The following is a 57,490-nucleotide window of genomic DNA, read 5'->3' as shown; positions in this document are numbered from 1 at the left end:
CGCGTCGGCGGCCGGGGCCCTGCGTCAGGACTCTGTCGTCTTACACACCCGAACCTGCGGGCACGGAGTCGGTCGCCTCCGTCCACAGGTCCTGCTCGGCGCGATCCGCCTGGATCTGGCGGTACACGAGGAGCCCGCCGATGGCGGCCAGTGCGACCAGGAGGAGCTTCTTCACCGCGCGACCTCGTCTTTCCTTGACGTAAGGGGACCTCTGGTGGCCGATGATACACACCGGCCGATACCGATCGGTGACCTGTGCCGGGTCCACTTCTCACACCCGGCGCGGGCCCAACTCCCCCACCACGGAAAACAGATCGGGCCGGACGGAGAATTCTCCGTCCGACCCGATCGTGCGGTGGGGCTAACAGGACTTGAACCTGTGGCCTCTTCCTTATCAGGGAAGCGCTCTAACCGTCTGAGCTATAGCCCCGCGCGACACCGAAAGATTAGCGCACTTGGGGCCCAGTCCCAAAATCGTCCGGGCCCCCGGTGCAGGTCGCGGCTATTCGTCCTCGGCGAGGGTCAGCTCCACACCGCCGACGAAGCCCGCCGAGAGGTTGTAGACAAAGGCCCCCAGCGTCGCCAGCGCGGTCGCCAGCACCACGTCGATCACGGCGATGACCGTCGTGAAGAGGAGGACGTTCGGCAGCGACAGGAAGGACTCGAGGTCGAAACCGCCGCCCTCGCTGGAGGTGGCGTCACTGATCGTGCCGCCGACGGTGGAGAAGACGCCCATGGCGTCCATGACCGTCCACAGCACCGCGGCCGCCACGATCGTGCACACGCCCAGCGCGATGGACAGCAGGAAGCTGACCTTCATCACCGACCACGGGTCGGCCTTGGCCACCCGCAGCCGCGCCGAGCGCGTACGCGGCGCCGGACGGGCCGCTGCCGCCGCCGGAGCCGCCGGGCGGGGTGCCCGCGGCTGCTGCTCCTCAGCGGCCCGCTGAGCGGGCGGACGGCCCTTGGCGGGGCCCTTGGCGGCCGGGGCGCCCTGAGCCGCCGCGGGTGCCTTGGCGGCGGCCGCGGGAGCCTTCCCGGCCGGCTCCGCCGCGGCGGGGCCGCCGGACTTCCCGGCGTCCTCGGCGGCCGCCTGCGTCTTCGGCTCCCTGGCGGGCTTCGCCGCCTTGCCGTCCTTCGAGCCCTTGGAGCTCGTGGAACCGGAACCCGAAGCGGAACCCTCCGCCGGCGGCTCGTACGCCTTCGGCGGGTGGTAGGGCTTCGGGTCGCGGGTGTCCGTCACAGTCCCCCCCTTGGAGTTCGCACCGGACGTGCCGGAGCCACGAGCGCCGGTCTTCTCTGCGGCAGGGGCGGCGGTGGTGGGTTTGGCACCCGCACCGCTTGCCGCGGCGCCCGTGGCTCGACTCACGACTTACTCCTCGGTGTCCTCGGCCGGGGGCTCCGCGCCCTCGGCCGTCTGGGGCCCGTCGCCCGCGGCTGCGTCGGCCAACTCCTCGACCTCTTCAGCCTCGCGACCGGCCTCGGCATTGCGCGCGATACCCACAACGGCGTCGCGCTTGCCCAAGTTGATCAGCTGAACGCCCATGGTGTCACGGCCTGTCTCCCGCACCTCGTTGACCCGTGTCCGGATCACACCACCGCTGAGGGTGATGGCGAGGATCTCGTCGGTCTCCTCGACCACCAGAGCGCCGACCAGCGAGCCACGATCCTCCACGATCTTGGCCGCCTTGATACCGAGGCCACCACGGCCCTGGACGCGGTACTCGTCGACGTTCGTCCGCTTCGCGTACCCGCCGTCGGTGGCGGTGAACACGAAAGTGCCCGCACGGACCACGTTCATCGAGAGCAGCTCGTCGCCCTCGCGGAAGCTCATGCCCTTGACGCCCGAGGTCGCGCGCCCCATGGGGCGCAGAGCTTCATCCGTTGCGGTGAACCGGATCGACTGTGCCTTCTTGCTGACCAGCAGCAGGTCGTCCTCGGCGGACACCAGCTCGGCACCGATCAGCTCGTCCTCCGCGCCGCTGTCCGTCTCACGGAGGTTGATGGCGATGACGCCGCCCGAGCGGGGCGAGTCGTAGTCCTTCAGCGGAGTCTTCTTCACCAGGCCGGACTTGGTGGCGAGCACCAGATAGGGCGCCGCCTCGTAGTCGCGGATGGCGAGGATCTGGGCGATCTTCTCATCCGGCTGGAAGGCCAGCAGGTTCGCCACGTGCTGGCCGCGGGCGTCCCGGCCGGCGTCCGGCAGCTCGTACGCCTTGGCGCGGTAGACCCGGCCCTTGTTGGTGAAGAACAGCAGCCAGTGGTGCGTGGTCGAGACGAAGAAGTGGTCGACGATGTCGTCCTGCTTCAGCTTGGTGCCCCGGACGCCCTTGCCGCCGCGCTTCTGCGAGCGGTAGTCCTCGGTCTTGGTGCGCTTGACGTAACCACCGTTGGTGATGGTGACGACGATGTCCTCCTCGGCGATCAGGTCCTCGATGGACATGTCACCGTCGAAGGGGACCAGCTTGGAGCGCCGGTCGTCGCCGAACTTCTCGACGATCGCGGACAGTTCCTCGCTGATGATCATCCGCTGCCGCTCGGGCGAGGCGAGGATCGCGTTGTACTCGTTGATCTTCGCCTGGAGCTCGTCGTGCTCGGCGGTGATCTTCCGGTGCTCCAGGGCCGCCAGGCGGCGCAGCTGCATCTCCAGGATCGCGTTGGCCTGGACCTCGTCGATCGTCAGCAGGCCCATCAGGCCCTCGCGCGCGATCTCGACGGTGTCGCTGCGCCGGATCAGCGCGATGACCTCGTCGATGGCGTCCAGGGCCTTCAGCAGACCGCGCAGGATGTGCGCGCGCTCCTCGGCCTTGCGCAGCCGGAAGCGGGTGCGCCGGACGATGACCTCGATCTGGTGGGTGACCCAGTTGCGGATGAAGGCGTCGATCGAGAGGGTGCGCGGCACACCGTCGACGAGCGCCAGCATGTTCGCGCCGAAGTTCGTCTGGAGGTCGGTGTGCTTGTAGAGGTTGTTGAGGACGACCTTGGCGACCGCGTCCCGCTTGAGCACGACGACCAGGCGCTGGCCCGTACGGGAGGAGGTCTCGTCGCGGACGTCGGCGATGCCGCCGACCTTGCCGTCCTTCACCAGGTCGGCGATCTTCTGCGCGAGGTTGTCCGGGTTGACCTGGTAGGGCAGCTCGGTGACCACCAGGCACTGGCGGTTCTGGATCTCCTCGACCGCGACGACCGCGCGCATGGTGATCGACCCGCGGCCGGTGCGGTACGCCTCCTCGATGCCCTTGCGGCCCACCACGAGGGCACCGGTCGGGAAGTCAGGGCCCTTGATCCGCTCGATGAGCGCCTCGAGGAGCTCCTCGGAGCTCGCCTCGGGGTTGGCCAGATACCACTGGGCGCCCTCGGCGACCTCGCGGAGGTTGTGCGGCGGGATGTTGGTGGCCATGCCGACCGCGATGCCCGCGGAACCGTTGATCAGCAGGTTCGGGAAGCGCGCCGGCAGGACCGTCGGCTCCTGGTTGCGGCCGTCGTAGTTGTCCTGGAAGTCGACGGTCTCCTCGTCGATGTCCCGGAGCATCTCCATGGACAGCGGCATCATCTTGCACTCGGTGTACCGCATGGCGGCGGCCGGGTCGTTGCCCGGGGAACCGAAGTTGCCGTTGGAGTCCACCAGCGGCATCCGCATCGACCAGGGCTGGGCGAGGCGGACGAGCGCGTCGTAGATCGAGGCGTCACCGTGCGGGTGGTACGTACCCATGACGTCACCGACGACACGGGCGCACTTGTAGAAGCCCTTCTCGGGGCGGTAGCCGCCGTCGTACATCGCGTAGAGCACGCGGCGGTGCACCGGCTTGAGGCCGTCCCGCACGTCCGGGAGCGCGCGCGAGACGATGACGCTCATCGCGTAGTCGAGGTACGAGCGCTGCATCTCGGTCTCGAGCCCGACGGGCTCGACGCGCATCCCGACGCCCTCCAGGGGGGCGGGGGCGCCCTCGGGCGTCACCTCGGGCACGGGGGCGGTGGGAGTCTCAGGGGTCTCGTCGGCCATTGCTGTTCAAAGTCCTTTCGCGCTGCGGCTGTTTCTCGTGGGCCGACAGGCTCAGATGTCGAGGAAGCGGACGTCCTTGGCGTTGCGCTGGATGAAGGAGCGCCGTGCCTCGACGTCCTCGCCCATGAGCACCGAGAACAGGTCGTCCGCCTGCGCGGCGTCGTCCAGGGTGACCTGGCCGAGCACGCGGTGGTCGACGTCCATGGTGGTGATGCGCAGCTCCTCGGCGTTCATCTCACCGAGACCCTTGAAGCGCTGGACCGAGTCGTCCTTGATCCGCTTGCCGTTCTCCCGGCCGAGCTGGATCAGCGCGTCGCGCTCGCGGTCGGAGTAGGCGTACTCGAAGTCGTCCCGGCCCCACTTGATCTTGTACAGCGGGGGGCGGGAGAGATAGACGTGCCCGGCCTCGACCAGCGGCCGCATGAAGCGGAAGAGGAAGGTGAGCAGCAGGGTGTTGATGTGCTGACCGTCGACGTCGGCGTCCGCCATCAGGATGATCTTGTGATAGCGGAGCTTGGCGATGTCGAAGTCCTCGTGCACACCGGTGCCGAAGGCCGAGATGAGGGCCTGGACCTCGGTGTTCTGGAGGATCTTGTCGATCCGCGCCTTCTCGACGTTGAGGATCTTGCCGCGGATCGGGAGGATCGCCTGGTACTGCGGGTTGCGGCCGGACTTGGCCGAGCCGCCGGCGGAGTCACCCTCGACGATGAAGATCTCGCACTTGGTCGGGTCGTTGGACTGGCAGTCGCTGAGCTTGCCCGGCAGCGACGCCGACTCCAGCAGGCCCTTGCGGCGGGTGAGGTCGCGGGCCTTGCGGGCCGCGACGCGCGCCGTCGCCGCCTGGATGGACTTGCGGATGATGTCCGCGGCCTCGTTGGGGTTGCGGTCCAGCCAGTCCGTCAGGTGCTCGTGGGCGACCTTCTGCACGAAGGTCTTCGCCTCGGTGTTGCCGAGCTTCGTCTTCGTCTGGCCCTCGAACTGCGGCTCGCCGAGCTTGACGGAGATGATCGCGGTGAGACCCTCGCGGATGTCCTCACCCGTGAGGTTGTCGTCCTTCTCGCGGAGCAGCTTCCTCTCGCGGGCGTACCGGTTGATCAGACCGGTGAGCGCGGCGCGGAAGCCCTCTTCGTGGGTGCCGCCCTCGTGGGTGTGGATGGTGTTGGCGAAGCTGTAGACACCTTCGCTGTACTGGCTGTTCCACTGCATCGCGATCTCGACCGAGAGCATGCGCTCCTTGTCCTCGGCCTCGATGTCGATGACGGTCGGGTGGATCAGCTCGCCCTTGCGGGCGTTGAGGTACTTCACGAAGTCGACGATGCCGCCTTCGTAGTGGTAGTCCACCGAGAGGGGCTTGCCCTCCTCGTCGACGTGGTCCGCGCGCAGGTCCGTCAGCGAGATGCGCAGGCCCTTGTTGAGGAACGCCATCTCCTGGAAGCGCCGCGAGAGCGTCTCGAAGGAGTACTCGGTGGTCTCGAAGATGTCGCCGTCGGCCCAGAAGGTGACGGAGGTGCCCGTCTCGTCGGTCGCCTCGTTCTTCTGCAGGGGGGCCGTGGGGACGCCCAGCTTGTAGTCCTGCGTCCAGCGGTAGCCGTCGGTCTTGACCTCGACCGCGACGCGCGTCGACAGGGCGTTGACGACCGAGACGCCGACGCCGTGCAGGCCACCGGAGACCGCGTAGCCGCCGCCGCCGAACTTGCCGCCCGCGTGCAGCACGGTCAGCACGACCTCGACGGCCGGCTTCCCCTCGGAGGGGACGATGCCCACCGGGATGCCACGGCCGTTGTCCACGACGCGCACACCGCCGTCGGGGAGGATCGTCACCTCGATGGTGTCCGCGTGGCCCGCCATGGCCTCGTCGACGGAGTTGTCCACGACCTCCTGCACCAGGTGGTGCAGGCCACGCTCACCGGTCGAGCCGATGTACATGCCGGGTCGCTTGCGGACCGCGTCCAGTCCCTCCAGCACGGTGATCGCACTGGCGTCGTACGACGTCTCGCCGGCGACGGTGCCGGTGACGACGTCCTCCGCCGTGGAGGGGGAGGTGTTCTCGTTGGGGTTGCCGGAATCGGCCACGAAGCGCCCTTTCTGGCACAGCACAGGCCATCCCTGCCTACGGCGGGGAGACCCCACCCGGGGCAGGCAGGAGCGGCTGCGTCGTTCTGCGTTGGTCGACGTGTCCCGCGAACCGGCGGGATTGTCACCAGTCTACCGGTAGCACTGACATGAATGGGGGTTTGGCGGTGCCTGAGTCCTCACGTGCCGCCCTGAACCGGCATCAGCCGACTCCCTATATGTGGGACCGGCCCCGAGGAGGCTCACAGCGGCACTCAGCGCTTCGGGCTGTCAACCGCCCGCTACCGTGAGCGGAGTCCCGGCCCGCGGTCGGCGCGCGACGCCCGCGCGCCGTGCGCGCGCGGGGTGCCGCCGGGGCCCGCCCGACGTCAGCGGGACACACCGGATCACCCGTAGGTGTCGCCCGGCCCGGTGCTCCCGGGGGCCCGCAGCGGCCCGTACCTGCGGCTGGGGCCGCCCGGGCCCAGCACCTTGATCGTCTTCACCGTGCCCTGCCCGAGATCGGCGTTCAGGCGGGCCACCAGCTGCGGCGCCAGCAGCCGCAGCTGCGTCGCCCACGCCGTCGAGTCGCACTGCACGGTCAGCACCCGGGCGTCCTCGTCGTACTTCTGCGGCTCGCAGTGCAGCGCGACGTCCGGCCCCACCATCTGCGGCCAGCGGCCCATGACCCCGCCCACCGCGGCGGGCGCCTCCCAGCCCCGCTCGGTGATCAGGCGGTTGATCGCGGCGCCCAGCGGCAGCGGATCCCGGCCGTCCGCCCGCGCGCCCGAGCGCAGACCGCCGCGGCGCGCCTGCTTCTTCTGCTGCACGGCGTTGCCCCGCGCCCGCGCCTGCTCCTTCGCGGCCCGCAGCGCCACCCGCGCGAGATCCACGCCGGACGGCTCGGCCGCCTTGGGCCGCTCGGGGTTCTCCGGGCCGGGGGTCATACGCGCTCGACCGTGCCTTCCGTGACCGCGTACCGCGCGCCCACCAGCACGCCCGGCACGTCGTCGTCCACCGCGGCCGTCACCAGCACCTGCTCACCCGGAGCCACCAGCTCCGCCAGCCGCTCGCGGCGGCGGGCGTCCAGCTCGGCGAAGACGTCGTCGAGCACGAGCACCGGTTCGTTGCCCTCGGAACGCAGCAGGTCGTACGAGGCCAGCCGCAGCGCGAGCGCGTACGACCAGGACTCCCCGTGGCTGGCGTATCCCTTGGCGGGCAGCCGGCCGAGGTTGAGGAGGAGGTCGTCGCGGTGCGGGCCGACCAGGGTCACGCCGCGCTCGATCTCCTGCTTGCGGACCTCCGCGAGCGCGGTGATCAGCGCCTCGTACAGCTCGTCGCGGGTGTGGGCGCCCTCGAGGGCCGCGGGGCCGCGGTACTCGAAACCGACCGGGCCGCCGCCGGGCGCCAGTTGTTCGTACGCCTTGTCCGTCAGCGGCCGGAGCGTGGCGATCAGGTCGAGGCGCTGGGCCAGCAGCTCGGCGCCGGCGCGGGCCAGGTGCTGGTCCCAGATGTCGAGGGTGGAGAGGTCCAGGCCGCGGCCGCCGTGGCGGCGGGCCATGGCCGCGCTCTTCAGCAGGGTGTTGCGCTGCTTGAGGACCCGGTCGTAGTCGGAGCGCACCCCGGCCATGCGCGGGGAGCGCGCTGTGATCAGCTCGTCCAGGAAACGGCGGCGCTCGCCCGGGTCACCCTTGACCAGGGCCAGGTCCTCGGGGGCGAACAGCACCGTACGGACTATGCCGAGCACGTCGCGGGGGCGGACCTGCGAGGAGCGGTTGAGGCGGGCCCGGTTCGCCCGGCCGGGGTTGAGCTCCAGCTCGATCAGCTGCTGGCGCTCGCCCTGCGCGACGGCGGCCCGGATGATCGCGCGCTCCGCGCCCATCCGCACCAGGGGCGCGTCGGAGGAGACCCGGTGGCTGCCCAGCGTCGCCAGATAGCCGACCGCCTCGACGAGGTTGGTCTTGCCCTGGCCGTTGGGCCCCACGAAGGCCGTGACGCCCGGGTCGAGCGGGACCTCGACCCGGGCGTACGAGCGGAAGTCGGCCAGCGACAGATGCGATACGTGCATGGGGTGGCGCCGACCTCTCCCGGCTGCTGCTTCGCTGCTTCTTACTTGCTCTCGACCGCGTGGCCGCCGAACTGGTTGCGCAGCGCGGCGATCATCTTCATCTGCGGGGAGTCGTCCTGGCGGGACGCGAAGCGGGCGAACAGCGACGCGGTGATCGCGGGCAGCGGCACGGAGTTGTCGATCGCCGCCTCGACCGTCCAGCGGCCCTCGCCGGAGTCCGCGGCGTAGCCCCGCAGCTTGTCCAGGTGCTCGTCGTCGTCCAGGGCGTTGACGGCGAGGTCGAGCAGCCAGGAGCGGATGACCGTGCCCTCCTGCCAGCTGCGGAAGACCTCGCGCACGTCGGTGACGGAGTCGACCTTCTCCAGCAGCTCCCAGCCCTCGGCGTACGCCTGCATCATGGCGTACTCGATGCCGTTGTGGACCATCTTCGCGAAGTGGCCCGCGCCGACCTTGCCCGCGTGGACGGAGCCGAAGTCGCCCTCGGGCTTGAGCGCGTCGAAGACCGGCTGGACCCGCGCGACGTTGGCGGCGTCGCCGCCGTACATCAGGGCGTAGCCGTTCTCCAGGCCCCAGACACCGCCGGAGACACCGCAGTCCACGAAGCCGATGCCCTTGGCCGCGAGCTCCTCGGCGTGCTTCTCGTCGTCCGTCCAGCGGCTGTTGCCGCCGTCGACGACGACATCGCCGGGGGAGAGCAGCTCGCCCAGCTCGTCGATGGTGGACTGGGTCGCGGCGCCGGCCGGGACCATGACCCAGACGACGCGGGGACCCTGAAGGGAATCCACAAGCTCCTTGAGGCTGTGGACATCCCCGAGGTCCGGATTGCGGTCGTACCCGATGACGGTGTGGCCCGCGCGGCGGATGCGCTCGCGCATGTTGCCGCCCATCTTGCCGAGACCGATGAGACCGAGCTCCATGGGTGATCCTCTATGCCTTGATTTCCGTGACGTCCGGGTCCGAGCCTACGCCCGCCGGCCCGCGCACACCTGTGGGCTCGGGCGCTCAACAGTTGAGGGGGCCGACCGCGGCCTTCCGACCCGCTTCTACCGCGAGTATGCGCAGGTCAACGCGGTAGGCGCACCGGCATACGGCGGCCTTGCGAGGGACGGCCCTCGCGCTCCCGGCCGCGGGTGGCGAGCGGGAGCGCCGAAGGGGTCAGCCGGACAGGCGCACCGGCATGATCAGGTACTTGTACGCGTCGTCCGCCTCGGCGTCCACCGCGGGCTTGCCGCTGAGCAGCGCCGGCTTCGTGGAGGTCGTGAAGGACAGCTGGGCGACGGGGGAGTCGATCGCGGAGAGGCCCTCCAGCAGGAAGCCGGGGTTGAACGCGATCGAGATGTCGTCGCCGTCGAGCTGGGCGTCCACCCGCTCCACAGCCTGTGCGTCGTCGCTGGAACCGGCCTCCAGGATCAGCACGCCCTGCTCGAAGCTCAGCCGCACCGGGGTGTTCCGCTCGGCGACGAGCGCCACGCGCTTGACGGCCTCCACGAAGGGGGCGGTCTCGATCACGGCGACGGAGTTGAACTCCGTCGGGAACAGCGTGCGGTACTTCGGGAGGTCGCCCTCCAGCAGCCGCGTGGTCGTGCGGCGGCCGGCGCCCTCGAAGCCGATGAGGCCCTCGCCCGCGCCGGAACCGGCCAGGGCGATGGAGACCGTGTCGCCGCCGCTGAGCGACTTGGCGGTGTCCAGCAGGGTCTTGGCGGGCACCAGGGCGACGGCGGAGATGTCCGGGGTCTCGGGCTTCCACATGAACTCGCGGACCGCGAAGCGGTAGCGGTCGGTGGAGGCCAGGGTGACGGTGTCGCCCTCGATCTCGATCCGGACACCGGTGAGCACCGGCAGCGTGTCGTCACGGCCGGCGGCGATGGCGACCTGGGCGGCGGCCGCGGCGAAGACCTCACCGGGGACGGTGCCCGTGGCGGTCGGCATCTGCGGCAGCGCCGGGTACTCCTCCACAGGAAGGGTGTGGAGTGTGAATCGCGAGGAGCCGCAGACGACCGTGACGCGCACACCGTCGGTGGAGATCTCCACAGGCCTGTTGGGAAGCGCGCGGCAGATGTCGGCGAGCAGCCTGCCGGAGACGAGGACGGTGCCGTCCTCCTCCACATCCGCGTCGACCGAAACGCGGGCCGAGACCTCGTAGTCGAAGCCGGAGAGGCTCAGGGAGCCCTCCTCCGCCTTCAGCAGCAGGCCCGCGAGGACGGGCACCGGCGGACGGGCCGGGAGGCTGCGGGCCGCCCAGGCCACTGCCTCCGCGAGTACATCGCGCTCCACCCGGATCTTCACCGGAACCGCCTCCTGCTTGTTGCTGGCTCGCCCTGCTGGCTACGTCGTCGGCCGATTTGCCGGAGACCAGTCTGACGCACGTCGCTGACAGTCGGTGCGCCTCGGGGTCAAGTCAGGTCGGAGGGCGTGGCGCGGCCCGCGGCTGAGTTGTGCACAGGCCCCACTTCGAAACGAGTTCCCCGCTAGATCTCTGTGGTCGTAGTAGTAGGGCCTGTGGAAACGGTGGAAAACCGTCTTTGCCCAGGTCAGCGCGGATTTTTTGTCCACCGGCCCTGTGGGCGGCGGCGGTGGAAAAGCGGGGTGGTCTGTGGACCGCGGAAAGTTCTGCACACCCCGTGCACAGGCGGGGGGTACTTCTCCCCAGCGCCGTCCCCAGTTTTACCCACGTTCCCCACAGCCCAACCCGGCAACTTCGTGTGACGCCTTTCACTCGGTGCGGTGAGCGGGGGTGTTTTGTTCCCGAACAGTGGACAGGGGTGTGGAAAGACTGTGTACAACATCCACTTCCCTGTGGGCGGCCGGTGGACAACCGCGAGGGGGCCTTGTGGGTGAATTTTTTGTCCACAGGGTGTGGAACGCCGTCGACCACAAATCCACACCCCGCTGACCTCCCCTGATGGCCTATCAACAGGCTCCTCTGTGGACAGCGTCTGGACAACTTCGCGATCCCCAGGGTGTGGACAGCCGGTCGGCCGGAAATCTGTGGAGAACCGGCATCCGAGGCTCCGTATTCGAACAGGGGCGGGGCCGCGCGACCGTGCCGGAGCTCCTCCAGGACCGCTCCCGGGCCCTTCCGGAACGCTCCACAGGGGTCTTCGGGACGGTTTCCGCGTCGCCCGCACGGCGCTGAGGATCGCTCTCAGGGAACGGCTGAGGGCGCCCCGGGAGGCTCCCGAGGCGCCCTCAGTGGTGCGTGAGCGGCCCGCAGCGGCCGTCCGTCAGCCGTTCTTGATGCGGTTCGTCAGCTCGGTCACCTGGTTGTAGATCGACCGCCGCTCGGCCATCAGCGCGCGGATCTTGCGGTCCGCGTGCATGACCGTCGTGTGGTCACGGCCGCCGAACTGCGCGCCGATCTTCGGCAGCGACAGGTCCGTGAGCTCCCGGCAGAGGTACATCGCGATCTGCCGGGCCGTCACCAGCACCCGGCTGCGCGAGGCTCCGCACAGGTCCTCCACCGTGTGCCCGAAGTAGTCGGCGGTCGCCGCCATGATGGCGGGCGCGGTGATCTCCGGCGAGGCGTCCTCGCCGCCCGGGATCAGGTCCTTGAGGACGATCTCGGTGAGCCCGAGGTCGACCGGCTGCCGGTTCAGGCTCGCGAAGGCGGTGACCCGGATCAGCGCGCCCTCCAGCTCGCGGATGTTGCGCGAGATGCGGGAGGCGATGAACTCCAGGACCTCCGGCGGCGCGTTGAGCTGCTCCTGGACCGCCTTCTTGCGGAGGATCGCGATGCGCGTCTCCAGCTCCGGCGGCTGCACGTCCGTGATCAGACCCCACTCGAAGCGGTTCCGCAGCCGGTCCTCCAGGGTCACCAGCTGCTTGGGCGGCCGGTCCGAGGACAGCACGATCTGCTTGTTCGCGTTGTGGAGCGTGTTGAACGTGTGGAAGAACTCCTCCTGCGTCGACTCCTTGCTCGCGAGGAACTGGATGTCGTCGACCAGCAGGATGTCCATGTCGCGATAGCGCTTGCGGAACGCGTCCGCCTTGCCGTCGCGGATGGAGTTGATGAACTCGTTGGTGAACTCCTCGGAGCTCACGTAGCGCACGCGCGTGCCCGGATAGAGGCTCCGCGCGTAGTGCCCGATGGCGTGCAGCAGGTGGGTCTTGCCCAGCCCCGACTCGCCGTAGATGAAGAGGGGGTTGTACGCCTTGGCCGGAGCCTCGGCGACCGCCACCGCGGCCGCGTGCGCGAAGCGGTTGGACGCGCCGATGACGAAGGTGTCGAAGAGGTACTTCGGGTTCAGCCGGGCGGTCGGCTCGGCCGAGCCCGCGGAGGACGCCGGCTTCGACACCAGCGGACCGGACGTGCCGCCGGACGCGGGCGGACCGCCCTGGCCGCCCCGGCCGTGGCTCTCGGGCAGCTCACGCCGCTGCGGCGGCTCGTACGGAAGGCGCTCGGGCTGCTGGGGGCGGTAGTCCTGCTGCTGCTCGTACGACGGCTGCTGTTCGTACGGAGCGTGCTGCTGGCCGTTGTGCGAGGCGTACGGATCGCGCTCGGCCTCCTGGAAGCCGCCGAGGCGGGGCTGCTGCCAGCCGTAGTCGCCGCGGTCCCCGCGGTCCGGCGCGGACGGCCCCTGATGGCGCGGCCAGGCGCCCGGCTCGGCGCGGGGCTGCTGGTAGTCGGGGTACGCGGGGCGGACGGACGGCAGCTCGTCGGCGGGCGACTGGCGGCCGTAGCTCTCCCGGCCGTCGTAGCCGCCGTGGCTGTCGTAGTTCTCGTAGGTGTCGCGTGCGTCACGGCTCTCGTACGGCTCGCGGCCCTGGCCGCCGGAGTGCGGGCCCGTGGGCTCCTCGTAACGCGACTGCTGGGGGGCCTGCTGCCGCTCGGGGGGAGGCTCGCCGGCGGAGTCGTCGACGGTGATCGCGATCCGGATGGGGCGGCCGCACTCACGGCTCAGGGTCTCGCTGACGATCGGCGCGAGCCGGCCTTCGAGTACGCCCTTGGCGAATTCGTTGGGCACCGCCAGCAGTGCGGTGTCGGCGACCAGCGCGAGCGGCTGGCACCGCTTGATCCAGTGCTCGTCCTTGCCCTCGACGCCCTGGCCCCGGCCCTCGCCCAGGAGCTGTTCGAGCACGCGCGGCCACACTGCGGCAAGATCGGCAGGCAGGTCAGCCACAGGGCACGCTCTCTCAGTCAGCGGGGGGCGCCCCCCAGTCCCACGAAGGTGTGGTTCTCGGGACGGGCGGGAAGGATTCAGAGTTCAGCCACGGTAGTCAGGCCGAGGTGTGCGGTTCAAGTCGTTGTCCACAGGGTGTGTACAAATGTGCCATGGCGTGAGGCGTGGCACCTCCCCGGCCTGTGGGAGGCTACGGTGTATCCCTGGTGCACTGCCGGTTTGACCGAATGGCGTAGCCGCGCGTACCGTGACCAGGTCGAGTTGTCGATGGCTGCTGCCGCCTGCCTCCGATGGGCAACGGCTACGTTCCACCAGGATCGTGGTCATGAAGCGGTGCACTCGGGCGTATTGCGAGCTTCTCGTGGGCGCACGGTGACAGCCAGGCGATGTCCCGCCATCACACGATTCATTTCTGGAGCCCCCGAGTGAGCAAGCGCACCTTCCAGCCGAACAACCGCCGTCGCGCGAAGACCCACGGCTTCCGCCTGCGCATGCGCACCCGTGCCGGCCGCGCGATTCTCGCGTCCCGCCGTGGCAAGGGTCGCGCCCGCCTGTCGGCCTGACCAGCCCGACGTCAAGGTCCATGACGTGCTGCCTTCCGAGTCTCGGCTGAGGCGGCGCGAGGACTTTGCGACCGCGGTTCGCCGAGGGCGCCGGGCCGGCCGCCCGCTCCTCGTCGTCCACCTACGTACCGGTACCACGGACCCGCACACGCCTGGGGAGACTGCTCCCCCGGCGCGTGCGGGTTTCGTCGTGAGCAAGGCCGTCGGTGTCGCCGTCGTACGCAATCTGGTGAAGCGAAGGCTGCGCCACCTCATGCGTGAACGGCTGGATCTGCTGCCCGCCGGTAGCCTGGTGGTGGTACGGGCCCTGCCCGGAGCGGGTGAGGCGGACCACGATCAGCTGGCCCGCGACCTCGACACCGCACTGCAGCGGCTGCTGGGAGGGGCGCCGCGCTGTTCCGGTCCCCCGGGGGAGACTCCCCGGAACCCCGGCCGAGGCCCGGGAGGGAGCGCACAGTGAAGTATCCGCTGCTGTGGTTGATCAAGATCTACCAATGGACCATCAGCCCGCTCCTGGGCCCGGTCTGCAAGTACTACCCGTCGTGCTCGCATTACGGCTACACAGCCATTGACCGGCACGGCGCGGTCAAAGGAACGGCGCTGACGGCCTGGCGCATCCTGCGCTGCAACCCGTGGTCGCTCGGTGGCGTCGACCACGTTCCTCCCCGGAAGCGTCCGGTCTGGCACCAGCGGCTGAGGAGCCGACTGGGTGGGCATCCCGCCGTGGGTCCCGCCGCACAGCCCGAGACTCAGCCCAACGCCCAAGGAGCCTGATTCGTGGACACGATCCTCGGTCCTCTCTATACCGCTGTTTCCTGGATCATCGTCCAGTTCCACTCGTTCTACAGTCTGATCTTCGACAAGGACAGTGGCGCGGCGTGGGGTCTGTCCATCGTCTCGCTGGTGGTACTGATCCGTATCTGCCTGATCCCGCTCTTCGTGAAGCAGATCAAGGCGACGCGGAACATGCAGGCGCTCCAGCCGAAGATGAAGGCGATCCAGGAGCGCTACAAGAGCGACAAGCAGCGCCAGTCCGAAGAGATGATGAAGCTCTACAAGGAGACGGGCACCAACCCGCTCTCGAGCTGTCTCCCGATCCTGGCCCAGTCGCCCTTCTTCATCTCGCTGTACCAGGTCCTGAACCACATCGCTCAGGGCAAGGTCGTCGGTGTCATCAACACGGACCTGCTGAACAGCGCGCGTAAGGCGCACATCTTCGGTGCCCCGCTGTCCGTGAAGTTCATGGACTCCGCGTCCAAGGTCGAGGCGCTGGGCGCCACGCTGACCGACGTCCGGGTCGTCACGATCATCATGATCGTCCTGATGTCGCTGTCGCAGTTCTACACCCAGCGCCAGCTGATGACGAAGAACGTCGACCTCTCGGTGAAGACGCCGTTCATGCAGCAGCAGAAGATGCTGATGTACGTCTTCCCGATCATGTTCGCCGTCTTCGGCATCAACTTCCCGGTCGGTGTCCTCGTCTACTGGCTGACCACCAACGTGTGGACCCTGGGCCAGCAGATGTTTGTCATCCGCCGCAACCCGACCCCGGGCAGCATCGCCTTCAAGCAGCGCCAGGAGCGGCTGCGGGCCAAGGGCAAGCTCAAGGAGGACCCGGCGGAGGTCGAGGCGAAGAAGGCCGCCGAGGTCGCCCGCGCCAACCGGCAGCAGCCCAAGCGGCAGCCGAAGGCCAAGCGCCAGCTCGCGAGCACGCCGCAGGCCGAGCAGCAGTCCGGTGCCGAGGAGCAGAAGTCCTCGCCCTCGCTGGAGAAGCAGCAGCCCGGTGATGCCAAGCCCAAGCAGGGCGGCGGCTCCTCCCGCACCGCCAAGTCCGGGCAGCGCAAGGGCCCGCAGCGACCCAAGCACCCGTCCAAGAAGTAATGAAGGAGTCCACCGTGACGGACACGCAGCGTCAGACCAGTGAGGTCGCCGCCGAGGGCACCGACACCCTGTCCCGCCTGGAGCAGGAGGGCGAGATCGCGGCCGACTACCTCGAGGGTCTGCTGGACATCGCCGACCTCGACGGCGACATCGACATGGATGTCGAGGCCGACCGCGCTGCCGTGTCGATCATCAGCGACTCGAGCAGCCGCGACCTCCAGAAGCTGGTCGGCCGCGACGGCGAGGTGCTGGAGGCGCTCCAGGAGCTCACCCGGCTGGCGGTGAACCGGGAGACCGGTGACCGCAGCCGCCTCATGCTCGACATCGCCGGCTTCCGGGCGCGCAAGCGCGAGGAACTGGCGCAGGTGGGTGCCAAGGCCGCGGAAGAGGCCAAGAGCACCGGCGAGGCCGTCAGGCTCGACCCGATGACGCCCTTCGAGCGCAAGGTCGTCCACGACGCGGTGGCCGCCGCGGGGCTGCGCAGCGAGTCCGAGGGCGAGGAGCCGCAGCGCCGCGTGGTCGTTCTCCCGGCCTGATCTTTACCCTTCTTCATCCCACTTCCAGGTGGGTACGGCCCCGTCTGCTCGCAGGCGGGGCCGATCCTTGTCAGCCTGATATTCAGACTCTGACTCTCAGAGACGTCGTACGGAAGGACGGTTCCCCGTGGAAGAGGCAGCGGAGCTCCCCCCGGCGCCCCCGGAGGCGCAGGCGGTTTTCGGCGACCGCCTGCCAGAGGCCGTCCGGTACGCGGAACTCCTCGCGGACGCGGGCGTGCGGCGCGGACTGATCGGCCCCCGTGAGGTGCCGAGGCTCTGGGAGCGGCACCTGCTGAACTGCGCGGTGCTCTCCGAGGCCGTGCCCGACGGCGTCTCGGTGTGCGACGTGGGCTCCGGTGCCGGTCTCCCCGGCATCCCGCTGGCCCTGGTGCGCCCGGACCTCCAGATCACCCTGCTGGAGCCGCTGCTGCGTCGCACGACGTTCCTCCAGGAGGTCGTCGAGCTGCTGGGTCTCGACCATGTGACGGTCGTCCGCGGCCGCGCCGAGGAGATGCTCGGCAAGGTCCAGCCCGTCCATGTGGTGACGGCTCGCGCGGTGGCCCCGCTGGACCGCCTCGCCGGCTGGGGCGTGCCGCTCCTGCGTCCGTACGGCGAGATGCTGGCCCTCAAGGGCGACACGGCCGAGGAAGAGCTCAAGGGCGCTCGCGCCGCACTGAGCAAGCTCGGCGTCGTGCGCACGTCGGTGCTCCAGGTCGGCGAGGGCGTGGTGGACCCGATGTCCACCGTCGTCCGGGTCGAGGTCGGGGAGAGCCCTGGCGGTGTGCGCTTCGCGGCGAAGCGGGCCAAGGCGGCCCGGGTCGGCCGGACCACGCGTCGGCGGCGCTGACCCGCGGGTCCGCCGTCCGGCAGCCTGACCGTGCTCCATACAAGCTGCCAAAACTACCCATTACGGAGTGTCGTGACGCCGTAGCGGAGCGTCCGGTGCATCGTGTTTCACGTGAAACGTCGCTCCTTGCTGCTGGGAATCATCGGTCGTGGTCGCATGGAGGAGACTCCGCGCGACCATTCGGCTTCCGGAAGCCCAGGTTCATCCACAGGCTCGGTGGATTCATCCACAGGAGAACGGGCCTCGCTGGTTCACGACCCCGAAAGCATGGCAGGCTCTGTCTACTGCGAGCCTGATGTCGAGGAGAGTGAATCCTTGCGGTCCGACGCCAATATCGCGGGGCCGATGGCCGACCCGGTCCCCGGTCCCCGTCCTGCCGACACCGAGCCAGGGATCGACCCCGGTCCCCTGGCCACCGGTGAGGTTGTTTCACGTGAAACGCCACCGCCCCCGATGCCCCGGCCGGACCAGACCCGGGTGATGGTGGTCGCCAACCAGAAGGGCGGGGTGGGGAAGACCACCACGACCGTGAACCTGGCGGCATCGCTGGCGCTGCACGGCAACCGCGTGCTGGTCATCGACCTGGACCCCCAGGGCAACGCTTCGACGGCGCTGGGCATCGACCACCACGCCGATGTTCCGTCGATCTATGACGTCCTGATCGACAGCCGGAAGCTCTCCGACGTGGTGCAGCCGGTGCGCGATGTGGAAGGGCTCTTCTGCGCCCCGGCCACCATCGATCTCGCAGGCGCCGAGATCGAGCTGGTCTCCCTGGTGGCCCGTGAGAGCCGCCTGGACCGGGCGATCCAGGCGTACGAGCAGCCGCTGGACTACATCCTCATCGACTGCCCGCCCTCGCTCGGCCTGCTGACGGTCAACGCCCTCGTTGCCGGCGCGGAGGTGCTGATCCCGATCCAGTGCGAGTACTACGCGCTGGAGGGGCTGGGCCAGCTGCTGCGCAACGTCGAGCTGGTGAAGGGGCATCTCAACCCCAAGCTCCACGTGTCGACGATCCTGCTGACGATGTACGACGGCCGCACCCGGCTGGCCTCCCAGGTGGCCGACGAGGTCCGCACCCACTTCGGCCACGAGGTGCTGCGCACCAGCATCCCCCGGTCGGTGCGTATCTCCGAGGCGCCCAGCTACGGGCAGACTGTTCTCACCTATGACCCGGGTTCCAGTGGGGCGCTGTCCTATCTGGAGGCGGCCCGGGAGATCGCACTGCGGGGGGTCGGCGTGCGTTATGACGGCAGCAAGGCCCACGTGGTGGGCCGTCAACCACAGCAAGACCAGCACAGCATGTCGGAGGGGCTTCAGTGAGCGAGCGACGTAGAGGACTGGGCCGGGGGCTCGGTGCGCTGATTCCGGCGGCGCCGAAGACCCCGGACAGCGCGGGGGCGACCGTGGGGCCCGGCGCGACGTCGCCGACGGCGGTACCGGTGCTGACGGCAGAGCGCACCATGACGGCATCGAGGATGACGTCCCTCTCTGTGGAGGACGCCGCCGTTTCACGTGAAACCGAAGCGGCGCCGTCCACGGCGGCCGCGTCGGTGGAAGGGGGGACCGTGGCCGGTGCTCACTTCGCCGAGCTGCCGCTGGACTCCATCACGCCCAACCCCCGTCAGCCCCGCGAGGTGTTCGACGAGGACGCCCTGGATGAGCTGGTCACCTCCATCCGTGAGGTCGGACTGCTCCAGCCGGTGGTCGTACGTCAGCTGGGCCCCGAGCGCTACGAGCTCATCATGGGTGAGCGGCGCTGGCGGGCGTGCCGCCAGGCCGGCCTGGAGAAGATCCCGGCCATCATCCGGGCGACCGACGACGAGAAGCTGCTGCTCGACGCGCTGCTGGAGAATCTGCACCGGGCCCAGCTGAACCCCCTTGAGGAAGCGGCCGCTTACGACCAGCTGCTCAAAGACTTCAACTGCACCCACGATCAGCTGGCGGACCGGATCGGGCGGTCGCGCCCGCAGGTCTCCAACACGCTGCGCCTGCTGAAGCTGTCACCCGCGGTGCAGCGGCGGGTCGCGGCGGGTGTGCTGTCCGCCGGACATGCCCGTGCCCTGCTGTCCGTCGACGACTCCGCGGTACAGGACGACATCGCCACGCGTATCGTCGCCCAGGGGCTGTCGGTGCGTGCGGTCGAAGAGATCGTGACGCTGATGAGGTCGGAGGCCCGGAGCTCGGCGAAGCCCAAGGGGCCGCGTGCCGGCGCCCGGGTCTCCCCGGCGCTCAACAGCCTGGCCTCGCGGCTGTCGGACCGGTTCGAGACCCGGGTGAAGGTCGACCTCGGGCAGAAGAAGGGCAAGATCGTCGTCGAGTTCGCCTCGATGGAGGACCTCGAGCGGATCCTGGGTACGCTCGCCCCTGGCGAAGGCCGGGTGCTGGAGCAGAAGCTCGCCGACCAGGACGAGGCTGACACGGCGTAGCCCGTCTGAGCGTGGTGACTTCGGGCGGGTTGTGTTTCACGTGGAACACAACCCGCCCTTTGCCTTCCTCCGCTTTTCGCCCAATCGCCGCCCGGATACGATGCGTTGGGTATGGCGCATCCACGTTGGACACAGTTCACGGAGGGCGGGTCCATGCGAACGGTGAGCCGGACCGGACTGGTGGCAACGGGCCTCGGCCTGGGGGCGATCGGCGGTTTCGTCGGCAGCCTCTTCAGGGAGCGCAGCGCGCTGAGCGCCGCCCGGGGCGTGGCACACGACGGAAGTGAGGATTTGGCTCCATGGGGCGTCGGCTCGTACCGCTCACGCTGGACAACCTCCCAGACCTCCCCACACGCTGTCGCTCCTGCGTCTTCTGGGAGCTGGACCCCGTCAGCGGCGAAGCCGCGCTGAAGGCCGGCCGCCCGGAACTGGAGAAGGAAGCCTGGATCTCGGCCGTCCTGTTGGAGTGGGGGTCCTGCGGCCGGGTGGTCTACGTCGACGAGGTACCGGTGGGCTTTGTGCTCTACGCCCCGCCGGCTTACGTCCCGCGTTCGGCGGCGTTCTCCACCAGCCCCGTCGCCGCCGACGCCGTGCAGTTGATGACTGGCTGGCTGGCACCGGCCTATCAGGGCCAGGGGCTGGGACGGACCATGGTACAGACGGTCGCCAAGGATGTGCTCCGGCGTGGTTTCAAGGCGATCGAAGCGTTCGGCGACGCGCATTGGAAGGAACCGGCGTGTGTGCTGCCGGCGGACTATCTGCTGGCGGTGGGCTTCAAGACCGTAAGGCCGCACCCTCGGTATCCCCGGCTGCGGCTGGAACTGCGTACGGCGCTCTCCTGGAAGGAGGACGTCGAGCTGGCGCTGGACCGGTTGCTCGGCGCGGTGCAGAAGGAGCCCGCTCTCCGGCCGCTGTAACCACCAACCCGGCTGACATGCGAACGGGCCCGCTCCCCTTCAAGGGGGCGGGCCCGTTTCACGTGAAACAGAGCCGCTGCTTACTTGGCGGCGATGAACACGTCCAGGTCGCGCTCGAGGGCGGCCTTGGGCTTGGCGCCGACGATGGTCTTGACGACCTCACCACCCTGGTAGACGTTCAGCGTCGGGATCGACATGACGCCGTACTTGGCGGCGGTTCCCGGGTTCTCGTCGATGTTCAGCTTGACGATCTCGATCCGGTCGCCGTGCTCGGCGGCGATGGCCTCCAGGGACGGGGCGATCTGGCGGCACGGGCCGCACCACTCGGCCCAGAAGTCCACCAGGACGGGCTTGTCGCTCTTGAGAACGTCCTCGTCGAAGGACGCGTCGGTTACGGCCTTGAGAGCCACGGAGGTCTCCTCATCTTCTGCGGGGTGGGGGTGGGGGTGGGGGTCAGGCGGTCTTCTCGGGCTCCGCGACCTTCTCGCTGTCCGAGAGGGACGCGAGGTAACGCTCGGCGTCGAGGGCGGAGGAGCAGCCGGTACCGGCGGCGGTGATCGCCTGGCGGTAGGTGTGGTCCACGACATCACCCGCGGCGAAGACGCCGGTCAGGTTGGTGCGCGTGGAGGGGGCGTCGACCTTGAGGTAGCCCTCGTCGTCCAGGTCGAGCTGGCCCTTGAACAGCTCGGTGCGCGGGTCGTGGCCGATCGCGATGAACAGACCGGTCACCGGCAGCTCGGAGGTCTCACCGGTCTTGAGGTTGCGCAGGGTCAGACCGGAGAGCTTGTTCTCGCCGTGGATCTCGGCGACCTCGCTGTCCCACACGAAGGAGATCTTCGGGTCGGCGAAGGCACGCTCCTGCATGGCCTTGCTGGCGCGGAGGGTGTCACGGCGGTGGACGACGGTGACGGACTTGGCGAAGCGCGAGAGGAAGGTGGCCTCCTCCATCGCGGTGTCGCCGCCGCCGATCACGGCGATGTCCTGGTCCTTGAAGAAGAACCCGTCGCAGGTGGCGCACCAGGAGACGCCACGGCCGGAGAGCTCGTCCTCACGCGGCAGGCCCAGCTTGCGGTGCTGGGAGCCGGTGGTGACGATGACGGCCTTGGCGCGGTGGACGGTACCGGCGGAGTCCGTGACGGTCTTGATCTCGTCGCTCAGGTCGACCGCGATGACGTCGTCCGGGATCAGCTCGGCGCCGAAGCGCTCGGCCTGGGCCCGCATGTTGTCCATGAGGTCCGGGCCCATGATCCCTTCACGGAAGCCGGGGAAGTTCTCCACGTCGGTGGTGTTCATCAGTGCACCGCCGGCGGTCACGGCGCCCTCGAAGACCAGCGGCTTCAGGGAGGCACGGGCGGTGTAGAGCGCGGCGGTGTAACCCGCGGGCCCGGAACCGATGATGATCACGTTGCGGACGTCGCTCACGGGAGTCTTCCTTGTCTGCCGACTGCTGTCTCGGGTCCTTGCGGGGTCTCACCCCACCCAACGGATCCTACGGGGCGAGCATTCCCGAGAGGTGCCGGCAGCGCTCGGGAGCGACTCAGTAGCGCGGCAGCGTCTGCTTCAGCAGGACCTTGCCCGGCGCCGAGGGAGTGGTGCCGACACAGGCCGAGGCCACGACATAGGCATCGACGAGCGATACGTCGGTGGGATGTGGCATGACCACCAGATAAGCGCTCTCGCCCTTATAGCTGTCCGGCTGAGCGGCGAGGGAGGGTTCCGAGCGGCCGATGCCCTGCTGGATACAGGCGGGGGCGTCGGTGCCGTTCTCGCGCAACATCGTCTCGGGAGTGTTCTCCGAGCTCTTGCCCCGAGGCTCTGTGGCCTTGAAGGACACCTTCAGCAGATCGTGCACCCGGGTCTTGAGGTCGCCCGAGGCGAGGGCGACGGGGGACGGGCTCTCCTGCTGCGCCTGGGGGCCGTGGTGGCCTTCGCTGCCTCCGGAGGGGAGGAAGAGGCTGCCGACCCCGAGCACGGCGGCGGCACACGCGGTGCCAAGAAGAACCTTGGGCCACCGTCGGGAGCGACCCGGGCGGGACCTGCCGGGCGATGGGGTCTGCCGGCCCGGCCCGGTCGCGGCGCGAGGGCGTCCGGAGGGGCGGCGGTCGCTGGTTTCACGTGAAACAGGCTCGGGAGCGGGCGCCGCGGTTTCACGTGAAACGTGCTGCGAGGTCCGTGCCGCCGTTTCACGTGAAACGGGCTCAGGGGTGCTTGTTCCACGTGAAACCAGGGCGTCGTCGACATCAATGACGGTCGCGGTGTGGGCGGTGGAGTCGAGGAGGGCCTCCGCGGCGAGGGCCGCGTCGATCCGTCCGGCGATGTCATCGGGCATCCGAGGCGGACCGGGCAGGGTGCCCAGCAGAGTCCGGATCTCGTCCAGGGAGGTTCGGACGTCCTCACACAGAGGGCAGTCGGCCAGGTGCTCCCGTACGTCCGCCGATCGTGACGGCGACAGAGCGCCCTCGGCGAGCGCGGAGATCTCCGCGACCTCCGGGTGCTCATCCGTGCCGGTCGTCGAAGTCACGCTCGCCCACCTCCACCCTTCACTGGATCCGCGTCACTCTGTCCTGCCGGTGGTGGGACGGACGTCCCCTGCGACCGGTTCCTTCCCCCGTCGAGGGGCGGGCTACCCATGCCGTCGGCGCGCAGATGGGTGAGCATGGGCAGCAGTCTGGCCCGTCCTCGCGCGCATCTGCTCTTCACGGTGCCGACGGGGACGCCCAGCACCTCGGCCGCTTCGGCGATGGGATATCCCTGCATGTCGACCAGAACGAGGGCCGCGCGTTGGTCGGGTGGCAGGGTGGCCAGTGCCTGGAGCAGCTCGCGGTGCAGATCGCCGCGCTCCGCGGGCGCGGCAGCGGACTCATGGGGTTCGAGGAGCTGCTCGAGCCGCTCGGTCTCGGCGAGCGGTGAGGTGCGCCGGGAGGCGGCCTTGCGGGCCCGGTCCAGACAGGCGTTGACCGTGATGCGGTGCAGCCAGGTGGTGACGGCGGACTGGCCGCGGAAGGTGTGGGCGGCCCGGTAGGCGGAGACCAGCGCGTCCTGGACGGCGTCGGCGGCCTCTTCCCGGTCGCCGAGGGTGCGGAGCGCCACGGCCCAGAGGCGGTCCCGGTGGCGCCGCACTATTTCCGAGAAGGCATCAGGGTCGCCACCCACGTGGAGGGCGAGGAGTTCGGCGTCGCTCGTGCCGTCGCGCGTGACGTCGTCCAACGTCGAGACCCTCCCCCTGGACCCGGAGTGGTTAGCTGCCGAGAACCTTGATCTCCTTGATGCCGCCCCGGTAGGAGCCGCCCGCGGGTTCCAGCGGCAGGTCGGTGATGTGGATCAGCACGTAGCGCGTCTTCACCGGCTTGTCGGCGTTCGCCTTCAGCGCGTCGCCGACCTGACCGCTTCCGATGATCTTCGTCGGGAAGTCGTCGAGCTGCGTCGGCGCGGATGCCGAGGGGTCGGCGCCGAGCACTTCCACGGTCTGGCCCGCCGCGTACATGTTCACGTCGACGCCTGCCACGCTCTTGACGCTGCCGAGGTCGACGACGATGCCGCTGCCCTTCGAGCGATTGTCGAGATTCCCGAAGTTCGAGTGGCCGAAGAACGCCTTGGTGATCCAGGCGGTATTGGGGTCACCGTCGACGGCCAAGGCGGCCTTGGCCCCGGCCATGGGGCTGTCCTTGGGCGAGAACTCGGTCGCCTGCTGGATGGACAGCTTCTTTATGGCCGGCTTCTTGTCGCTCTCGCTGTCGTCGGACGGCGCGTGGTTCCCGCCGCCGGAGGAGTCCCCCTCCTTGAGCAGCGTGTCGGCCAGCTGCCAGCTGCCCAGCCCGAGCGCCGCGATGAGCAGGGCGGAGACGCACCACTTCAGTGCCCTCCCCGTGCGGCTCTGCAGCGGAGGCGGCGGGGGCACCGGGGCGGGCTGCACGGGCCGGCCCGCGCGCGTCGGCGGCCCTCCGTAGGTGCCCTGCTGGTACGTCGTGCGGGGATAGCCGCTCGACGGGGCGGTGAAGGAGGGCTCCGGCGGCCGGATGCGCGGCATCGCCGCGACCGCCTTGGCCAGCTCCTCCGGCGTGGCGCACGGCTTTTCCTGTCGTGACGCGGTGGCCCCGTCGTTGACGAGCGCGCGCATCGCCAGCTCCGAGAGGCCCCGGTGGACCCCCGCCCGCACCTGGTCGGGAGCGATGAGGCCGGTGCCCTTGGGCAGGCCCGGCAGGCCGTACGCGTTGCTCTCGTAGGGCCAGCGCTGGGTCAGCGCGGCGTACAGCAGGGCGCCGATGGCCTCGGTGTCGGTGCGCTGGGGGTGGTCGGAGGAGATGCCGCGGAGGGCGGCCATGACGGCGAGGCCGCGGATGCGGTACTGCCCGGACTCGGTGCGCAGCACGGAGCCGGGGTGGAGGCGGAGGTGGGCGAGGCCCTCGCGGTGGGCCGCCGCCATGGCCTGGGAGACCTGGCTGACGAGCTGATAGGCGTCGTGCGGCTCCATGGGGCCGGAGGACAGCACGGAGCTGAGCTCGGTGGCGTCCGGCAGCCATTCGTGGACGACGTAGACGAGCTCGTTCTCCTCGACGGCGTCGAGGACCTGGACGAAGCGGGGGTCGCCGAGCAGGGCGGCGGAACGGGCGGCGGCGAGCACCGGGCGGGCGCGCGGATGCTCGGCGGGAAGGATATGGACGCCGACGGCGCGGCGGAGTTTCTCGTCGACCGCGCGCCAGCTGCTGAATCCCTCCAGACGGGTGACGCACTCCTCCAAGCGGTACCGCTTGGCGAGCTTGTGGCCGCTGTGGAGTTCGGGACTCTCGGCGTCGCGCGCGGTGCTCGGATCCTCCGTGCGCGCGGTGTCCTTGTGCGTACCGGTCTTGATCGCGGCCTGCGCCCCGTCGGTCGTGGCCTTGTCCGCCTTGGCGGTCAGCGGCTTGCCGCCGCTGGTGTCTGCCACGTCGACGGCAGCTGTGCTCCGTTCCGCCACCGTCGTTCCTGCCTCCCCATCCGTTGCACGCTGTCCACAGCCAAGACAATTGTGCCCACAGTCCGGCGCTATGCACGACACGCGGCGGCGGGCGATGGTTGTGCTCCGGTCAGCGTCCGAGCCGTCCGCGGACCATACCGACCATGGCGGTCAGTTCCTCTACGCGCATCCGCTTGGCGGCGATATAGAAGACGCCGATCAGGATGAGACCGCCGCCGATCAGAGCCGCCAGCGAACCGACAAATCCGTGACCGAGAACTTCACCGATGCCGTAGGCGATGGCCCCGCCGATGAGAGCGGCGGGGACGCACGCGCCGGCGAGGCGGGCGTAGGTACGGATGACGTGTGAGCCGTCCAGATCGCCGCCGAGGCGGGTACGCAGCCGGCGCCAGGCGACGACGACACCCACGGCGTAGGCCAGACCGTACGAGGCGGCCATGCCCGCCACGGCCCAGCGGGCCGGCAGGACGACGAAGCTGAGGGCGGCGCCGATCGCGTTGACGCCGGCGACGATCAGGGTGTTGTAGAAGGGGGTGCGGGTGTCCTCGTAGGCGTAGAAACCGCGCAGGATCACGTACTGCGCGGAGTACGGGATGAGGCCGAGGCCGAAGGCCATCAGGATGAAGCCGATGTTCGTGGCGCCGCCGGTGCCGGAGCTGGAGAACATCAGCGTGGCCATCGGCACGCCGAGCGCGAGGAACGCGAAGGCGCAGGGCACGATCGCGACGGCCGAGGTGCGCAGACCGTGGGAGAGGTCGTCGCGCACGGCCGCGACATCGCCGTCGTGGGCCGCGCGGGAGATCCGGGGGAGGACCGCGGTCATCACCGAGACCGTGATGATGGCCTGCGGCATCTGCCAGAGCTGGAGCGCGAAGTTGTACGCCGTGATGCCGGTGCCCTGGTGGTGCGCCTTCTCCGCGAGGGCGCCCGCCCGGGTGGCGAGCTGGGTGACGACGACCATGCCGAGCTGGTTGGCGAGGACGAAGAAGAACGTCCACTTGGCGAGCCCCATGGCCTTGCCGAGGCCGTGGCCGCGCCAGTCGAACCGCAGCCGCAGCCGGAAGCCGGTCTCGCGGAGGTAGGGGAACATCGCCAGCGCCTGCACCACGAGGCCGAGCAGGGTGCCGATGCCGAGCAGCCGCACGCCCTCGGAGGGGATGTTGGCCGCGCTGACGCCGCTCTTGTCGAAGCCGCCGTAGACCCAGATGAAGGCGCCGAAGGAGGCGATGACGACGACGTTGTTGAGGACCGGGGTCCACATCATGGCGCCGAACTTGCCGCGGGCGTTGAGGATCTGGCCCATGACGATGTGCACGCCCATGAAGAACATGGTGGGCAGGCAGTAGCGGGCGAACGCCACGGCGACGTCGAACTGGCCGGGGCTGTCGCCGTTGTCCGGCATCATCATGCCGACCAGCAGCGGAGCCGCCAGGACACAGACGGTCGTGACCGCGCCCATGAGGACCACGACGAGGGTGAACAGCCGGTTGGCGTACGCTTCGCCGCCGTCCTCGTCGTTCTTCATCGACCGCACGAGCTGCGGGATGAACACGGCGTTCAGCGCGCCGCCGCCGACGAGGATGTAGATCATCGTCGGCAGGGTGTTGGCGACCTGGTAGCTGTCGTTGAGAGTGCTGACGCCGAGCGCCGCCGCCATCACGAGGTTGCGGGCGAAGCCCAGGATGCGGGAGACGAAGCTGCCCGCGGCCATCACCGCGCTCGACTTCAGCAGGCTCGCCGCCTTGCCGCCCCTCGCCGGGGCCGACGGGGCCTCCGTCTCGGAGACGGGCGTGGGCTCGGGCACCGGCGGCGGGACCTGCGGGGCCGGTGCGGTGTACTGGCCGGGCGCCGGGATCGGCTGACCGGACGGGCGCTGCGGCTCGTACGGCTGCTGCTGGTCCCGGTACAGGTGCGCGAAGGCGTCCCGCTCCGGGCGGTCGTCGGCGGAGGACTGCCCGGCGAGCCCGGGGAACTGAGTGGTGGGCTCGTCGCCGTACGGACGCGCGGGCGCTCCGGGCTGCTGCGGCTCGGGCGCCCACAGAAGGGGGTCCGGGCCCTGCTCCGGGGCGGACTGCTGCTGGTGGAGCGGGAAGGTGTTCTGGTACGTGCCGGGCGGCGGCGGGGGATGCGCGGCACGGTCGTACAGCGCGTCACTCACCGGGTCCTGGGCCGCCGGGTCGTGCTCGGGATAGGGGTGCGCGGCGTAGGCGTCCCGGAGATAGGGGTCCTGGGCGTACGGGCCCGGACGGGACGAGTCCGGGGCAGGCGGAGGCGGCGGGTACGGACCCCGCTGTTCACCGCCCGCGCCCTGCCCGCGGTCACCGTCGTACGGCGCGTTCATCGCTACCCCACCTCATCGTCCGCGGCCGGCCGGCCCCACTACACGTCAACGGTCCACTTTCTCACCTGCGCCGGATCGGTCAGTGCTTTCCGATCCGGTGTCCGGAGCCGGGTCGTCCGGCTGCTGGGGGCTGTCATCGCCCGGACCGTCGGCCCCGGAGTCTCCCCCGTCCGCCGTCCCACCCGCGGCGGACCGCTTGCGCTGGATGTAGATGCGCAGGCCCGCGAGGACCAGAAGGAGTACGCCACCGGCGATGACGACCAGCACCATAGGGGTGATGGACGTGACATGCACAGTGAAGTAGATGGGGTCGCCGTAGGGCTGGCCGTCGTCTGTGTACAGCCGCGCCGTCACCTGGACGGGGCCGTTGGCGTTGGCGTGCGTCTCGAACTTCACCGACTGGCTGTGTCCGCCGTCGATCTTGATCTGCTGGGCCTCGCCCACCTTGAGGCGGTTCGGTCGGCTGGATTCGAGGACGAGCCGGAGCCCGGAGATGCCCTGCAGGAGGCCGTTGCGCACCGTCACGGGGATCGTCGCGCTCCGCCCGGACAGGGTGGCATCGGACTTCGGGATGAGCTGCACCTGGCGCTTGAGCTGGTCCAGATACGACTGCACGGCGTTGCGGAACGCCGCCGCCCCCCGGCTGTCACCGCGCCAGGAGTTGGACATCTCCCGCATGATCGCGCTGCCGAACGGGGTGACCACCCGGTCCTGCGAGGTCAGGATCACCTTGAAGCTGTCCAGGGTCTCCTGGGTCTTCTGGATCTCCTCGAACGCGTCGGTGGACAGCTCCTGCTTGCGCAGCGACTCGGGGTACGCACCGGGGCCGGGCACCTGCTGATTGGCGGCCGGGTCGGGCTTGGCCTTGGCCGCGTCGCCGAGGTCGGCAGGCTGCGTCCAGCGCCCGTCCGTCAGGCCGCCCAGGGCCGCCGCCATCGCCTGCGCCTGGCTCGTGGTGGGCATGCGCTGCGGGGCGACGACGATGCTGCGCTCGTTGTCCGGGGCCTGCTTGTTCACCAGCAGGCTCTGGGCCAGGAAGCGCTGCACGGCGAGCGAGGAGTCGTCGGCCCGGATCAGATCGCCCTGGAAGGCGGTGGACAACCGGTCGTCCGCGACGACGGCCGTGTTGCCGCCGCCGATCTGGCGGGCCGCGCTGGGGGTGTACGAGGCGCGGTTCTCGCGGAGGCTGTCGCTGCGGGCGATGACGTTGTGGGCGCCCGCGGAGGTGGCCACGTCGATGATCGAGGAGTCGACCGCGCCCTCGTAGGGCCAGGTGAAGTCCGTGCGCGGCTTCACACCGAGGATGGTGTCCACAGTGGTCGCGGCGAGCTCCGTGGCGGACTGGAGGTGGCTGAGGCTGCCGGGGACCTCCTTGCCGTGGTGGGCGAGCGACGCGAGGTCCGGGTCACCGAACGGCAGCGCCACCACCTGATCGCCCGCGACGGCCGTCTGGAGCTGGCTGAGCCACTGCTTGGCGACCAACTGGCCCTTGCCCGGCGTGCTCTTCCCGTCCGGGCCGTCGACCTTGTAGCTCTTGGTCATGGCCTCGACCGTGGCGAGCAGATCGGGGTCGATCACCCAGGTGATCGGCAGGTTCTTGCCCAGCGCCACCAGTTGCTGGAGCCGGCCGCCCGGCGCGAGGTCGGCCGCGAGGTCGTCGTTGGGGAAGATCGGCGTCTGCTGCTGGTCGGACTCCGTGCGGGCGGTCAGATGCGTCGCGGAGACCAGCGGCCACAGGAAGGTGAGCCGTGTCTTCTTGCCCTCGGTCGCGGACGGCTGCCAGGGGAGCAGGGTCCGCTGGATGCCCAGGACCCGCTCGTACGGCTGGCCGGAGGTCTGCCCGGAGAGGGAGACGCCCAGCTGGTAGACGCCGTCCGCGCCGAGGTTCAGGTCTTTCGCGGGCAGGGAGACGCTGAATTCGCGGCTGACACCCGGAGCCAGCTTGTCGATCTTCTGCGTGTGGCCGCCGAGCTCGGCCCCGTCGGAGCCCTCCGAGAAGCCGGACCGGCCGCCGATGTCGTCGATGTCGCCGCGCCCGCTGACCTGCGGGCCCACCCGCAGGCCCACGTGGGCGTCGGTGACCGTGGAGCCGCCGTTGTTGGTGACCGTGCCCGAGACGGTGACCGTGTCGTTCTGCGTGGGCGCGACGGGCGTCAGGGATCCGATGGAGACGTCGACCGTGCGGGAGCCCGCCGACTCGGCGTGGGCCCGCGGCGCCCCCGGGAGCTGCGCCAGACCCACGAGCAGCAGCAGACCGACCAGCACCGTCGCGATGTGCCGGGCCCACCGGCAGGCAGGAGCGGAGGTCGTCCCCTGGAACTCTGCCGCCTCGGCCACGCGCTCGTCCGTCCCTCGTCGTCAGTGGTCGTCGGTGATGCGTCCACGAATGGTAACGAGACCCGCTGCGGCGAAGTGCCGCGGACCGCTCCGCAAGATCGTTGCCGCGCCCGATGTCCCGGCTGCGCCCGCTTTGTGCTGACCGGCGCCATGCGCCCGTAACGAGGAGGCCGTGGGGCGTGTGGCCACGTACCCTGTTCTGTTGTGCCGAACGCCAACAATGACAGCCACCCCCAGTCGTCGACGAACGAGCTCAGCCACGTGCAGCGCCGTGCCGTGAGCGAGCTCCTGCGGGTCTCCCCCGTGGCCGACGATCTAGCCCGCCGATTCCAGGAGGCCGGGTTCACGCTTGCCCTGGTCGGCGGGTCGGTGCGGGACGCGCTGCTCGGCCGGCTCGGCAACGACCTGGACTTCACCACCGACGCCCGCCCCGACGACGTACTGAAGATCGTCCGGCCGTGGGCCGACGCGGTCTGGGAGGTCGGCATCGCCTTCGGCACTGTGGGATGCCGCAAGTCCGACTTCGACATCGAGGTCACGACATACCGGTCGGAAGCGTACGACCGCACCTCGCGCAAGCCGGAGGTCTCCTACGGCGACTCCATCGAGGACGACCTGGTCCGTCGCGACTTCACGGTCAACGCGATGGCGGTGGCGCTGCCGCAGAAGGAGTTCATCGACCCGCACAACGGCCTGGAGGACCTGGCCGCTCGGGTCCTGCGCACCCCCGGCACCCCGGAGGAGTCCTTCTCCGACGACCCGCTGCGCATGATGCGGGCCGCGCGCTTCGCCGCGCAGCTGGACTTCGAGGTCGCGCCCGAGGTCGTCACGGCGATGACGGAGATGTCCGATCGCCTGAAGATCGTCTCCGCCGAGCGGGTCCGGGACGAGCTCAACAAGCTGATCCTCTCCGCCCACCCCCGCGAGGGCCTCAAGCTCCTCGTCGACACCGGCCTCGCCGACCTCGTCATGCCGGAGCTCCCGGCGCTGCGCCTGGAGCGCGACGAGCACCACCGGCACAAGGACGTGTACGAGCACACGCTCACCGTCCTGGAGCAGGCCATCGACCTGGAGGCCCCGCGCGACGTGCCGGGTGGCGGCCCGGACCTGGTCCTGCGCCTGGCGGCGCTGCTGCACGACATCGGCAAGCCGCGGACCCGTCGCTTCGAGAAGGACGGCCGGGTCTCCTTCCACCACCACGAGGTGGTGGGCGCGAAGATGACCAAGGCCCGGATGACCAAGCTCAAGTACTCGAACGAGCTGGTGAAGGACGTCTCGAAGCTCGTAGAGCTCCACCTGCGCTTCCACGGCTACGGCACGGGCGAGTGGACCGACTCCGCCGTGCGCCGGTACGTCCGGGATGCGGGCCCGCTGCTGGAGCGGCTCCACAAGCTGACGCGCTCCGACTGCACGACGCGCAACAAGCGCAAGGCCAACGCTCTGTCGCGCGCGTACGACGGCCTGGAGGAGCGCATCGCGCGGCTCCAGGAACAGGAGGAGCTGGACGCGATCCGCCCGGACCTGGACGGCAACGAGATCATGGAGATCCTCGGTGTCGGCCCGGGCCCGCAGATCGGCAAGGCGTACAAGCACCTTCTGGAGCTGCGTCTGGAGAACGGCCCGATGGAGCGGGACGCCGCCGTCGCGGCCCTCAAGGAGTGGTGGGCCACACAGGACTGAGGCCCGAGGCCGCTGTTTCACGTGAAACAGCGGCGAGTGGTGTCGCCGAGGGGCGGTGTTTCACGTGAAACACCGCCCCTCGCCTTGTCAGGAGCGGCGGAGTCCCGCCAGGGCGGCGGCGACCGCCGCGTAGATCAGGGCCACGGTCACCACCAGCGCGGGAGACCTGCCGTCGGGCGGCAGCATCAGGGCCGCCACGCCCGCGGCACCGACGAAAGCCGCGTTGAAAAGGACGTCGTACAGCGAGAAGACCCGCCCCCGGAAACCGTCGTCGACCGACGACTGGACCACGGTGTCCGTGGCGATCTTCGCGCCCTGTGTGGTGAGGCCCAGGACGAAGGCGGCGATCAGCATGGGGCCGCGTTCGAAGAGGAGGCCGAGCGCGGGTTCCAGGACGGCCGCGGCCAGCGCACAGACCAGCATCCAGCCGAGCCGCCCCAGTCGGCCCACGGCCCAGGGGGTGACGACCGCCGCCGCGAAGAACCCCGCCCCCGAGACCGCGACGGCGAGGCCGAGTAGGGCCAGCCCGTCGGACTCCGAGTCCGCCCACGCGTAGCGGCAGAGCATCAGGACGGTGACGGTCAGGGCGCCGTAGCAGAACCGCATCAGCGTCATCGCCGCGAGAGCGCGGGCGGCGGTGCGGCGCTCCGCGAGGTGCCGCAGCCCCGCGATCAGCCCGCCGACGGTGGCCAGCAGCGTGGTGCGCAGCTCCGGCTCGGGGGCGCGGACGCCCGGCCCCAGCAGACCGACGGGCATGCTCAGGGAGCACAGGGCGGCGGCCATGTAGAGCAGCGCGCCGAAGAGGACGACCACGGCGTCGGAGCTCGTGCCCCCGGGGGCCAGCAGGCGCACGATGAAGGCGAGCCCGCCGCCTGCCGTCGCCGCGAGTGTGCCGGCCGTCGGTGAGAGGGCATTGGCCATGACCAGGCGGTCCGGCGAGTCGACGACACGCGGCAGGGAGGCGGAGAGCCCGGCGAGGACGAAGCGGTTGACGGCGGTGACCGACAGGGCGGAAGCGTAGAAGAGCCAGTCGGGGACGCGGGCGACGATGAGGAGCGCGGTGCCGGTGGCCAGCGCCGCACGCAGCAGATTGCCGTGCAGGAGGACCTGGCGGCGGCGCCAGCGGTCCAGCAGCACGCCGGCGAACGGGCCGAGGAGCGAGTACGGCAGCAGCAGGACGGCCATGGCGGAGGCGATGGCGGCGGGGGATGCCTGCTTCTCCGGGGAGAAGACGACGTATGCGGCGAGCGCGACCTGGTAGACGCCGTCGGCCCCCTGTGACAGCAGCCGGACGGTCAGCAGGCGCCGGAAGTCGGGCAGTTGGAGCAGGACGCGCAGGTCGCGCACAACAGGCATGCGGCCCAGCCTCACACACCGCGTGGGCCCCCGGGAGTATTACCCGGGGGCCCACGATCAGCGCGGTGGATCAGGCGCGGCCGGAGCGGGGTGCGGCGTCCCGCACGGCGCTCCGCGGCCTTCGTGCGCTGCTTTAGCGCTCGACCTCGCCCTTGATGAACTTCTCGACGTTCTCACGGGCCTCGTCGTCGAAGTACTGCACCGGCGGCGACTTCATGAAGTACGAGGAGGCGGAGAGGATCGGGCCGCCGATGCCGCGGTCCTTGGCGATCTTGGCGGCGCGCACGGCGTCGATGATGACACCGGCGGAGTTCGGGGAGTCCCAGACCTCGAGCTTGTACTCCAGGTTCAGCGGGACGTCACCGAACGCGCGGCCCTCGAGGCGGACGTAGGCCCACTTGCGGTCGTCCAGCCAGGCCACGTAGTCGGACGGGCCGATGTGGACGTTGTCCTCGCCCAGCTCGCGGTCGCGGATCTGGGAGGTGACGGCCTGCGTCTTGGAGATCTTCTTGGACTCCAGGCGCTCGCGCTCGAGCATGTTCTTGAAGTCCATGTTGCCGCCGACGTTCAGCTGCATCGTGCGGTCCAGGATGACGCCCCGGTCCTCGAAGAGCTTCGCCATCACGCGGTGCGTGATCGTGGCGCCGACCTGCGACTTGATGTCGTCACCGACGATCGGGACGCCCGCCTCGGTGAACTTGTCCGCCCACTCCTTGGTGCCGGCGATGAAGACCGGCAGGGCGTTGACGAAGGCGACCTTGGCGTCGATGGCGCACTGCGCGTAGAACTTCGCGGCGTCCTCGGAGCCCACCGGGAGGTAGCAGACGAGGACGTCGACCTGCTTGTCCTTGAGGGTCTGGACGATGTCGACCGGGGCCTCGGCGGACTCCTCGATGGTCTGGCGGTAGTACTTGCCCAGGCCGTCGTGGGTGTGGCCACGCTGGACGGTGACGCCGGTGGCGGGCACGTCGCAGATCTTGATGGTGTTGTTCTCGCTGGCGCCGATGGCGTCGGCGAGGTCGAGGCCGACCTTCTTCGCGTCGACGTCGAACGCGGCCACGAACTCCACATCGCGCACGTGGTAGTCGCCGAACTGCACGTGCATCAGACCCGGCACGCGGCCGTTCGGGTCGGCGTCCTTGTAGTACTCGACGCCCTGCACCAGCGAGGCGGCGCAGTTGCCCACGCCGACGATGGCTACGCGAACCGAACCCATTCCGGTTGCTCCCTGTTTGTACTCGACAAAGCCCTGCGGAGTGCAGAGCTCACTTGGCAGTGGGATCGGACGGATCGGTCCGGGAACTCCCCCGGTCCCGGTGCGTGCCGCCCGTATCTCCTGATGTGTCCTGCGCAGCGGCGCCCCGGCGCATGTCGCGCCCGGACCGCTCGCTCTCGATCAGCTCGTTCAGCCAGCGGACCTCGCGCTCCACCGACTCCATGCCGTGTCGCTGGAGCTCGAGGGTGTAGTCGTCCAGCCGCTCGCGGGTGCGCGCCAGGGAGGCGCGCATCTTCTCCAGGCGCTCCTCCAGCCGGCTGCGGCGGCCTTCCAGCACCCGCATCCGTACGTCCCGCGAGGTCTGCCCGAAGAACGCGAAGCGGGCGGCGAAGTGCTCGTCCTCCCAGGCGTCCGGGCCGGTGTGGGCGAGCAGCTCCTCGAAGTGCTCCTTGCCCTCGGCCGTCAGCCGGTAGACGATCTTCGCCCGGCGCCCGGCGAGGGACGCCGCGCGGGCATCCTCCGGGGCACTGCCGGGTTCCTCGATCAACCAGCCGTTGGCGACGAGAGTCTTCAGGCAGGGGTAGAGGCTGCCGTAGCTGAACGCCCTGAACACCCCGAGTGAGGTGTTGAGGCGTTTCCGCAGTTCATAGCCGTGCATCGGGGACTCGCGGAGCAGGCCGAGGACGGCGAACTCGAGGATGCCGGAGCGTCTGCTCATATGTCGCCTCCTTGGTCCCTTAGGTCCCTTATGCCGAGCTGATGTATCGACTCGATACATCCAGACGATAGAACGAGCATCCTGATGCGACAAGAGGGGGCACGGTGAACGAGGTCACATCACCGATTCGTGGGACGCAACCTGCCTGAATTGGAGTGAACATCCGCAGTGGGAGCGATTTGACCGTGCGTAGTCTGTGCGCCATGCAGACCACCGGGAACCGAGTGACAACGTCAGGCGTCCTCGTCCTGGATGCAGTGCGCCCGGTTGCGCAGGGGGGCTACCGGACAGCGCATCGGGGGGAAAGCAAGCCACCTGCCGCTTCCAGGCGATCGTGCCTGCCCGAGGAGTAGTCGTTCGATGAGCGAGCACCGCCGCAAGCCGCCGCAGCCTCAGGGCGGCGGACGCGCCGCGGCCAGGCGCGCGGCCCAGCCGACGTCCGGCCGCCGTGCCGCACCACCAAGCAGTTCCGCCGCGCCGGGTACCGGCCGCGGTGAAGGCTCCCAGTACGGCAGCCGTGCCGAGGCCCGCCGCGCGAACCAGCGCGGTGGCGGAGGCGGCGCCGGTGGTGGGGGCGGCGGGCGCAGACGCCCGGGAGATCCGGGCCCCGCGGGCGGTGGCCGGGGCCGCAGGGACGGCGGCCGGCCGGGGAAGAAGCGCTTCATCGACTATCCCCGGGCCGGCAAGACGGGCGCGTGGCGCTGGATGCCGTCCTGGAAGCTGGTCCTGGGCGCGTGCTTCACCTTCATCGCGCTCATCCTCGGCACCGTGGGCATCGCGCTCGCGGTGGTGCAGGTGCCGAGCGAGCAGAAGGCCGCGGCCGTCCAGAAGAACGTCTATTACTGGGCGGACGGCAAGCAGATGGTCGTCGCGGGCGGTGGCGCGCTCAACCGCCAGATCGTGCCGATCTCCAAGATCCCCAAGTCCATGCAGGACGCGGTGATCTCCGCCGAGAACGCCAGTTTCCGCAAGGACTGGGGCGTCGACCCGATGGGCATCCTGCGCGCGGTCGTCAAAATGGCGCAGGGCGGTGAGGTCCAGAGTGGTTCCACGATCACCCAGCAGTTCGTGAAGAACACCTATCTCAGCCAGGAACAGACGCTCAAGCGCAAGGCCACCGAGCTGCTGATCTCCATAAAGGTCGGTGCCACCAAGGACAAGGACTCGATCCTCGCGGGCTATCTCAACACCGCCTATTACGGGCGTGGTGCCTATGGCATCCAGGCCGCGGCGCGGGCGTATTTCGACACCGACTGCACCCAGCTGACCCCCAGCCAGAGCGCCTATCTCGCGGCGACGCTGAACGGCCCGAATCTCTACGACCCTGCCGGCGGTCAGGGCCCGGCGGCGACGCCCGAGAAGAACCTCAAGCGGGCCTCGGACCGCTGGAAGTGGACCCTGGACCGTGAGGTCCAGGTCGGCCACATGCAGGCCGCCGAGCGCGACGACTGGGTGAAGAAGGGCTTCCCGAAGCCCCAGCCGCCCAAGCCCGCGACCAACCGCGCCGGCCAGATCGGCTATCTCACCGATCTCGCCGACAACTACATCGTCGCCCATTCCGGGATCAGCAAGAGTCAGCTGGACCGCGGTGGATATCAGATCCACACGACCTTCGACCGCGACAAGGTCGGCTATCTCTCCAAGGCCGTCGAGGACGTCCGCAAGGCCAATATCAAGCCCGATGTGCGGGACGTCGACAAATACGTCCAGTTCGGCGGGGCCTCCGTGGATCCGAAGACCGGCAAGATCGTCGCCATTTACGGCGGTGAGAACGCGCTGGAGCACTACACCAACAACGCCGACTACACCGGTGTGCAGGTCGGCTCGACCTTCAAGCCGTTCGTGCTCGCGGCCGCGATGACACACGGCAAGCGGGACCCTTCACTCGGCCCGACGCAGGACGACAGCCAGCGCACGCTCGTCTCGCCGGAGAGCATCTACAACGGCAACAACAAGCTGACGCTCAGGACCTACGACGGCAAGATCTGGCACGACGACACCGACGGCAGCGAGTGGCATCAGCCGAACGACGGTGACGAGGACAGGGGGCCCATCTCCCTCCGTACCGCGATGCAGTTCTCGGTGAATACGCCGTACATCCAGCTCGGCATGGACGTCGGCACCGACCTGGTCAAGGAAGCGGCGCTGAAGGCGGGCCTGGACAAGGACCAGCTCGCCTCGACGACCCCGACCTTCTCCCTGGGCACCTCGGCGCCGAGTGCCATCCGTCTCGCGGGTGCCTACGCGACCTTCGCGGCCAGTGGAAAGCAGATCGATCCGTATTCGGTCGAGAAGGTCGAGAAGGACGGAAAGCCGGTCTTCACGCACGAGGTGTCCAGCAAGCTGGCCTTCGATCCGAATGTCGCCAACAACGTCACCGATGTGCTGAAGACCGTCGTCGAGGCGGGTACCGGTACGTCGGCGCAGCTCGGCGACCGTCCGGTGGCGGGCAAGACGGGTACGACCGACGGCAACCGCTCGGCGTGGTTCGCGGGTTACACCCCGCAGCTGTCCACCTCGATCGGTATGTACCGCGTCGACCCCAATGCCAAGAAGCAGGAATTCCTTTCCATGCGCGGCGTGGGCGGCAAGGAGACCATTCACGGTGCGTCGTTCCCGGCGGACATCTGGGCCGATTACATGGGCAAGGCGCTGAAGGGCCAGCCTGTCGAGCAGTTCGAGCCGGCGAAGCCGATCGGTCAGAAGATCTTCGGGGACGGCGCGAGCCCCTCGCCCAGCGCCGTTCCCTCCACGGTCCCCTCGGCGCCCCCGTCGCAGAGCCCGTCGGCGACCCCGTCGAAGCCCGCGTCGCCCAGCCCGTCGGCCAGCAAGCCCTGCTCGCCGTTCGACCGCCACTGCACGCCCGGCCACAGCGGCGGGACCGACGGCGGCCCGGGTGGCGGACCGGGCGGCATCGGCGGGACCGGCGGCAACCCCGGGGAGTCGCCGTCCCCGGAGCCCAGTTATGGGCGGCCCGGTGGGCTGTTCGCCGGAATGCGCGGCTGACCAGCCCGGACACAAGGCCGAGAGACCTGGCTGAGCCATCCGACCCGAGGGCCGTCCCGCGTTCGCGTGAGGCGGCCCTCGAGGTTATCCACAGGCTCCGACGGCGACTGGCGCCGTACGGCAGGATGGTCGCATGAGGAGCGAGCGGGACGATCAGCTTGTACGGCCCACCGTCGAGGACGGGGTGGCCGCAGCCGGCAGCGAGCTCATCGGCGGCCCGGTGGGGCGCCGGGCGCTGATCGGCGTGAGCTGGTGGACGCCCGTCCGGGTGATCGCGCTCGTGGCGATCGGGATGTTCGCCCTCGGCATGGTGCAGAAGATGCCGTGCTACAACTACGGCTGGTTCTTCGGCGCCACCACCCAGTACACCCACGCCTGTTACTCCGACATCCCGCACCTGTACAGCGGGCGCGGCTTCGACACCGGGCTGATCCCGTACTTCGACCGCATTCCCCAGGCCGTCTCCGGTGGGATGGACTATCTGGAATACCCGGTCCTCACCGGCCTGTTCATGCAGGTCGCCGCCTGGCTCACGCCCGGCGGCGGCACTCTTCAGCACCGTGAGCAGCTCAACTGGTTCGTCAACGCGGGCATGCTGATGGCCTGCACCGCGGTCATCGCGGTCTGCTCGGCGCGCACCCACCGGCGCAGGCCCTGGGACGCCCTGCTCATCGCCCTCGCCCCCGCCTTCGCCCTGACGGCCACCGTCAACTGGGACCTTTTCGCGGTCGCGCTCACCGCCGCCGCGATGCTGATGTGGTCACGCGGGCGGACGGCTCTGGCAGGCGTGCTGATCGGGCTCGCGGCCGCCGCCAAACTGTATCCCCTGCTGCTCCTGGGCCCGCTGTTCGTCCTGTGCTGGCGGGCGGGCCGGCTACGGGCCTTCCGCACGACGGCGCTGTCCGCGGCCGCGGCGTGGCTGGTGGTGAATCTGCCGGTCATGATCACGCATGACGCGAGCGGCTTCCATATCCGCGAAGGCTGGGCGAAGTTCTACACCTTCAGCCAGGAGCGCCCGATCGACTTCGGCTCGGTCTGGCTCCTGATCTCCCAGCGCACGGGCGACCCGCTGAGCCACGCCAATACGTATGTGACGCTGCTGATGATCCTGGGCTCGCTGGGCGTCGGGGCCCTGGCGCTCTTCGCCCCCAGGCGCCCGCGCTTCGCGCAGCTGGCCTTCCTGATGGTGGCGCTCTTCGTCCTCACCAACAAGGTCTATTCGCCGCAGTACGTGCTGTGGCTCGTCCCGCTGGCGGTGCTGGCACGCCCCAAGTGGCGCGACTTCCTCGTCTGGCAGGCGTGCGAGGTGCTCTACTTCCTCGGCATCTGGATGTATCTCGCCTACACGGGCAGCGGTGACAAGCACCAGGGGCTGCCCACCGAGGGCTATCAACTGGCCATCGCCGTCCACCTGCTGGGGACGCTGTATCTCTGCGCGATCGTCGTGCGCGACATCCTGCTGCCGGAGCGGGACGTCGTCCGCCGGGACGGCTCGGACGACCCCTCGGGCGGGGTGCTGGACGGGGCGCCCGACATATTCGTCCTCGGCTCCGCGCGCCGGTCCCGGCCCACGGAGCACGCCCACGGCACGTATGTCCAATGGGGGACGGAGAGCCGCCCGCGGTAGGGCGGCTCCGGGCCCCGTACCCAGGGGGTGGGTCAGTGGTCGAGAAGACGGTCGAACTGGGTGGTGGTGTTCCGCAGGTGGGCCACCAGCTCGTCGCCCACCTGCGGCGGGGCGACGTCACCCGGCACGAAGAGGATCGAGACCTGCATGTGCGGGGGCTCCGCGAACCAGCGCTGCTTGCCCGCCCAGACGAACGGCGAGAGATTGCGGTTCATGGTCGCGAGGCCCGCGCGGGCGACGCCCTTGGCGCGCGGCATCATGCCGTGCAGGGCCTTCGGCGCCTCCAGGCCGACGCCGTGCGAGGTGCCGCCCGCCACGACCACGAGGTAGCCGTCGCCGGCGGTCTTCTGCTGGCGGTAGCCGAAGCGCTCGCCCTTGGCCACCGGCGTGACGTCCAGGACCGCGCCGCGGTACTGGGTGGCGTCGTGGTCGCCGAGCCACAGGCGGGTGCCGATGCGGGCACGGAAGCGGGTCTGCGGGAACTGCTGCTGGAGCCGCCCGAGTTCCTCGGCCTTCAGGTGGCTGACGAACATGGTGTGCAGCGGCAGCCGGGCGTTGCGCAGCCGCTCCATCCAGGCGCTGACCTCCTGGACCGCGTCGGAGCCGTCCGTGCGGTCCAGCGGGAGGTGGATCGCGAAGCCCTCCAGGCGCACGTCCTCGATGGCGGCGTGCAGCTTGGGGAGGTCCTCCTCGCTGATGCCGTGCCGCTTCATGCTGCTCATGACCTCGACGACGACCCGGGCGCCGACCAGGCCGCGCACCCCTTCGACCGAGGACACGGACCGTATGGCCCGGTCGGGCAGCGGAACCGGCTCCTCACCCAGCCGGAAGGGGGTGAGCACCAGCAGGTCGCCGCTGAAGAAGTCCTTGATCCGGGCCGCTTCGTAGGTCGTGCCCACGGCGAGGATGTCCGAGCCGAAGCGCGCCGCCTCGTCGGACAGCCGCTCGTGGCCGAAGCCGTAGCCGTTGCCCTTGCAGACCGGGACGATGCCCGGGAACTGCTGGAGGATGGACTGCTGGTGTGCCCGCCAACGCGCGGTGTCGACGTAGAGCGTGAGCGCCATGGCCGGTCCCGGAACCTTTCCCTGTGCCTGCTGGATGACGTGTGCGTGTGCCTGACGGCGGTACTGCGGGGTGGAACGGAGGGGTCAGCGGCGCGACATATACATGTCGAGGGCCTTGTGGAGCAGCTTGTTGAGCGGGAAGTCCCACTCGCCGAGGTACTCCGCGGCCTGGCCGCCGGTGCCCACCTTGAACTGGATGAGGCCGAAGAGGTGGTCGCTCTCGTCGAGGGAGTCGCCGATGCCGCGCAGGTCGTAGACGCTCGCCCCGAGGGCGTAGGCGTCGCGCAGCATGCGCCACTGCATCGCGTTCGACGGGCGGACCTCGCGCTTGTGGTTGGCGGAGGCGCCGTAGGAGTACCAGACGTGGCCGCCGACGATCAGCATCGTGGCGGCGGCGACGGCCTCGCCCTCGTGCACCGCGAAGTACAGCCGCATGCGGTTGGGGTCCTCGGTGTTGAGGGCCGACCACATGCGCTGGAAGTAACTGAGCGGACGCGGGCGGAACTTGTCGCGCTCGGCCGTGATCTCGTAGAGGTGCTGCCAGGTGGGCAGGTCCTCGTAGCCGCCCTGGACGACCTCGACGCCGGCCTTCTCGGCCTTCTTGATGTTGCGGCGCCACAGCTGGTTGAAGCCCTTGTGGACGTCCTCGAGGGAGCGGTTCGACAGCGGCACCTGGAAGACGTAGCGCGGCTGGACGTCACCGAAGCCGGCGCCGCCGTCCTCGCCCTGCTGCCAGCCCATGCGGCGCAGCTGGTCGGCGACCTCGAAGGCGCGGGGCTCGATGTGGGTGGCCTCGACGTCCCGCAGCCGCTTGACGTCGGGGTCGGCGATGCCGGCCTTGATGGCGTTCGAGTCCCAGCGCCGGATGACGACCGGCGGGCCCATCTTCACGGAGAAGGCGCCCTGCTGCTTGAGGTGGGCGAGCATCGGGCGCAGCCAGTCCTCGAGGTTCGGGGAGAACCAGTTGATGACCGGGCCCTCGGGGAGGTAGGCCAGATAGCGCTTGATCTTGGGGAGCTGGCGGTAGAGCACCAGGCCCGCGCCGACGAGCTGGCCGTTCTTGTCGAACCAGCCCAGATTCTCCGAGCGCCACTCGGCCTTCACATCGGCCCACGCCGGCACCTGCATGTGACTCGCCGCGGGCAGGCTCTGGATGTAAGCCAGATGCTGCTCTCGGCTGATTGTCCTCAGGGTCAGGCTCATGCGGGGCGCTCCTCGGCAGGTGTGTCCCCAGGGTCGGGGCTCCGGCTCTCGCGCCGAAGCCTACTGCGACGAAGGAGCGCCTCGTCTGGGCGTACCCGCCGCTACCCGATCACACCTCCGAAGAGTCCGCCGTGCGCCATGCCCAGGAAGAAGCCGACGGCGGCGGCTCCGAGCCCGATGATCAGCAGGAAGCGCTCGCCGGTCGTCGCCGATATGAACTGGCCGTACGCCCCCGTGAGGATGCCCGCAAGGCCGCTCCAGGAGCTGAGCAGGTGGAGGTTGGTGAATGCCGAGCTGATGAAGGCCAGGGCGCCGAGCACGATGGTCACCGCGGCGAAGGTGTTCTCGAGGGGGTGGGGCTTGCCGTCGCTGTTGAGAGCGGAGTTGATCAGCGCCCGGGGGCCGCGGGGCTGGCGAGCTGCCTGTGTCATGGGGCTACCTCCTGAAGGCAGGCGGCGCACTGTAGCGCCGGTCACACCCGATGCGTCCAGATTGCGGTGCGGGACCGCTCGATTTCAACCGGAAGCCCGAGTGCGGGTACTGTGTACGGTCTGCACCGGTGTCTGCCCAGACCCAGCTTCGGTCCCAGGGGCGACCCAGGGACTCTCCGCTGAATGTCAGTGTCGGCCGATACCGTTGCTTACGCATCACGACCCTCCTGCCACGGAACGACCGTGGCCGCTGAGTCCAAAGGAGGTGGGTTCCACATGCGTCACTACGAGGTGATGGTCATCCTCGACCCCGATCTCGAGGAGCGCGCTGTCTCCCCGCTGATCGAGAACTTCCTCTCCGTCGTCCGTGAGGGCAACGGAAAGGTCGAGAAGGTCGACACCTGGGGCCGTCGTCGTCTGTCGTACGAGATCAAGAAGAAGCCCGAGGGCATCTACTCGGTCATCGACCTGCAGGCCACGCCTGCGGTCGTCAAGGAGCTCGACCGCCAGATGAACCTGAACGAGTCGGTCCTCCGGACCAAGGTCCTCCGTCCCGAGACCCACTGAACCCCAGCGGTTCAGAGGTAATCGGGCTGCATCGCAACGAGTAGCAAGCAGCCAGCAGCACACCCGCCGAGAGGTTCATCCATGGCAGGCGAGACCGTCATCACGGTCGTCGGCAATCTCGTCGACGACCCCGAGCTGCGCTTCACCCCGTCCGGTGCGGCGGTCGCGAAGTTCCGCGTCGCGTCCACTCCCCGCACCTTCGACCGCCAGACCAACGAGTGGAAGGACGGCGAGAGCCTCTTCCTCACGTGCTCGGTGTGGCGGCAGGCGGCGGAGAACGTCGCCGAGTCGCTCCAGCGAGGCATGCGCGTCATCGTGCAGGGCCGGCTGAAGCAGCGGTCCTACGAGGACCGCGAGGGCGTCAAGCGCACGGTCTACGAGCTCGACGTCGAAGAGGTCGGCGCCAGCCTGAAGAACGCCACGGCGAAGGTCACCAAGACCTCGGGTCGCGGTGGCCAGGGTGGTGGCTTTGGTGGCGGCGGTGGCGGCCAGCAGGGCGGCGGCTGGGGCAATGGCCCCGGCGGCGGCCAGCAGGGTGGCGGCGGGGCTCCCGCCGACGACCCGTGGGCGACCAGCGCTCCGTCCGGCGGCCAGCAGGGCGGCGGCGGAGGCGGCTGGGGCGGCGGCTCCGGCAACTCCGGCGGCGGCTACTCGGACGAGCCGCCCTTCTAGGCCCTTCGTGGGCCCGGGTCCTCGCGGACCCGAGGGCGAAGCACCACAACTTCTTGATCACACAGGAGAGAGACAATGGCGAAGCCGCCTCCGCGCAAGCCTAAGAAGAAGGTCTGCGCGTTCTGCAAGGACAAGACCGCTTACGTGGACTACAAGGACACGAACATGCTGCGGAAGTTCATTTCCGACCGCGGCAAGATCCGTGCCCGTCGCGTGACCGGCAACTGCACCCAGCACCAGCGCGACGTCGCCACGGCCGTGAAGAACAGCCGTGAGATGGCGCTGCTGCCCTACACGTCGTCCGCGCGATAAGGGAAGGGTGACCGAAAAATGAAGATCATCCTCACCCACGAGGTCTCCGGCCTCGGCACCGCCGGCGACGTCGTGGACGTCAAGGACGGCTACGCCCGCAACTACCTGGTCCCGCGCGGTTTCGCGATCCGCTGGACCAAGGGTGGCGAGCAGGACGTGGCGCAGATCCGTCGCGGTCGCAAGATCCGCGAGATCGCCACGATCGAGCAGGCCAACGAGGTCAAGGGCCAGCTCGAGGGCACCAAGGTGCGCCTGGCGACCCGTGCCGGCGACGCCGGCCGCCTGTTCGGCTCCGTGACCCCGGCCGACATCGCCGCGGCGATCGAGGCTTCCGGTGGTCCGAAGGTCGACAAGCGCCGTGTCGAGGTGGGCTCGCCCATCAAGACGCTGGGCTCGCACCAGATCTCCGTGCGTCTGCACGCCGATGTCGTTGCCAAGCTCGGCATCGAGGTCGTCGCTGCCTGATCGCCCAGCGATCGGTAGCGTGAGAAGGGCCGCACCCCTCGGGGTGCGGCCCTTCCGCCGTTCCGGGCCGGTGCTGGAGGGTGCTCTCAGGCCCGTACGGCCCCGGTGACGATCCAGCGGCCGGAGCGGGCACGGAGCCACAGGCTGAGCATGCGCACGGTCATCATCAGCGTCATCGCCCACCACAGGCTCGTGAGGCCGCCCCCGAGGGTGGGCACGAGCAGCGCGACGGGTGCGAAGACGGCGAGGACGACCAGCATCGCCCAGGCGAGATACGGCCCGTCCCCGGCGCCCATCAGCACGCCGTCCAGGATGAAGACGACGCCCGAGACGGGCTGGCTCAGGGCCACGATCAGGAGCGTGGGCAGCAGGGCGTCCCGTACGGCGGTGTCGGAGGTGAACAGCGGGATGAAGAGCGGCCGCGCGGCCACCACCAGCACCCCCAGCACCACCCCTGACACGATCCCCCACTGCACCATGCGGCGGCAGGCCGCGCGCGCCCCGGCGGCGTCCCCGGCGCCGAGATAGCGCCCGATGATCGCCTGGCCGGCGATGGCGATGGCGTCCAGGGCGAAGGCGAGCAGGCTCCACAGGGTCAGCACGATCTGGTGGGCGGCTATGTCCGTGTCACCGAGCCGGGCCGCGACCGCCGTGGCGATCATGAGGACGGCGCGCAGTGAGAGCGTGCGCACCAGCAGGGGCACCCCGGCCTGGGCGCAGGCGCGGATGCCCGCGGCGTCGGGCCGGAGCGAGGCGCCGTGCCGTCGCGCGCCCCGGACGACGACGGTGAGATAGGCGGCGGCCATGCCGCACTGGGCGATGACCGTGCCCCAGGCGGAGCCCGCGATGCCGAGCCCCGCGCCGTAGACGAGGCCCAGGTTGAGGGCGGCGTTGGCGGCGAAGCCGCCGATGGCGACGTACAGCGGTGTGCGGGTGTCCTGGAGGCCGCGCAGCACGCCCGTGGCGGCGAGCACGATGAGCATCGCGGGTATCCCGAGCGCGCTGATCCGCAGATACGTGGTCGCGTACGGGGCGGCGGTCGGCGAGGCGCCGAAGAGCTCGACGACCGGCCGCGCGGCGGGGAGGGCGACGGCTATGACGGCGACGCCGATGAGGAGGGCGAGCCAGATGCCGTCCATGCCCTGGCGGATCGCGGCCTGGAGGTCGCCGGCGCCGACGCGGCGGGCGACGGCGGCGGTGGTGGCGTAGGCGAGGAAGACGAAGACGCTGACGGCGGTGGTGAGCAGGGCCGCGGCGACCCCGAGCCCGGCGAGCTGGGAGGTGCCGAGGTGGCCCACGATGGCGCTGTCGGCCATGAGGAAGAGGGGTTCCGCGACGAGTGCGCCGAAGGCGGGGACGGCCAGCGAGAGGATCTCGCGGTCGTGTCTGCGGGCGCTGTGCGTTCCTCGCGCGGTGGCCTTGGTCATGCGCTCAACCTAATCTTCCACAGGTAATCAGTGCAAGCGTCTTGTGACCCTTACATTCGGTGGGTAGCGGCGATCTTCTCTGCGTCGTTTGTCGCGATCTTGCGCCGAGCGGGAAAGTTTTTCTCCTCAACAGCCGGTGGATGGTGAAACCGCAGGTCAGATGGGTGAGTGGGGCGTGATTGTGTGTTTGTCCACAGCGCTTTCCCCCGTCCCGTACACAGGATCCACGGGGTTCTCCACAGGATGGGGCCCATCATCCACATGCCCTGTGGATAACCAGATTGGCTGACGGTGCCCGCGGGCCTACCGTGGACCGGCGCCCGCCGCCTGTTCCGGCCTCGAAGACCTTACGAGATCGCCACGAACTCGACGCACGCCAACCGGAGTCGGGCGGGCTATTTGTCAGAGCCGTGCCGTAAGAAAGAACAGCACGGCGAGGTCCGCACCGCGGACGGGAGGAGGTGGCGGGGTGAGCATCCCCGAGCCCATGGACGACCCCTGGGCGGACGCCGGCCCCGGCGACCGGCTCCCCGTCTCCCGCCCCCGCCGAGGCGACGGCCAGACCCGCGGCGAGCGGCACGACCGCGGTGGCGACGACGGCGGCTCCTGGGACCGCGGCTCTTCCTCCCCGGGGGCGCAGGGCTTCGAGCGCGTCCCCCCGCAGGATCTCGACGCGGAGCAGTCCGTCCTCGGCGGCATGCTGCTCTCCAAGGACGCCATCGCCGACGTGGTCGAGGTGCTCAAGGGCATCGACTTCTACCGCCCGGCGCACGAGACGATCTTCCAGGCCGTTCTCGACCTCTACGCCAAGGGCGAGCCGGCCGACCCCATCACCGTGGCCGCGGAGCTCACCAAGCGCGGCGAGATCACCCGCGTCGGCGGCGCCGCGTATCTCCACACGCTGGTGCAGTCGGTCCCCACCGCGGCGAACGCGGAGTACTACGCGGAGATCGTCCACGAGCGCGCGGTGCTGCGCCGGCTGGTCGAGGCGGGCACGCGCATCACGCAGATGGGATACGCGGCCGACGGCGACGTCGACGACATCGTCAACAACGCCCAGGCCGAGATCTACGCCGTCACCGAGCAGCGCACCAGCGAGGACTACCTCCCGCTCGGCGACATCATGGAGGGCGCGCTCGACGAGATCGAGGCCATCGGCTCGCGCAGCGGCCAGATGTCCGGGGTGCCCACGGGCTTCACCGACCTCGACGCGCTGACCAACGGCCTGCACCCCGGCCAGATGATCGTCATCGCCGCCCGTCCCGCCATGGGTAAGTCGACCCTCGCGCTGGACTTCGCCCGCGCCTGCTCGATCAAGCACAACATGCCGAGCGTGATCTTCTCGCTCGAAATGGGGCGCAACGAGATCGCGATGCGCCTGCTGTCCGCCGAGGCGCGGGTGGCGCTGCACCACATGCGCTCCGGTTCCATGACCGACGAGGACTGGACGCGCCTCGCCCGCCGGATGCCCGACGTCTCGGCCGCGCCGCTCTACATCGACGACTCGCCGAACCTGTCGATGATGGAGATCCGCGCCAAGTGCCGCCGCCTCAAGCAGCGCGCGGACATCAAGCTCGTGATCATCGACTATCTCCAGCTGATGCAGTCCGGTGGCGCCAAGCGCGCCGAGAGCCGCCAGCAGGAGGTCTCGGACATGTCCCGAAACCTCAAGCTGCTGGCCAAGGAGCTCGAACTGCCGGTCATCGCGCTGTCCCAGCTGAACCGTGGCCCCGAGCAGCGCACGGACAAGAAGCCGATGGTCTCCGACCTCCGTGAGTCCGGCTCCATCGAGCAGGACGCCGACATGGTCATCCTGCTCCACCGTGAGGACGCCTACGAGAAGGAGTCGCCCCGCGCGGGCGAGGCGGACATCATCGTCGGCAAGCACCGAAACGGCCCGACGGCCACGATCACGGTGGCCTTCCAGGGCCACTACTCGCGCTTTGTCGACATGGCCCAGACGTAGGACCAGGAGTAAGCCCCCTGCCGCTCGCCGGGGTGGGGAAACCCCGAACCCGCCCTCGCCGTCCCGGATCTGCACATCCAGGTGCGGGTTACCCCTGGCGGACTCACTCCGGTGCGATCCACGGGAGTTCGGCGGCGAGGTCCTGGCGGAGGCGGCGCAGGGGGCGGGCGCCGGTCAGGGAGCGGGCGGGGGTTCCGGCGTGGAAGAGGAGGAGGGTCGGCATGGAGAGGACGCCGTACGCCGCCTGTGTCCGCGGGTTGGTGTCCACGTCGAGCTGAACGACCTTGATGCGGCCCGCCTCCTGCCGGGCCAGCTCGGCCAGTACGGGCGCGATCATGCGGCAGGGCGCGCACCAGGCCGCGGTGAAGTCGACGAGTACGGGCAGCTCCGAGGCGAGGACCTCGGTGGCGAAAGTGTCGTCGGTGACGGAGGGGACCGCCGTCGTGGAGGCGTGACCCGTGGTGGTCGTCATGGCGTGCTGAGCTCCTCTTCGGGACCGGGCGGGTTGAGGGCGCAGAGCGGGGGCGGCCCGCCGGGGACCTCCGCGGCGGCCTTGAGCGCGGCGGTCTCCCGTTCGGCCCGGGCGAGTTGGGCGCCGACCTCCTCCCGTACCCGCCGGAGGTGGCCGATGCAGTCGTCGAGCTCCGCCAGCTTGCGGCGGTAGACCTCCAGCGAGGCCGGGCAGGAGTCGCCCGCCGGGTGGCCCGCGCGCAGACAGTCCACGAACGGCCGGGTCTCCTCCAGCCCGAACCCGAAGTCCTGGAGGACGCGGATCTGCCGGAGGAGGCGCAGGTCGTCCTCGTCGTACGTGCGATAGCCGTTGCCGGCGCGCCGGGCCGGCAGGAGGCCGAGCGACTCGTAGTGCCGGAGGGTGCGAGTGGTGGTGCCCGCCTGCTGGGCCAGTTCCCCGATGCGCATGAGCACGACCGTAGACCTTGACGTGGACGTCAACGCCAGGGCCGGGGCGCGGCGCGGTTGGCTAGGGTGCGGACATGACCGCATCGTACGAAGTATCCATGAATGGTCCCCAGTTCACCGAGTTGCTGCCTGGTACCCGGCGGGCTCTCCTGCACCGTCTCGCCACCGCGCAGTCCGAGGGCCGCACGCCCTCCTTGGTGGGTGCGGTGATGCGGGAGGGCCGGATGGTGTGGTCAGCCGGCCGGGGAGAGGTCGCCGGGCGGGTGCCGGGGGCCGATACGCAGTACCGCATCGGATCGATCACCAAGTGCCTGGTCGCGGTCCTGGTCATGCGGCTCCACGAGGAGGGGCGCGTCGATCTGGACGCCCCGCTCGCCACCTATCTCGACACCCCGGAGGCCGGTGAGGCCACCGTGGCCCAACTGCTGGCCCATACCTCCGGGCTGGCCTCCGAGGCGCGCGGCCCGTGGTGGGAGCGCACGGACGGCGCGCTGCGCCCCGAGCTCGCGGACATCTTCGGCGAGCGCCCCCAGCGGCACCCGGCCGGCCGGACGTACCACTACTCCAACCCCGGTTACGCGCTGCTCGGCGCCCTCGTGGAGCAGCTGCGGGAAGAGCCCTGGGGAGAGGTGCTGCGCCGGGAGGTGCTGGTGCCGCTCGGCATGGACCGTACGACGCTGCTGCCCGAGGCGCCGCACGCGGAGGGCTGGGCCGTGCACCCGTGGGCGGACGCGCTTCTTCCGGAACCGGCGGTGGACACCGGGCGGATGGCGCCCGCCGGGCAGGTCTGGTCCACGGCGGCGGACCTGTGCCGGTTCGCCGCGTTCCTGCTGGACGGCGACGAGCGCGTGCTCGGCCGAGAGGCGGTCGCGAGGATGCGGGTGCCGGAGTCGGGCCCGCAGGATCCGGGCTGGCAGCTCGGTTACGGCCTCGGCCTGCAGCTGAGCCGCCGGAACGGCCGCACGCTGATCGGCCACACAGGGTCGATGCCGGGCTTCGTGGCGATCCTGTGGGCGAGTCCGGAAGAGGCGCTGGCCGGGGTCGTCCTGACGAACCGGACCTCCTGCCCGGGGGCGGACGTGGCGGCCGCGGAGCTGGTGGAGACGGTCGCCCGCCACGAGCCGCGGATCCCCGAGACCTGGCGCCCGCTCGGTGAGGTGGACAGCGAGCTGCTGGAGCTGACCGGGCCCTGGTACTGGGGCGCCGCGCCGTTCGCCCTGCGCCTGTGCGCGGGACGGGGCCTGGAGCTGACCCCGCTCTCCGGCACCGGCCGCGGCTCGCGCTTCCGCGCGGAGGGCGACGGCACCTGGACCGGCCTCGACGCGTACTACGCGGGGGAGACGCTCACCGTCGTGCGGACCGCGGAGGGCGCGGTGAGCCATCTCGACGTGGGCACCTTCGTGCTCACCCGCGAACCGTACGAGCAGGGCGACGCGGTGCCCGGCGGGGTCGAGAAGGCGGGCTGGCGCTGAACGGGCCCGGCGGGGTCCGGTGCGGTTCGGCAGCGGTCACAGGGGCGCGGGGAGCCGCGTGACCAGCCACGACGCACCCTCGCGGAGGGGCGTACCGGACTTTTGGCGGAGCGTTCGGGCAGGGGCGGCGCGGACGTAGGGTCGGGGAGAGACTGGCGGGCGCCCGTACGCGGCGCGATACCACCCTGGAAGGCCACCGTGACTGCGAACACCGCACCGGTCCTGCTCGACCTCGCGCCGCTCGACGCGGCGCACTTCGCGCGCATCGAGGACAAGGTCGCCGCGCTGATGCGCACGCGCGAGAGCGTCGTCGCGATGCAGGGCGAGGCCCTGCTGCCCCTGGAGGCGTGCATCCGCTCCGCCGTGCGCCCCGGCAGCACCGCGCTGAACATCATCACGGGCCCGTACGGGGAGACGTTCGGCGGCTGGCTGCGCTCCTGCGGCGCCGAAGTGGTCACGGTGGCGGCGCCGTTCAGCGGCGCGGCCGGCGCGGAGCAGGTGGCCGAGGCCCTGCGCGCGCACCCGGAGATCGACTTCGTGAGCCTGGTGCACGCCGAGGCGGCGACCGGCAACACCAATCCGGTCGCGGCGATCGGGGCCGTCGTGCGGGAGCACGGCGCCCTGCTGATGCTGGACGCGGTGGCGTCCGTGGCCGCCGAGCCGCTCCTCACGGACGAGTGGGGCGTCGACCTGTGCGTCATCGGCGGACAGAAGGCGATGGCCGGTCCGGCGGGTGTGTCGGCCGTGTCGGTGAGCGCCCGCGCGTGGGAGCGGATCGCGGCCAACGAGCAGGCCCCGCGTGGCTCGTACCTCTCGCTCCTGGACTGGAAGGAGCGCTGGATCGACGGGGGGCGCAAGGTGCTGCCGCACGCCCCCGCCCAGCTGGAGATGCTCGCCCTCGAGCAGGCGGTGGACCGGATCGACGCGGCCGGTCTGGACGCCGTGATCCTCCGTCACCGGGCGGCCGCCGCGGCCACCCGCGCGGGCGCGCGGGTGCTGGGCGCCCTCTCCCCGTACGTCACGCGGGACGTGGACGCCGCGCCCGCGGCGACCACCTTGCGCGCCCCCGACGGCGTCGACGCCCGGGAGATCGTCGTGGCCGCCCTGGCCGCCGACCGCACCGTGCCCGTGCAGGCGGCCGGCGGGGCGCTGGCCAAGGAGATGATCCGCGTGAATCACTACGGGCTCGCCGCGGACCGCGCCGTCGTCCTGGACTCCCTCTCGGCGCTCGGCGCCGCGCTGGAGTCGCTGGGCGTCGAGGCCGGCAGGACGGACGAGGCCCGGGATGCCGCGGCCGTGGCCTGGGACGCCGTGACCGGAGCCTGACGCCCCCGTAGCTTCCCTCTCAAGGCAGCGTGAGCCGCTGTCGGTGCGTTATGCGCCGACAGCGGCTTTTTCGCGTCTTTTGCCCTGTTGTGTTCGCCTGCGGTACCTCGTTCATCTGCCCGGATAGAATCGGAACGCCCAGCCCGTTTCGATCGATCGCCCTCCGGAGGTTCCCCGCATGGTGCGCCGCAGTGACGCGACGGCGTCGACAGCAGCTTCTGCGGCCCTCCGTGCGGACGCCCGGCGCAACAGGGCGCTCATCCTCGACGCGGCCCGATCGGCCTTCGAGGAACGGGGGTTGGCGGTGCCGCTGGGGGAGATCGCGCGCCGCGCGGGCGTCGGCACGGGCACGGTCCACCGCCATTTCCCTTCCAAGGAAGCACTGTTCAGGGCCACGGTCGCGGACCGGATAAGGCTTTTCACGGACACCGCGCGGGAGTTGGCGGACGCGGCGGAGCCCGGGACGGTGTTCTTCCGCTACCTGGCGGCGGTGGTGCGGCTCTCGGTGCGGAACAGAGCGCTCCTGGACGCGCTGGACGCGAGCGCCGAGGGTCTCTTCGAGCCGACCCCGGGGGTCGAGAAGGGCTTCCAGGAGGCCCTGGAGGTGCTGCTGACGCGTGCTCAAAAGGCGGGCGCCGTACGGAAGGACGTCGAGACCGAGGACGTCGTCACGCTGCTCTTCGGCTGCCTGTCCATGGAACGGCGGCGGGGCGCGACGGGAGCGTCCGGGCGGATGACGGCGCTGATGTGCGACAGCCTCCGGCCGAGTCGTCATGTGACGAAACTGCCCGCTGTGTCGGTTGAGCGTGACGAAACGGCCTGCGCGGAGTGCGGGCGGCCGGTGGCGATGGCGCGCACGGGCCGGCGGGCGCGGTACTGCGGCGGGGCGTGCCGGCAGCGGGCGCACCGGTCGCGTCAGCGGTAGGGCGGACGCCGGGCCGTACGCGGCGGGCGCGAAAACGCCGGGGCAGCCCAGGGCGCCCCGAAACGCCTGGGGCAAGCCGGAGGCGATGCTCGTCCCGAAACGCCTGAGGGCGGCCGGAGCGGTGCTCGCCCCGGCCGCCCTCATGAAGATCCGGCTACGCCAGCGACTCCACCGCCGCCACCAGTGGCGCCAGTTCCGGCCGCTTCGCTGCCTCGTCCAGCGCCTCCCGCAGCGCCGTGTCGTTCGTGGGCCGGGCCTTGGCGAGGAGTGCCAGCCCTGCCTCCGTCACGTCCGTGTAGATGCCCCGGCGGTCGGTGAGGCAGAGGTAGCGCGTCAGCAGGCCGCGGTCCTCCAGGCGGTTGACCAGGCGGGTCGTCGCGCTCTGGCTGAGGACGACGGAGTCGGCGACCTGGTTCATGCGCAGGTGGCCGCCCTCGCCGCTGTGCTGGCGGCTGAGCACGTCGAGGACGCTGAACTCGCGCACGCTCAGGTCGTGTCCGGCCTGCAGGGCGCGCTCGATGTGGGCCTCGATCCGGCCGTGGAGCGCGGAGAGCGCACACCAGCCCTGTGCCAGTCCGAGCAGGGCGGGGTCCGGGGGGCAGGACATGGGCGGGTCCTCCTTCGGGTGCGGAGTCTTCATGGCGGGCGAGCGGGCGGGCGTGCAGGCGCGCGTACGAGGCGTACGCGCCGGGCGGCCGGGACCACGCGCGGGGCGCGCGGCCCGTGGGGCTTCTCCTGCTGCTGCCCGGGAGCTGCCCGCAGCCGCCCGTTCGCTGCCCGTACGGACAGGATAGCCCTCCACCGCAATAGCCCGCGCTTGCAACTAACCCGCGTCTGCAATTATTGTCGACGCTCGTAAGGCTCGCCTGCAATCACGCGGTCGCCCCCCATCCCCTTGCTGAAGGACCCCTGTCATGCCCCTTGCACTGCTGGCGCTCGCCATCGGCGCCTTCGGTATCGGCACCACCGAATTCGTGACCTCCGGGCTCCTCCCCGAGATCGCGGAGGAGTTCGGCGTCTCCATCCCCACCGCCGGTTACCTGACCACCGGCTACGCGCTCGGCGTGGTCGTGGGCGCCCCGATCCTCGCGATCATCGGCAGCCGCGTGCCCCGCAAGCGGATGCTGATGGCCCTGATGGGGCTGTTCGTCGCGGGCAACGCGCTCTCCGCCGTCTCCCCCGTCTTCGCCCTGATGCTGGCCGGGCGGATCGTCGCCTCGCTCGCGCACGGCGCGTTCTTCGGCATCGGCGCGATCGTCGCCGCCGGGCTCGTCGCCCCGCAGAAGAAGGCGGGCGCGATCGCGATGATGTTCACGGGTCTGACCGTGGCCAATGTGGTCGGTGTGCCGCTGGGGACCGTGGTCGGCCAGAACGCGGGCTGGCGCCTCACCTTCTTCCTCATCGCCGGGCTCGGCGTGCTCGCGGTCCTCGGCATCGCCGCGCTCGTGCCCCGGCTCCCCGAGGAGCCGCGTGCCGAACGGGCGCCGGTCAGCGGCGAACTCGCCGCCTTCCGCAACCCGCAGGTCCTGCTCGCCATGGGGATGACCGTGCTCGGCTTCGGCGGCGTCTTCACGATGAACACCTACCTCGCGCCGATGATGACCGACGTCACGGGCTTCGCGCCGTCCTCCGTGACCTGGCTGCTCGTGCTCTTCGGCGTCGGCATGGTCATCGGCAACCTCGTCGGCGGGCGGTACGCGGACCGGGCGCTCATGCCCCTGCTGTACGTCTCGCTGAGCGCGCTCGCGATCGTCCTCGCGCTGATGCCGTTCGCCGCCCACAGCAAGATCGCGGCTGCCGTCGCCGTCCCCCTGACCGGGGCCTTCGGCTTCGCGTCCGTACCTCCGCTGCAGAAGCGCGTCCTCGACCAGACCTCCGACGCGCCGACCCTGGCCTCCGCCGTGAACATCGGCGCCTTCAACCTCGGCAACGCCATCGCCGCCTGGCTCGGCGGGCTCGTCATCGCGGCCGGCTTCGAGTACGCGGCCCCCACCTGGGTCGGCGCCGCGATGGCCGCCTCCGCGCTCGCCCTCGCCGTGCTGTCCGCCGCCCTGGAGCGGCGCGCGGGCGGGGGCGGCGGCCGGATCGCGGCACGATCCGCCGCGGCCGTCACCCAGACCCCTCGGGCCACCGAGACACCGTACGCATCCCGCTAGGAGCATCACCTCATGACCGACACCACTGTCACCACTGCCGCCACCGTCCGTCCGCTCACCACGGACGAAGCGGACGCCCTCGTCACCGCCGCCCGCCGGGCCGCCGACGAGCAGGGCGTACGGATCGCCGTGACCGTCCTCGACGCGGGCGGCCACTTGCTGGCCTTCCGCCGTGACGACCGGGCCGTGCTGATCGCGGGGGAGACGAGCACGCGCAAGGCGTTCACCGCGGCGCAGCTGGACGCGCCCACCGCCGACCTGGTCGACGCGGTGCAGCCGGGCGGCCTCTTCCACACGCTGCCGACCGCTCTGGACCGGCCGCTGCTCTTCATCGCGGGCGGGGTTCCCCTGCGGCGCGACGGCCGGCTGATCGGCGCGATCGGCGTGGGCGGCGGCGCGCCGGAGCAGGACCACGGCATCGCGACCGGCGCGGTCGCGGCGGTGCTGGGCGGCTGACCGCCCGCCGGGGCCCCGCACAGGGGCTCCGGCACCTCCGCGCGCACGTGAGATGCGGTGCGCAGCGTGCCGAAGACGCGGTCGGCCGAGCCCACCGCGCGCGCCCACGTGAGATGGCCCTCCACAAAGGTTGCGCGATCACGCAACCTTTTCCCTTGTCGCGGCCCTCCTTGAGTGAAGGAGAAGTGCGCATTCCCCGTCGCGCGGGCGGGGACGTCAGAGCCGAGGGAGACAGGATGAGCGCTGGTGGAAGGGCCACGGCCCGCACGGCGCGCAGCCGGAACGCGGAGTTGCTGCTGCTCGGCGGAGCGGTGCTGCTGACGCTTTTCGGCTATGCCTCGGTGGGGCTGGCCACGGCCGGTGAGCTGCCGGGCGAGCTGTTCGGCTACGCCCTCGGTCTGGTGGCCGCCGCCGCGCTGGCGCATGTCGCGGTGCGGCGCTTCGCACCGCACGCCGACCCGCTGATCCTGCCGCTCGCCTTCGCGCTGAGCGGCCTGGGCCTGGTGCTGATCCACCGGCTCGACATCTCGTACGCCATTCGCTACCACTCCCCGCCGGCCGCCTCGAACCAGGTGATGTGGAGCGCCATCGGGCTGGCCGTCCTGCTGGCCGTGCTGGTCTTCCTGAAGGATCACCGCCACCTTCAGCGGTACGCGTACGTCACCGTCTTCGCGGCCCTGGTGCTGCTGATGGCACCGGCCTTCTTCCCCGGCGACTCCTACGGCGCGAAGCGGTGGATCCGGCTCGGGGCGCTGTCCTTCCAGCCCGGTGAGTTCGTCAGGATCGCCATCGCGGTGTTCTTCGCGGGCTACCTGACCATGCACAAGGACGCGCTGGCGCTGGCCAGCAGGCGGGTGCTGGGCTTCTATCTGCCGCGCGGGCGGCAGTTCGGGCCGATCGCCGCGGTGTGGGTGCTGAGCCTGCTCGTGCTGATCTTCGAGCGGGACCTCGGCACGTCGCTGATCTTCTTCGGGCTGTTCGTCATCATGCTCTACGCCGCGACCGAGCGGCCGAGCTGGGTGGTGTCCGGCCTGGGCATGTTCGCCGTCGGGGCGTTCGTCGTGGGTTCCATGGAGCCGCATGTGCACGGCCGTATCGTCGCCTGGCTGCACCCCATGGACTACTACCTTCCGCACCCGCCGGCCGGTCTGACCTCCCCGCAGGCGGCGGAGGCGCTGTTCAGCTTCGGCAGCGGCGGCGTCCTCGGCACCGGTCTCGGACGCGGCCATTCCGATCTCATCGGCTTCGCCGGGCGCAGCGACTTCATCCTCACCACGGTCGGCGAGGAGCTCGGGCTCGCGGGCATGATGGCCGTGTTCCTGCTGTACGCGCTGCTGATCGAGCGCGGTCTGCGGACGGCGCTGGACGCCCGGGACTCCTTCGGCAAGCTCCTGGCGACCGGCCTCGCGGGCGCGCTGGCCCTCCAGGTCTTCGTGGTCGCGGGAGGCGTCACCGGACTGCTGCCGCTGACCGGCAAGGCCCTGCCGTTCCTCGCCGCGGGCGGTTCCTCCCAGGTGGCGAACTGGGTGCTGATCGCGGTGCTCCTGAAGATCAGCGACTCGGCGCGCAAGCCGCCGCCCGAGCCCGCCGGCGATCTCGACGAGCAGGCGACCCAGATGATCAGGCGCTGAGTTCCGCGGCGGTGCGCCTACTCTCGGGGACTGTGACCAGACTGCACGTTTTCGATATGGACGGGACCCTGATACGCGGGTCCGCGGCGGCCGTCGAGATATCCCGGCAACTCGGCCTGGACCGCGAGATCGCCGAGCTGGAGCGGGCGTTCATCGCCCGGGAGCTGACCTCGCACCGCTTCGCCGCCCTGGCGTGCGAGCTGTGGAGCGGGCTCACCGAGGAACACGTCGCCGCCGCCTTCGAGGGCGCGCCCTGGATGGAGGGCATCCAGGAGGTGTGGGCGGACATCCGCGCCCGCGGCGAGCGCTGCGCGGTGATCTCGCTGTCCCCGAACTTCTTCGTGGAGCGCCTGCTGACCTGGGGCGCGGACGCCGCCCACGGCTCCGGCTGGCCGGCCGTCCCCTTCCGCGACCCCGTCGACCCGACGGCGATCCTCGACGCGGCCGCCAAGGTGCGGATCACGGACGAACTCTGCGCGCGGTACGGACTGGGCCGGGCGGACTGCGTGGCGTACGGCGACTCGATGTCGGACACGGAACTCTTCGCGGCCGTACGGGTGTCGGTGGCGGTCAACGCCGATCACCATGTGCGGGACGTGGCGGCGCACGCGTACGCGGGCACGGACCTCAGGGCGGCCTACGAGCTGGTGCGCTGACCTGCCCGCCGGTGCTCATCTGCCGGTCGGCAGGACGGGGCCGACCTGGTGCGGAAGCGGGTCAGCCTAGCCTCAACATCCATGTGATTACCCGGAGTTCTCACTATTTCCCCGGAGCCCCACAGGAAAGTGACATGCTGCGCGGACGGCACCTTCCGGCCCGCCCGGAAGGGGGAGGACCGACCGAGACATGTT

49 protein-coding genes, 1 tRNA gene and 1 pseudogene are annotated in these 57,490 nt (G+C 70.1%); 24 read left to right on the top strand and 27 right to left on the bottom strand.

The window, feature by feature from the left end; genetic code table 11:
• Positions 1-40: 40 nt before the first annotated feature.
• The 10 genes from ACZ4A5_RS04485 to dnaA all read right to left on the bottom strand — a co-directional run bounded on the left by ACZ4A5_RS04485 (position 41) and on the right by dnaA (position 13,243).
• Positions 41-175, bottom strand: a complete 135-nt coding sequence (locus ACZ4A5_RS04485; RefSeq protein ID WP_003958712.1) for a DLW-39 family protein — start codon at positions 173-175, stop codon at positions 41-43.
• A gap of 181 nt (positions 176-356) precedes the next feature.
• Positions 357-430: transfer RNA gene (locus ACZ4A5_RS04480), tRNA-Ile, on the bottom strand.
• Between the two features lie 72 nt (positions 431-502).
• Positions 503-1,243, bottom strand: coding sequence for a DUF3566 domain-containing protein (locus ACZ4A5_RS04475; RefSeq protein WP_467578337.1), 741 nt, complete (start codon positions 1,241-1,243; stop codon positions 503-505).
• Between the two features lie 129 nt (positions 1,244-1,372).
• Positions 1,373-4,003 carry a DNA gyrase subunit A gene (gene gyrA / locus ACZ4A5_RS04470; RefSeq protein ID WP_467578335.1) on the bottom strand — a complete coding sequence of 877 codons (2,631 nt, stop codon included), beginning with the start codon at positions 4,001-4,003 and terminating at the stop codon, positions 1,373-1,375.
• 51 nt (positions 4,004-4,054) lie between these two features.
• Positions 4,055-6,100: a DNA topoisomerase (ATP-hydrolyzing) subunit B gene (gyrB, locus tag ACZ4A5_RS04465; RefSeq protein WP_467578333.1), complete on the bottom strand. Its 2,046-nt coding sequence runs from the start codon at positions 6,098-6,100 to the stop codon at positions 4,055-4,057.
• Positions 6,101-6,462: 362 nt separating this feature from the next.
• Positions 6,463-7,002, bottom strand: coding sequence for a DciA family protein (locus ACZ4A5_RS04460; protein WP_467578331.1), 540 nt, complete (start codon positions 7,000-7,002; stop codon positions 6,463-6,465).
• On the bottom strand, positions 6,999-8,123 hold the full coding sequence (recF, locus tag ACZ4A5_RS04455) for a DNA replication/repair protein RecF (RefSeq protein ID WP_467578329.1): 1,125 nt from the start codon (positions 8,121-8,123) through the stop codon (positions 6,999-7,001). Before recF ends, ACZ4A5_RS04460 begins: the two co-directional genes overlap by 4 nt.
• Before the next feature lie 41 nt (positions 8,124-8,164).
• The gene (gnd, locus tag ACZ4A5_RS04450) at positions 8,165-9,040 is read right to left on the bottom strand and encodes a phosphogluconate dehydrogenase (NAD(+)-dependent, decarboxylating) (protein ID WP_467578327.1); all 876 of its coding nucleotides are present in this window, start codon (positions 9,038-9,040) and stop codon (positions 8,165-8,167) included.
• 238 nt (positions 9,041-9,278) lie between these two features.
• On the bottom strand, positions 9,279-10,409 hold the full coding sequence (gene dnaN, locus ACZ4A5_RS04445; RefSeq protein WP_116212842.1) for a DNA polymerase III subunit beta: 1,131 nt from the start codon (positions 10,407-10,409) through the stop codon (positions 9,279-9,281).
• Between the two features lie 938 nt (positions 10,410-11,347).
• Entirely contained in the window at positions 11,348-13,243 is a 1,896-nt protein-coding gene (gene dnaA / locus ACZ4A5_RS04440; RefSeq protein ID WP_467578324.1) for a chromosomal replication initiator protein DnaA, read from the bottom strand.
• A gap of 425 nt (positions 13,244-13,668) precedes the next feature.
• Here dnaA and rpmH point away from each other — a divergent pair, with 425 nt between their 5' ends.
• From rpmH to ACZ4A5_RS04395, 9 genes and pseudogenes are all read left to right on the top strand, one after another.
• Complete coding sequence (rpmH, locus tag ACZ4A5_RS04435) at positions 13,669-13,806, top strand: 50S ribosomal protein L34 (protein WP_003949374.1); 138 nt, start codon at positions 13,669-13,671, stop codon at positions 13,804-13,806.
• Positions 13,807-13,831: 25 nt separating this feature from the next.
• Positions 13,832-14,200, top strand: a pseudogene (gene rnpA / locus ACZ4A5_RS04430) (ribonuclease P protein component); the annotation flags it as partial.
• A 62-nt stretch (positions 14,201-14,262) separates the two neighbouring features.
• A complete protein-coding gene (gene yidD, locus ACZ4A5_RS04425) occupies positions 14,263-14,580 on the top strand; it encodes a membrane protein insertion efficiency factor YidD (protein ID WP_398869672.1) in 318 nt (105 codons plus the stop codon).
• A 3-nt stretch (positions 14,581-14,583) separates the two neighbouring features.
• A complete protein-coding gene (gene yidC, locus ACZ4A5_RS04420; RefSeq protein WP_398869673.1) occupies positions 14,584-15,687 on the top strand; it encodes a membrane protein insertase YidC in 1,104 nt (367 codons plus the stop codon).
• A 14-nt stretch (positions 15,688-15,701) separates the two neighbouring features.
• Positions 15,702-16,223, top strand: coding sequence for a Jag family protein (locus tag ACZ4A5_RS04415; RefSeq protein ID WP_467578321.1), 522 nt, complete (start codon positions 15,702-15,704; stop codon positions 16,221-16,223).
• A 127-nt stretch (positions 16,224-16,350) separates the two neighbouring features.
• Positions 16,351-17,070, top strand: coding sequence for a 16S rRNA (guanine(527)-N(7))-methyltransferase RsmG (rsmG, locus tag ACZ4A5_RS04410; RefSeq protein ID WP_361524960.1), 720 nt, complete (start codon positions 16,351-16,353; stop codon positions 17,068-17,070).
• Between the two features lie 267 nt (positions 17,071-17,337).
• Complete coding sequence (locus ACZ4A5_RS04405; RefSeq protein WP_398869675.1) at positions 17,338-18,390, top strand: ParA family protein; 1,053 nt, start codon at positions 17,338-17,340, stop codon at positions 18,388-18,390.
• A complete protein-coding gene (locus tag ACZ4A5_RS04400; protein WP_467578318.1) occupies positions 18,387-19,496 on the top strand; it encodes a ParB/RepB/Spo0J family partition protein in 1,110 nt (369 codons plus the stop codon). The genes ACZ4A5_RS04405 and ACZ4A5_RS04400 overlap by 4 nt, the downstream gene beginning before the upstream one ends.
• 299 nt (positions 19,497-19,795) lie before the next feature.
• Complete coding sequence (locus ACZ4A5_RS04395; protein WP_467578316.1) at positions 19,796-20,413, top strand: GNAT family N-acetyltransferase; 618 nt, start codon at positions 19,796-19,798, stop codon at positions 20,411-20,413.
• An 80-nt stretch (positions 20,414-20,493) separates the two neighbouring features.
• On the opposite strand, the gene trxA (ACZ4A5_RS04390) is transcribed toward ACZ4A5_RS04395, so the two are convergent.
• The 7 genes from trxA (ACZ4A5_RS04390) to ACZ4A5_RS04360 all read right to left on the bottom strand — a co-directional run bounded on the left by trxA (ACZ4A5_RS04390) (position 20,494) and on the right by ACZ4A5_RS04360 (position 30,045).
• Positions 20,494-20,823: a thioredoxin gene (trxA, locus tag ACZ4A5_RS04390; protein WP_467578314.1), complete on the bottom strand. Its 330-nt coding sequence runs from the start codon at positions 20,821-20,823 to the stop codon at positions 20,494-20,496.
• A gap of 43 nt (positions 20,824-20,866) precedes the next feature.
• Entirely contained in the window at positions 20,867-21,835 is a 969-nt protein-coding gene (trxB, locus tag ACZ4A5_RS04385) for a thioredoxin-disulfide reductase (protein WP_398869679.1), read from the bottom strand.
• 115 nt (positions 21,836-21,950) lie between these two features.
• The gene (locus ACZ4A5_RS04380; RefSeq protein ID WP_467578311.1) at positions 21,951-22,934 is read right to left on the bottom strand and encodes an anti-sigma factor family protein; all 984 of its coding nucleotides are present in this window, start codon (positions 22,932-22,934) and stop codon (positions 21,951-21,953) included.
• Complete coding sequence (gene sigM, locus ACZ4A5_RS04375) at positions 22,931-23,620, bottom strand: RNA polymerase sigma factor SigM (RefSeq protein ID WP_467578309.1); 690 nt, start codon at positions 23,618-23,620, stop codon at positions 22,931-22,933. The genes ACZ4A5_RS04380 and sigM overlap by 4 nt, the downstream gene beginning before the upstream one ends.
• Before the next feature lie 31 nt (positions 23,621-23,651).
• Positions 23,652-25,367: a protein kinase family protein gene (locus ACZ4A5_RS04370; protein ID WP_467578307.1), complete on the bottom strand. Its 1,716-nt coding sequence runs from the start codon at positions 25,365-25,367 to the stop codon at positions 23,652-23,654.
• Positions 25,368-25,476: 109 nt separating this feature from the next.
• On the bottom strand, positions 25,477-27,708 hold the full coding sequence (gene murJ, locus ACZ4A5_RS04365) for a murein biosynthesis integral membrane protein MurJ (RefSeq protein WP_467578305.1): 2,232 nt from the start codon (positions 27,706-27,708) through the stop codon (positions 25,477-25,479).
• A 45-nt stretch (positions 27,709-27,753) separates the two neighbouring features.
• The gene (locus ACZ4A5_RS04360; protein ID WP_467578303.1) at positions 27,754-30,045 is read right to left on the bottom strand and encodes a DUF6049 family protein; all 2,292 of its coding nucleotides are present in this window, start codon (positions 30,043-30,045) and stop codon (positions 27,754-27,756) included.
• 204 nt (positions 30,046-30,249) lie between these two features.
• Here ACZ4A5_RS04360 and ACZ4A5_RS04355 point away from each other — a divergent pair, with 204 nt between their 5' ends.
• Positions 30,250-31,725 (top strand): CCA tRNA nucleotidyltransferase, encoded by a 1,476-nt coding sequence (locus ACZ4A5_RS04355; RefSeq protein ID WP_467578301.1) that lies wholly within the window; start codon positions 30,250-30,252, stop codon positions 31,723-31,725.
• 87 nt (positions 31,726-31,812) lie between these two features.
• Here ACZ4A5_RS04355 and ACZ4A5_RS04350 read toward each other — a convergent pair whose 3' ends face one another.
• From ACZ4A5_RS04350 to ACZ4A5_RS04340, 3 genes are all read right to left on the bottom strand, one after another.
• A complete protein-coding gene (locus tag ACZ4A5_RS04350; RefSeq protein ID WP_467578299.1) occupies positions 31,813-33,081 on the bottom strand; it encodes an MFS transporter in 1,269 nt (422 codons plus the stop codon).
• A 133-nt stretch (positions 33,082-33,214) separates the two neighbouring features.
• Positions 33,215-34,297, bottom strand: coding sequence for an inositol-3-phosphate synthase (locus tag ACZ4A5_RS04345; protein ID WP_361524994.1), 1,083 nt, complete (start codon positions 34,295-34,297; stop codon positions 33,215-33,217).
• A gap of 49 nt (positions 34,298-34,346) precedes the next feature.
• Positions 34,347-35,015 (bottom strand): PadR family transcriptional regulator, encoded by a 669-nt coding sequence (locus tag ACZ4A5_RS04340; protein WP_467578296.1) that lies wholly within the window; start codon positions 35,013-35,015, stop codon positions 34,347-34,349.
• Between the two features lie 360 nt (positions 35,016-35,375).
• Here ACZ4A5_RS04340 and ACZ4A5_RS04335 point away from each other — a divergent pair, with 360 nt between their 5' ends.
• On the top strand, positions 35,376-38,021 hold the full coding sequence (locus ACZ4A5_RS04335) for a transglycosylase domain-containing protein (RefSeq protein WP_467578294.1): 2,646 nt from the start codon (positions 35,376-35,378) through the stop codon (positions 38,019-38,021).
• Between the two features lie 133 nt (positions 38,022-38,154).
• On the top strand, positions 38,155-39,648 hold the full coding sequence (locus ACZ4A5_RS04330) for a glycosyltransferase family 87 protein (RefSeq protein WP_467578292.1): 1,494 nt from the start codon (positions 38,155-38,157) through the stop codon (positions 39,646-39,648).
• Between the two features lie 32 nt (positions 39,649-39,680).
• Here the strand turns inward: ACZ4A5_RS04330 and ACZ4A5_RS04325 are convergent, their stop codons facing one another.
• From ACZ4A5_RS04325 to ACZ4A5_RS04315, 3 genes are all read right to left on the bottom strand, one after another.
• The gene (locus tag ACZ4A5_RS04325; protein ID WP_467578290.1) at positions 39,681-40,712 is read right to left on the bottom strand and encodes an alanine racemase; all 1,032 of its coding nucleotides are present in this window, start codon (positions 40,710-40,712) and stop codon (positions 39,681-39,683) included.
• A gap of 84 nt (positions 40,713-40,796) precedes the next feature.
• Positions 40,797-41,915: a lipid II:glycine glycyltransferase FemX gene (locus ACZ4A5_RS04320; protein ID WP_467578288.1), complete on the bottom strand. Its 1,119-nt coding sequence runs from the start codon at positions 41,913-41,915 to the stop codon at positions 40,797-40,799.
• Between the two features lie 101 nt (positions 41,916-42,016).
• A complete protein-coding gene (locus ACZ4A5_RS04315) occupies positions 42,017-42,346 on the bottom strand; it encodes a hypothetical protein (RefSeq protein WP_467578286.1) in 330 nt (109 codons plus the stop codon).
• 276 nt (positions 42,347-42,622) lie between these two features.
• On the opposite strand from ACZ4A5_RS04315, the gene rpsF reads away from it, so the two are divergent.
• The 4 genes from rpsF (at position 42,623) to rplI (ending at position 44,362) form a co-directional block, all read left to right on the top strand.
• On the top strand, positions 42,623-42,913 hold the full coding sequence (gene rpsF, locus ACZ4A5_RS04310) for a 30S ribosomal protein S6 (protein WP_058045341.1): 291 nt from the start codon (positions 42,623-42,625) through the stop codon (positions 42,911-42,913).
• An 81-nt stretch (positions 42,914-42,994) separates the two neighbouring features.
• Complete coding sequence (locus tag ACZ4A5_RS04305) at positions 42,995-43,585, top strand: single-stranded DNA-binding protein (RefSeq protein WP_398869691.1); 591 nt, start codon at positions 42,995-42,997, stop codon at positions 43,583-43,585.
• Between the two features lie 75 nt (positions 43,586-43,660).
• The gene (gene rpsR, locus ACZ4A5_RS04300; RefSeq protein WP_004950692.1) at positions 43,661-43,897 is read left to right on the top strand and encodes a 30S ribosomal protein S18; all 237 of its coding nucleotides are present in this window, start codon (positions 43,661-43,663) and stop codon (positions 43,895-43,897) included.
• Positions 43,898-43,915: 18 nt separating this feature from the next.
• Positions 43,916-44,362, top strand: a complete 447-nt coding sequence (rplI, locus tag ACZ4A5_RS04295) for a 50S ribosomal protein L9 (RefSeq protein ID WP_102918483.1) — start codon at positions 43,916-43,918, stop codon at positions 44,360-44,362.
• Between the two features lie 86 nt (positions 44,363-44,448).
• On the opposite strand, the gene ACZ4A5_RS04290 is transcribed toward rplI, so the two are convergent.
• Positions 44,449-45,789 carry an MATE family efflux transporter gene (locus tag ACZ4A5_RS04290; RefSeq protein ID WP_467578282.1) on the bottom strand — a complete coding sequence of 447 codons (1,341 nt, stop codon included), beginning with the start codon at positions 45,787-45,789 and terminating at the stop codon, positions 44,449-44,451.
• 469 nt (positions 45,790-46,258) lie between these two features.
• Here ACZ4A5_RS04290 and dnaB point away from each other — a divergent pair, with 469 nt between their 5' ends.
• Complete coding sequence (dnaB, locus tag ACZ4A5_RS04285; RefSeq protein WP_467578280.1) at positions 46,259-47,755, top strand: replicative DNA helicase; 1,497 nt, start codon at positions 46,259-46,261, stop codon at positions 47,753-47,755.
• Between the two features lie 103 nt (positions 47,756-47,858).
• On the opposite strand, the gene trxA (ACZ4A5_RS04280) is transcribed toward dnaB, so the two are convergent.
• Together trxA (ACZ4A5_RS04280) and ACZ4A5_RS04275 are read right to left on the bottom strand one after the other, a co-directional pair.
• Entirely contained in the window at positions 47,859-48,227 is a 369-nt protein-coding gene (gene trxA, locus ACZ4A5_RS04280; RefSeq protein ID WP_467578278.1) for a thioredoxin, read from the bottom strand.
• Positions 48,224-48,673: a MerR family transcriptional regulator gene (locus tag ACZ4A5_RS04275; protein ID WP_467578276.1), complete on the bottom strand. Its 450-nt coding sequence runs from the start codon at positions 48,671-48,673 to the stop codon at positions 48,224-48,226. Before ACZ4A5_RS04275 ends, trxA (ACZ4A5_RS04280) begins: the two co-directional genes overlap by 4 nt.
• Before the next feature lie 98 nt (positions 48,674-48,771).
• Between ACZ4A5_RS04275 and ACZ4A5_RS04270 the strand changes: the two genes are divergently transcribed.
• The 3 genes from ACZ4A5_RS04270 (at position 48,772) to ACZ4A5_RS04260 (ending at position 52,396) form a co-directional block, all read left to right on the top strand.
• Positions 48,772-50,145, top strand: coding sequence for a serine hydrolase domain-containing protein (locus tag ACZ4A5_RS04270; protein ID WP_467578274.1), 1,374 nt, complete (start codon positions 48,772-48,774; stop codon positions 50,143-50,145).
• 198 nt (positions 50,146-50,343) lie between these two features.
• On the top strand, positions 50,344-51,471 hold the full coding sequence (locus tag ACZ4A5_RS04265) for a pyridoxal-phosphate-dependent aminotransferase family protein (protein WP_467578272.1): 1,128 nt from the start codon (positions 50,344-50,346) through the stop codon (positions 51,469-51,471).
• Between the two features lie 178 nt (positions 51,472-51,649).
• On the top strand, positions 51,650-52,396 hold the full coding sequence (locus ACZ4A5_RS04260; RefSeq protein ID WP_467578270.1) for a TetR/AcrR family transcriptional regulator: 747 nt from the start codon (positions 51,650-51,652) through the stop codon (positions 52,394-52,396).
• Positions 52,397-52,550: 154 nt separating this feature from the next.
• On the opposite strand, the gene ACZ4A5_RS04255 is transcribed toward ACZ4A5_RS04260, so the two are convergent.
• Entirely contained in the window at positions 52,551-53,003 is a 453-nt protein-coding gene (locus tag ACZ4A5_RS04255) for a MarR family winged helix-turn-helix transcriptional regulator (protein ID WP_467578268.1), read from the bottom strand.
• Between the two features lie 307 nt (positions 53,004-53,310).
• Between ACZ4A5_RS04255 and ACZ4A5_RS04250 the strand changes: the two genes are divergently transcribed.
• The 4 genes from ACZ4A5_RS04250 (at position 53,311) to ACZ4A5_RS04235 (ending at position 57,295) form a co-directional block, all read left to right on the top strand.
• Positions 53,311-54,552 (top strand): MFS transporter, encoded by a 1,242-nt coding sequence (locus tag ACZ4A5_RS04250; protein WP_467578266.1) that lies wholly within the window; start codon positions 53,311-53,313, stop codon positions 54,550-54,552.
• 12 nt (positions 54,553-54,564) lie between these two features.
• The gene (locus ACZ4A5_RS04245) at positions 54,565-55,008 is read left to right on the top strand and encodes a GlcG/HbpS family heme-binding protein (protein WP_467578263.1); all 444 of its coding nucleotides are present in this window, start codon (positions 54,565-54,567) and stop codon (positions 55,006-55,008) included.
• 236 nt (positions 55,009-55,244) lie between these two features.
• The gene (locus ACZ4A5_RS04240; RefSeq protein ID WP_467578261.1) at positions 55,245-56,639 is read left to right on the top strand and encodes an FtsW/RodA/SpoVE family cell cycle protein; all 1,395 of its coding nucleotides are present in this window, start codon (positions 55,245-55,247) and stop codon (positions 56,637-56,639) included.
• A 32-nt stretch (positions 56,640-56,671) separates the two neighbouring features.
• The gene (locus ACZ4A5_RS04235) at positions 56,672-57,295 is read left to right on the top strand and encodes an HAD family hydrolase (RefSeq protein ID WP_467578259.1); all 624 of its coding nucleotides are present in this window, start codon (positions 56,672-56,674) and stop codon (positions 57,293-57,295) included.
• Positions 57,296-57,490 lie beyond the last annotated feature (195 nt).

Source organism: Streptomyces sp. NPDC025618 (genome assembly GCF_055558795.1).
This window is presented reverse-complemented; position numbering and strand designations above follow the sequence as displayed.

Coding starts and splice junctions, on each gene's coding strand:
- gyrA (WP_467578335.1), bottom strand. CDS start 4,003: ATGGCCGACGAGACCCCTGAGACTCCCACCGCCCCCGTGCCCGAGGTG.
- ACZ4A5_RS04460 (WP_467578331.1), bottom strand. CDS start 7,002: ATGACCCCCGGCCCGGAGAACCCCGAGCGGCCCAAGGCGGCCGAGCCG.
- recF (WP_467578329.1), bottom strand. CDS start 8,123: ATGCACGTATCGCATCTGTCGCTGGCCGACTTCCGCTCGTACGCCCGG.
- gnd (WP_467578327.1), bottom strand. CDS start 9,040: ATGGAGCTCGGTCTCATCGGTCTCGGCAAGATGGGCGGCAACATGCGC.
- ACZ4A5_RS04405 (WP_398869675.1), top strand. CDS start 17,338: ATGGCAGGCTCTGTCTACTGCGAGCCTGATGTCGAGGAGAGTGAATCC.
- ACZ4A5_RS04395 (WP_467578316.1), top strand. CDS start 19,796: ATGGGGCGTCGGCTCGTACCGCTCACGCTGGACAACCTCCCAGACCTC.
- murJ (WP_467578305.1), bottom strand. CDS start 27,708: ATGAACGCGCCGTACGACGGTGACCGCGGGCAGGGCGCGGGCGGTGAA.
- ACZ4A5_RS04350 (WP_467578299.1), bottom strand. CDS start 33,081: ATGCCTGTTGTGCGCGACCTGCGCGTCCTGCTCCAACTGCCCGACTTC.
- ACZ4A5_RS04345 (WP_361524994.1), bottom strand. CDS start 34,297: ATGGGTTCGGTTCGCGTAGCCATCGTCGGCGTGGGCAACTGCGCCGCC.
- ACZ4A5_RS04340 (WP_467578296.1), bottom strand. CDS start 35,015: ATGAGCAGACGCTCCGGCATCCTCGAGTTCGCCGTCCTCGGCCTGCTC.
- ACZ4A5_RS04335 (WP_467578294.1), top strand. CDS start 35,376: ATGAGCGAGCACCGCCGCAAGCCGCCGCAGCCTCAGGGCGGCGGACGC.
- ACZ4A5_RS04330 (WP_467578292.1), top strand. CDS start 38,155: ATGAGGAGCGAGCGGGACGATCAGCTTGTACGGCCCACCGTCGAGGAC.
- ACZ4A5_RS04325 (WP_467578290.1), bottom strand. CDS start 40,712: ATGGCGCTCACGCTCTACGTCGACACCGCGCGTTGGCGGGCACACCAG.
- ACZ4A5_RS04320 (WP_467578288.1), bottom strand. CDS start 41,915: ATGAGCCTGACCCTGAGGACAATCAGCCGAGAGCAGCATCTGGCTTAC.
- ACZ4A5_RS04315 (WP_467578286.1), bottom strand. CDS start 42,346: ATGACACAGGCAGCTCGCCAGCCCCGCGGCCCCCGGGCGCTGATCAAC.
- rpsF (WP_058045341.1), top strand. CDS start 42,623: ATGCGTCACTACGAGGTGATGGTCATCCTCGACCCCGATCTCGAGGAG.
- ACZ4A5_RS04305 (WP_398869691.1), top strand. CDS start 42,995: ATGGCAGGCGAGACCGTCATCACGGTCGTCGGCAATCTCGTCGACGAC.
- rpsR (WP_004950692.1), top strand. CDS start 43,661: ATGGCGAAGCCGCCTCCGCGCAAGCCTAAGAAGAAGGTCTGCGCGTTC.
- rplI (WP_102918483.1), top strand. CDS start 43,916: ATGAAGATCATCCTCACCCACGAGGTCTCCGGCCTCGGCACCGCCGGC.
- ACZ4A5_RS04290 (WP_467578282.1), bottom strand. CDS start 45,789: ATGACCAAGGCCACCGCGCGAGGAACGCACAGCGCCCGCAGACACGAC.
- trxA (WP_467578278.1), bottom strand. CDS start 48,227: ATGACGACCACCACGGGTCACGCCTCCACGACGGCGGTCCCCTCCGTC.
- ACZ4A5_RS04275 (WP_467578276.1), bottom strand. CDS start 48,673: ATGCGCATCGGGGAACTGGCCCAGCAGGCGGGCACCACCACTCGCACC.
- ACZ4A5_RS04270 (WP_467578274.1), top strand. CDS start 48,772: ATGAATGGTCCCCAGTTCACCGAGTTGCTGCCTGGTACCCGGCGGGCT.
- ACZ4A5_RS04260 (WP_467578270.1), top strand. CDS start 51,650: ATGGTGCGCCGCAGTGACGCGACGGCGTCGACAGCAGCTTCTGCGGCC.
- ACZ4A5_RS04255 (WP_467578268.1), bottom strand. CDS start 53,003: ATGTCCTGCCCCCCGGACCCCGCCCTGCTCGGACTGGCACAGGGCTGG.
- ACZ4A5_RS04250 (WP_467578266.1), top strand. CDS start 53,311: ATGCCCCTTGCACTGCTGGCGCTCGCCATCGGCGCCTTCGGTATCGGC.
- ACZ4A5_RS04245 (WP_467578263.1), top strand. CDS start 54,565: ATGACCGACACCACTGTCACCACTGCCGCCACCGTCCGTCCGCTCACC.
- ACZ4A5_RS04240 (WP_467578261.1), top strand. CDS start 55,245: ATGAGCGCTGGTGGAAGGGCCACGGCCCGCACGGCGCGCAGCCGGAAC.